The following is a 56,557-nucleotide window of genomic DNA, read 5'->3' as shown; positions in this document are numbered from 1 at the left end:
TGTTCCTTGATCGCCGTGTCGAGGATCTTCGCGGCCGGCACCATCACGCCGAGGTCGATCACCTCGTAGTTGTTGCAGCCCAGCACGACGCCGACGATGTTCTTGCCGATGTCGTGGACGTCGCCCTTGACCGTGGCCAGCACGACCTTGCCGTTGCCACCCGCCGTGGCCTTCGGCTCGGCGTCCATGAACGGCTCCAGGTACGCGACGGCGCGCTTCATCACGCGGGCGCTCTTCACGACCTGGGGCAGGAACATCTTGCCCGCGCCGAACAGGTCGCCGACGATCTTCATGCCGTCCATCAGCGGGCCCTCGATGACGTCGAGCGGACGCGGCAGGGCCTGGCGGGCCTCCTCGGTGTCCTCCTCGATGAAGTCGACGACACCGTGCAGGATGGCGTGCTCCAGGCGCTTGCCGACCGGGGCCTCGCGCCACGACAGGTCCACGACGCGCTTCTGGCCGGGGCCCTTGACGGTCTCGGCGTGCGAGACGAGACGGTCCGTCGCGTCCTCACGGCGGTTGAAGATGACGTCCTCGACCAGTTCCAGCAGGTCGGGCTTGATGTCCTGGTAGACGACGAGCTGGCCCGCGTTGACGATGCCCATGTCCAGCCCGGCCTTGACGGCGTGGAACAGGAACGCCGAGTGCATGGCCTCGCGGACCACGTCGTTGCCGCGGAAGGAGAACGACAGGTTCGAGATGCCGCCGCTGATGCGGACGCCGGGACAGCGCTCCTTGATCCGCGGCAGGGCGTCGATGAACGCCCTGGCGTAGCCGTTGTGCTCCTCGATGCCGGTCGCGACCGCGAGCACGTTCGGGTCGAAGATGATGTCCTCGGCCGGGAACCCGGCCTTCTTCGTCAGCAGGTCGTAGGCGCGGCCGCAGATCTCGACCTTGCGGTCGGTCGTGTCGGCCTGGCCCTGCTCGTCGAACGCCATGACGACGACACCGGCGCCGTAGTCGCGGATCGTGCGGGCCTGCCGCAGGAACGGCTCCTCGCCCTCCTTGAGGCTGATCGAGTTGACCACGCCCTTGCCCTGCACGCACCGCAGCCCGGCCTCCAGCACGGTCCAGCGGGAGCTGTCGATCATCACCGGGATGCGGGCGATCTCCGGCTCGGTCGCGATGAGGTTCAGGAACGTCGTCATCGCCTGCTCGCCGTCGAGCAGGTCGGCGTCCATGTTGACGTCCAGCAGGTTCGCGCCGCCGCGCACCTGGTCCAGCGCCACGGTGAGCGCGGCCTGGTGGTCGTCGGCCTCGATCAGCCTGCGGAACTTGGCCGAGCCGGTGACGTTGGTGCGCTCGCCGATCATCACGAACCCGGTGTCGGGGCCGATCTCGAACGTCTCCAGGCCGCTGTAGCGGGTGGTGTGCCGGGGCTGGACCACCTCGCGGGGCTCGGTGCCGCGCACGGCGTCGGCGATGGCCTTGATGTGCGCGGGGGAGGTGCCGCAGCAGCCGCCGACGACATTGACGATGCCGTTGCCCGCGAAGTCCTTCAGCAGGGCCGCGGTCTCGTCCGGGGTCTCGTCGTAGCCGCCGAACGCGTTGGGCAGGCCCGCGTTCGGGTGGCAGGCGACGTAGGTGTTCGCGAGCCGCGCCAGGTCGGCGACGTGCGGCCGCATCTCCTCGGCGCCCAGCGAGCAGTTCACGCCGACGACCAGCGGCTCGGCGTGCGTGATCGAGTCCCAGAACGCCTCGACGGTCTGGCCCGACAGCGTGCGGCCGGACAGGTCGACGATCGTCACCGAGATCCACAGCGGCAGGTCGGGCGCCACCTCGCGGGCCGCGGCGATGGCGGCCTTGCAGTTCAGCGTGTCGAAGATCGTCTCGATCAGCAGCAGGTCGACGCCACCCTCGTGCAATGCCGAGATCTGCTCCGCGTAGGAGGCCTTGACCTGCTCGAACGTGACGGCGCGGTACGCGGGGTCCTCGACCTTGGGCGACAGGGACAGGGTGACGTTGAGCGGGCCGACCGACCCGGCGACGAACCGGCCGCCGAACTCGTCCGCGGCCTGCCGGGCGAGCCGCGCGCCGGCGAGGTTCATCTCGCGGACGCGGTCCTCCAGCCCGTAGTCGGCCTGGCCGATCGAGGTGGCGGTGAACGTGTTGGTGGTCGTGATGTCCGCGCCCGCCGCGAGGTACTGCCGGTGCACGTCGAGCACCAGGTCCGGGCGGGTGAGGTTGAGCAGGTCCGGGTCGCCCGCGACGTCGAGGCGGTGGTCGCTGAACTCCGTGCCGTAGTAGTCGGCGGGGGAGAGCTTGGCCTGCTGGAACATCGTGCCCCACGCGCCGTCGAGCACGGCGATGCGCGAGTCCAACAGAGACCTGAGACCAGCCACGCGCGCTCCCGAATAGTCGGAAGCGCCCTTGTTACGTGGTGGTGCGAGGCCGAGCGTGGCAGGCACGAGGCCCGTTGCAGCGCTTCTCGGCTTCGCCGTCAAGTTTACCAACCACGACCATGGACCAGGAACCCGTCCCACTCCATAGGATGGTCGCCGTGACAGGAGAACGCGCGTTGGTGCTGGGCGGCGGTGGAGTCACCGGAATCGCCTGGGAGACAGGGGTTCTGCACGGACTGGCAGAGCAGGGAGTCGACCTGACGGGTGCCGACCTGTTCGTCGGGACGTCCGCCGGGTCCGTGGTGGCGGCGGAGCTGGCGGGAGGTGCCCCGCTCGCCCGGCTCTACGCGGGCCAGCTGGCGCCGCCCGACGGGGAGATCCCGGCCCGTCTCACTTCGTGGATGGTCGTCAGGTACGCGCTTTCCTACGTGATGCCGGGGACGCCGGCGCGGAAGCGGGCGCGCCTCGGCCGTGCCGCGCTGAAGGCCCGCACGCCGTCCGAGGAGTCCCGGCTGGCGGTGTTCGACTCCCGGCTGTCCACGAAGGACTGGCCGGAGCGTCCGCTCAAGGTCACCGCCGTGGACGCCGTGAGCGGAAAGTTCGTGGCGTTCGACCGGGACAGCGGGGTGCCGCTGGTGCACGCGGTGGCGTCGAGCTGCGCGGTCCCGCTGGTGTGGCCGCCGGTCAGCATCAACGGCAGCCGGTACATGGACGGCGGCATGCGGTCCGTGGCGAACGCCGACCTCGCCGCCGGGTACTCGCGGGTGGTGGTCATCGCGCCGTTGACGCGGTCGGCCAGTCCGGCGGCGACCCCCGGTGCGCAGGCCGCGAAGCTCGGGGTGCCGTCGATCGTGATCAGCCCGGACCGTGCCGCGCTGGCCGCCATCGGCACGAACCTGCTGGACCCGGCCCGGCGCAAGCCTGCCGCGGAGGCGGGGTACGCGCAGGCCGTCTCGATCGCGGAAGCCGTGCGGAAGGTCTGGGCGTAGTTTCCGCAACCGGTTCCGGCCCAGATGACTGGTCCACACCTCTTGTCCAAGTCGACAGACCCGCCTATCGTCGCCGCGATCGCCCTTTTAGGCAGGTTTGTTAACTATTGGGTGGAGGTGGTTGTGGACAGACGATCGGCAGTGGCGGCGGTGAGCGCGGCCGGGCTCGTGATCGGTCTCCTGGTGGCGGGGACGACCAGTGCGACGGCCGCGGATCCGCTGGTGTCGCAGGGCAAGGCGGTCGTGGCGTCCTCTGTCGAGGGTGCCGGGCTGGAGGCGGCGAAAGCCGTGGACGGCAGCACAACGACCCGGTGGGCCTCGGTGGAGGGCAGTGACTCCGAGTGGATCCGGGTCGACCTCGGCTCGGCGCACGCGGTCAGCCGGGTGCGGCTGAACTGGGAGGCCGCGTACGCCAGGTCCTATCGCGTGCAGACCTCTCCCGACGACTCGGTCTGGACGGACGTGTTCTCGACCGGCGCCGGTGACGGAGGCGTCGACGACTTGACGGTGTCCGGTTCCGGGCGGTATGTGCGGGTGCTCGGCACGGCCCGTGGCACGCAGTGGGGCTACTCGCTGTGGGAGCTCGAGGTCTACGGCGTGGCCGGCGGCAATCCGCCGACGACCACTACCACTCCGCCCTCGAACGGCCTCGGTTACGCGTTCGGCAGCAGGAAGGTCCCCTACGCGGCGGGCATCCTGCGGCCCTCCGGCGCGACGTCCACTCTGGACGCCGCGGTGGTGGACTACTACCAGCGCTGGAAGTCCGCGTTCGTGCGGCAGAACTGCGGCAACGGCTGGTACCAGGTGATCTCGCCGGACGCCGACCACCCGTACGTCGCCGAGGCGCAGGGCTACGGCATGGTGATCACCGCGCAGATGGCCGGGGTCGACCCGGACGCGCGGAAGATCTTCGACGGCCTGGTGAAGTGGAAGATCGACCACCCATCCTCCATCAACCGCGATCTCCTCGCGGCCGAGCAGGACGTGAACTGCCGCAGCGTCAACGGCGGTGACGGCGCCACGGACGGCGACATGGACGTGGCCTACGGGCTGCTGCTCGCCGACCGGCAGTGGGGCAGCACCGGCACCTACAACTACAGGCAGTTGGCGATCCGGCACATCAACGCGATCAAGGCCAGCGAGGTCAACCCGTCGACGAACCTGCTCAAGCTGGGCGACTGGTCCAGCGCGGGCGACCAGTACTACTACCTCTCGCGGTCGTCGGACTGGATGGCCGACCACTTCCGGGCGTTCCGGAAGGCGACGGGTGACTCGGCGTGGGACACGATCCGCGCCGCGCACCAGAACCTGATCGGGCAGCTGCAGCAGAACTACGCGCCGAACACCGGTCTGCTGCCGGACTTCGTGGAGAACACGAACTCCTCCCCGCGCCCGCCGGCCGGGCAGGTGCTGGAGAGCGTGAACGACGGCAGGTACTACTGGAACGCCTGCCGCGTGCCGTGGCGGATCGGCGCGGACGCGGTCACCAGCGGTGACTCCCAGTCGCTCGCGGCGTCCCGCAAGCTCAACACGTGGGTGAAGGCCAAGGCGGGCAACAACCCCGGCAACATCGCGATCGGCTACCAGCTCAACGGCACGCAGCTCTCCGGTGGCAGCGCCGCCGCGTTCTTCGCGCCGTTCGCGGTGGCGGCGGCGACCGATCCGGGCAGCCAGGCGTGGCTGGACGCGTTGTGGAACAGGATGCTGCAGACGCCGATCGACGGCGGCAGCTACTTCTCGGCGAGCATCCAGCTCCAGGTGATGATCACGGTCACGGGCAACCACTGGGTGCCCTGACCAGTACTGTTCGATCGCGCAACAAAGGTCTGCACCTCTTGTTGACGAGGTCTGACCTGCATACCGTCGCCAACCACGCGCATTGACAGCTTTGTTAACCAATTGCTGGAGGCGGCCGTGGGCGGCAGAATGACGGCGATCGGGGCGGCCGGGCTCGTGCTCGGCCTCCTCGTCGCGGGAACGACCATCGCATCGGCGGCGGACCCACTGGTCTCCCGCGGCAAGGCGGTGACGGCCTCTTCCCTCGAGGGGCCGGGATTCGAGGCAGCCAAAGCGGTCGACGGAAACACGTCGACCCGTTGGGCGTCGCTGGAAGGGCACGATCCGGAGTGGCTGCGGGTCGACCTCGGCTCGGCGCACACGATCAGCCGGGTGAAGCTGAACTGGGAGGCCGCGTACGCCAGGTCGTACCGCGTGCAGACCTCTCCTGACGGCTCGGCCTGGTCCGACGTGTACTCGACCAGTGCCGGCGATGGTGGCATCGACGACTTGACGGTGTCCGGTTCCGGGCGATATGTCCGTGTTTACGGCACGGCCCGCGGCACGACGTACGGCTACTCGCTGTGGGAGTTCGAGGTCTACGGCGTCGGTGACGGCACCCCGCCGACGACGACCACTCCACCGACGACCACGACTCCGCCCCCGAGCGGTCTCGGCTATCCCTTCGGCAGCAGGCAGACCCCGTACGCGGCCGGCATCCTGCGGCCGTCCGGGAGTACGTCCACGATGGACGCCAAGATCGTCGAGTACTACCAGAGATGGAAGGCCGCGTTCGTCAAGCAGAACTGCGGCAACGGCTGGTACCAGATCATCTCGCCGGACGCCGACCACCCGTACGTCGCCGAGGCGCAGGGCTACGGCATGGTGATCACCGCGCAGATGGCGGGCGCGGACCCGGACGCGAAGAAGATCTTCGACGGCCTGCTGAAGTACAAGCTCGCGCACCCGTCGGTCAACAACCCCGACCTGCTGGCCGCCGAGCAGGACCCCTCCTGCCGGAGCGTCAACGGCAGCGACAGCGCGACCGACGGCGACATGGACACCGCCTACGGCCTGCTGCTGGCCGACCGGCAGTGGGGCAGCACCGGCACGTACAACTACAAGCAGCTCGCGATCAGGAACGTCAACGCGATCAAGAAGAGCCTGGTCAACCCGAACACGAACCTGCTGCTGATGGGTGACTGGTCCACTTCGAGCAACAGCAGGCACTACTACGGCTCCCGCTCCTCCGACTGGATGTCCGACCACTTCCGGGCATTCCGCAAGGCCACCGGCGACTCGGCGTGGGACACGATCCGAGCCAAGCACCAGGACCTGATCGCCACGCTGCAGTCGAAGTACGCGTCGAGCACCGGCCTGTTGCCGGACTTCGTGCAGGACACCAACTCCACGGTGAAGCCCGCGGTCGGCAAGATGCTCGAACGGGCCGACACCGACGGCAAGTACTGGTACAACGCGTGCCGCGACCCGTGGCGCATCGGTGCGGACGCCGCGCTGACCGGCGACGGCAAGTCGCTGACGGCGGCCCGCAAGATGAACTCGTGGATCAAGAGCAAGACCGGCGGTGACCCGAACAGGATCGCGGTCGGCTACTCGCTGGGCGGCACCCAGATCGCGAGCGGCAGCGACGCGGCGTTCTTCGCGCCGTTCGCGGTCGCGGCCACGACGGACGCGGGCAGCCAGGCGTGGCTGGACGCGTTGTGGAACAAGATGCTGAACACGCCGATCGACACGAACACGTACTTCGGTGCGAGCATCCAGCTCCAGGTGATGATCACGGTGTCCGGCAACCACTGGATCCCGTAGCCGGCAGAGGTTTTCGTCCCGGGGCAGACTCGTGTCCCGGGACGGACACCGTTGTTGCAGTGGACATGCCTAGGGCAGGGTGCGCAGGAAGGCCGGCCCGCCCTCCTCGGCGTTCAGTCCTTTCTCGACGAACGCGATGTTGTGGTGGAACGAGATCCCGCTGATGTTGCGCTCCAGGTAGGAGCCCTCGCCGCGTGGATCCCGCACCTCGGCCTGGTTCAAGCCGTCCACAAAGGACTTGAGCATGCCCATCGACGTGCCGGCGGCCGCCTCGGGGTGGCCGCCCCAGCTCGGCCAGTACGCGGTCTGCAGGTCCTCCACGACGTAGAGACCGCCCGCGCGGACGTGCGGGAACAGCGCGTGGAACGAGGTCCGCACGTGCTCGTTGAGGTGGCTGCCGTCGTCGACGACCACGTCGAACGGTCCGAGCTCGCGGCCCAGCCGGTCGAGGAACCCGGCGTCGGACTGGTCGCCCAGCACGGTCATGATTCGCGGGCCGGTGACGTTCTTGCGCGCGATGTCGAGGCCGTGCACGAGGCCGCGCCGGAAGTACCGCTGCCACATCCGCAGCGAGCCACCGCCGCGGTCCGGGTCGTCGTAGCCGCCGATGCCGATCTCCAGTACCCGCACGGGTTCGTCGCGCAGGCGGGCGAAGTGGCGTTCGTAGTGCTGCGTGTACCAGTGCAGGTCGCCCCACTTGTCCGAGCCGTGCTCCACGGCCAGTTCGCCCAGGTCCCGCTCGCCCGGCTTGAGCGCGGACAGGAGTCCCTGGACGGACTGCGCGACGCCCTTGCGGTCCTGGAACCACCCGGCGATCCCGCGTTCGTCGAGATCGGGGTCCGGGGTGGTGACGGCGAGGCTCGGCCAGGGCCGGGTGCCGGTGCCGTAGAGACCGCGGACGGCGTCGGCCAGGTCGAGCGTGATCACCACTTCGGCGTCGGTGCACAGGTGGGTGGTGGTCTGGCCGTCGAAGCTCAGGTCCAGGCGCACGTCGTGCTCGCCGATCTCGCGCAGGACCTCCGCGGCGACGGCGTCCGGGGTGAGCCTGCGGATCGTGTCGTCCAGCAGGTCGCGGCCGGCGGTGGCGGCCTGCAGCAGCGGGGCTAGAACCGTCCACCGGGCGGTGTCGAGCACGGGGTTCCCCTCGTCTGGCTTGAGTCTGGCTTGAGCGTGTCCGTTTTATGATCGAATGTATGGGTGTTCGACGGGTGTCTTGCATGATCTTGGCCGTGGTTCTGGTCGTGTCGGGTGCGGGACCGGCATTGGCGGGAGTGCGGCAGTTGTTGTACTACAACCACGCATGGGGAACGCTCGATCGAGCCACCGCGGACGCGGTCGAGCACTCGCGCTACCTCAGGGACTTCACGGACTTCGAGGTGCGCACGACGACCGGCGCGGACGGCAGGGTCTGGACGGGGCGCTACCTGCGCGGCCGCGAGACCTACCTGGAGGTGTTCGGGCCGGGTGACGTGCCGGGTCAGGACGGCGAACCGGGCTCCGCCGGTCTGGGGCTCTCGACCGAGCGCGACGGTGACATCAACAAGCTCGCTGCCCGGCTGCGCGCCGCAGGGCAGCAGCCGATCGACTTCCTGCAGACCCGCGACTTCGGCGACGGCAAGCCCGTGCCGTGGTTCGACTCGCTGTTCCTGATCGAGAAGTACGAGAAGTTCGGCGCCTGGGCCATGGAGTACCGCGACGAGTACCTGAACGATCCGCGCAGCAAGGTGGGGCCCGCCCGGTTCCCCGGCGACGTCACGCGCGAGCGGTATCTGCCGGACGCGTACAAGAGCAAGGTGATGCGCGACATCACGCTCGTCCGCCTCGCCGTCACCGCCTCGGACCTGGCCGACACCGTGCCGTTGCTGCGCGCCGGCGGCTTCTCGCTGCGGACCGAGCCCGGCACGGTCGTGGCCACGCGTGGCGGCACCACGATGCGGTTCGACGAGGTGCCGCTGGGACAGACCGGGCTCAAGCGCGTCGAGTTCGAGCTCAACCGCCCGGTCGCGAGGCACGTCGAGAAGCTGGGTTCGTCCACGCTGGTGGTGGGTCCTGGCAAGCGGGCGGTCTGGACGTTCTGACACCCCAGTCCGAACGAACTGGGGTGTCGCTGATCGGGGCGCACCACCTACTTCTGGGCGGCGAGCCGGTACGCCGCCGCCCCGATCAGCTCCAGCGACACCTGCAGCCGTTCCGGGCTGATGTTGTCGCGGATCGTGTCCTCCGGGGTGTGGTAGATCGGCTCCAGCTGTGCCGGCCCGCCCTCACCGCGCCAGCTGAAGTTCGCCGACGCCATGCCCTTCTCGTGGAACGGCACGTGGTCGCTCGACCCGCGCGCCACCGGTCCGTGCACCCTCGGGTCGTAGCCGAGCCGCTGTGCCGCGGCGCGGACTCCGGCGGTCGTGGCGTTGTCGGCGCCGTCCACGGACAGCAGCCAGTACGCCGTGGCCGGGTCGTGGCTGGTGGCGACCATGTCGTTCTGGAACACGCCCTTGATCCGCGCGATCTCCGCCGGCCGGAGCTGCGAGACGTAGTGCCGTGAGCCGAGCAGGCCCTGCTCCTCCGAACCCCACAACGCGAACCGCAGCGCCTTGTGCGTGGGCAGGTACCGCAGTACGCGAGCCAGTTCCAGGCAGAGGACCGTGCCGCTGCCGTCGTCGTTGGCGCCCGGTGAGCCCGGCACGCTGTCGTAGTGCGCGGTGACCATCACGACCCCGTTGTCACGCCACGGGAACGTCGCCGGCCGGTCCGCGATCACGTTGTAGGACGTGAGGTTCGGGTGGTGGATCGTGCTGATCGTCAGCTCGCCGGAGTCCTGCGCGCGCAGCTTCTCCGTGTGCACCTGGGCGAGGCCGATGACCGGCACGGTGACGTTGCGGTCGAGCGCGGGGGAGAAGGCGCTGGACCTGTTCGCCGTCGCGGAGATCCGGCCGAGGACCACCGCCACCGCACCGCGTTCGATCGCCGCGTGTGTCGGCGCGGAGCCGGCGGGAGCGTTGACGTAGAACGCGATCTTGCCGGTGAGATCGGGCAACGCGCCGGCGGCGACCTCGACGAACGGGGCCTTGACGGTGACGCCGAGGGAGCCGAAGCGCGAGGCACCGGCCTGCCATCTGCCGTTGACGTCGGCGAGGTACTTGTCCGGCACGGTGAACGGCTGCGTCGTCACCTGGTACCGCAGCGCCTTGAGTTCGCGGACGAGGTAGTCACGCGCCCGGTGTTCCGACGCGGTGCCGCCGATGCGCGGCCCGATCCCGTCACTCAGGACCTTGAGGTGCTCCAGCGCCCTGCGGGCACGGACCCTCGCCACGACCGGGAAATCGCCGAGGTCGAGGTCCGGCAGGTGCGAGGCGCCCGGCCGCTGCTCGTTGGCCGCGAGCGCGCTCGCGGGGTTGGCCACGACGGCGGCCACTCCGGCCGCCGCCGCGAAGAAGTCACGTCTGCGCAAGTCGTCCCCCATCTCCGGAAGTTCTCCGGGCGAACGTAGGCAGGACGACGGGCGCGGGACAAGCGACTAGTGGCTGGCTTTCACCATCTGGTCGCCGGCGTGGTCGAGCACCAGATCCTGAACCTGCCTGCGCGCGTCCGCCCGCGCCTTCTGCACGCACGCCATCAGCTGCGCCGCGAGCAGTTCCGGTTCGAGCTCGCGCACCTCGGGGCTCAGTGCGATGCCCGTCGTGAGGCCGTTCGAGTCGACCGTCACGCTGATGCCGCCGCGGGTGGCCTCACCGCTCACGGCCGCAAGCAGATTGACCAGGTCGAGGTAACGGCGCTGCTCGCGTTCGGCGGCCGCGTCACGGCGCTCCTCCCACCACGTGATCCGGCGGCGCAGCAACGCCTGCGCGGTCGCCGGATCCGCCACGGGAACCGTCCACGAGCCGGACGTGGTGTGCAGCGTGATCGCGTGCGAATGCGCTGTCACGCTGAGGATGCGGGCGAACGAGACCCCGGCGTCGACCCGCGCGCCCGTGCGCGTGGTCCAGTCGACGCGATCCGTGCCGATCACCACGCGCGCGCCGTTGCTGTCCAGCACGAGCGGGAACGCGGTCGACCCGAGTTCGAGGACGGGAGCCGAGAGCAGCGACCGGTGGGCCAGCCGGGCGAGTGCGCTGGCGGATCCGGCACCGAGCACGCCGGCCGCGCACAACGCCTTCACCGCGATCGCCGCACCGGGACTGAGCCGCAACGCGATGCCCGAGCCCGGCAGCACACCGAGCACGAGCTGCGCGCCCGTCATCAGGGTGGTGGCGGGCAGCCACGAGTGCGGATCGCTCAACCCGTTGCGCCGCAACCAGGACAGCAACGCCCACGCGCACGCCGCGGCGGCGACCGCCGGAATGGCCGACCACCACGGCATGATGCGCTGCCCGGCCGATGTCATCCCGGCGAGCACGACGCACACGATCCCGATGGCGACGGGCAGGACACCTGCGGAGAGCAGCAGCAACGTCCTGGTACGACGCCATCGGGCGGCGAGCGCGTGGACGACCTGGGGATCGTTGATCAGAGGGATCGCATGGGGAATGAGCGTCATGTGGGCGCTCCTCGTCAGCTCTCCGCCGCCACGGTGGTGTGGCGTGCGAGCCGACCAGGCTTCCCGGCGCACCTGACCATTAATATGCCGTAAATGTCCAGATCAGGCAAGCCTTGTCCACTGTGGACGATCAGGAGGCCGCCGTTTTCGCCCGCCTTCCGAGCAGCACGTCGACGGCCAGGAAGATCACCAGGCTGACCCCGAGCAGCGGCATGAAGCACCCCACCAGCAGCGTGCCGAGGCCGAGTGCGATCAACGCTCCGCGCGGGGCCCTGCGCCACTGGCCGCGTGGGGCCGGGCGGCCGAAGCCGTTCGTGGGCCTGCGCTTCCACCACATGCGGTAACCGAGTACGACCGAAGCGACCAGTCCGCCGCCGATGAGCAACAGCAGCAACTGGTTGGGCCAGCCGAACAGCACGCCCATGTGCGCGTCGATGCCCCACCTCGTCAGCTTCGCACCCAGCGGGAAGTCGGCGAACTTCAGTGAATCGACCACCTCGCCGCCGTGGACCGCGACGGAGTCGTTCCGGGTGGGCAGGCCCTTCTCGATCTCAGCCACCTTCCAGGCACCGCCGGGGGTGGCGGGCAGACTGATCTCGACCGCCTTCGCGTTGATGCCGGACAGCTTCGCGACCCCGGACACGGTGTCGATCTCGCCGTGCCCACCGGAGGACGAGGTACTCGAACCGTGGTCGCCGTGGCTCTCCCCGGCGCCGGGCATCTTCAGGGTCGGCGTGGACCAGCCGACCGCGGTGCGCAGCATGGCGACGTTCTCGCCCGCGTAGGCCGACCACGTGAGACCGGTGGCGGACAGGAACAACGCGCCGGCCAGCACCCACACGCCGATCAGCCCGTGCGTCCGGATGCGCTTGCTGTTGCGTGCCCGGGAGATCCACAGGACCAGGCCGCCCAGTGCGACCACCCACAGCCAGGAGGCGGCGAGTTCGCTGTAGAGGCGGCCGGGTTCACCGAGCATCAGGTTGCGGTGCAACTGATCGAGTGTCGTGCGCAGCGGCAGCACACCGCTCGACCCGTAGACCACGAGATCACCGGTGACGCGTCCGGTGCCGGGGTCGACGAAGACCGCCCGCCGTTCGGACTCGCCCAGTCCCTTCTCGGAGAACAGGACGCGGGTCGTGGCACCGGGTTCGGGGGCGGGCCGGACCGCGACGAGCTCGCCTCTGGGTGAGGTCGCGAGCGCGGCGTCGACCTGCTTGGACAGCGGAAGTTGTTGCGCGGTCGCGGGAACGCGGAGCTGATCGGAGTAGACCCAGGACTCCAGTTGCGGTGTCAGGGCGTAGAGCACTCCGGTCAGCGCGGCGATCAGGACGAACGGGCCGACGAGCACGCCGGCGTAGAAGTGCAGGCGCAGGAAGAGTCCCCGCCACGCGAACGACGCGCGTGCCGGAGCGGCTGTGGTGGTCATGGTGCTCCCAATGGGCGTGAACAGGGGCAGGACCGCTCGGTGAGCGGCCCTGTGAAGGGGATTCAGGCCTGTTCAGCCGGAGGACCGCGCCATGACAGCACGTTCAGGAAGACGATCGAGGTCGGCGCGAGCGAAGGCGTGGCGACGACCAGGGGTGCGGTGGCGGGCAGGACGGTGAGCCTGCGGGGGAGTGCGGACGTGACCGCGCGGGCCAGCGCGAGGACGGTCCGTTCCGCGACGGCGAGTACGACGACCGTCAGTGCCGTGGCCACGACATGCGAGGCGAGCATGCGCGCCGGTTCGGCTTCGTGCGTGTGCCGGAACGCCGCGAGTGACACCAGGACGTGCATCGCGAGCTGCCCGCCGCCGATCAGCAGGAGCAGCTTGCGCCAGGTCAGCTCCTGCCGGGCGAACCCGGCGGTCGCCCACGTGAGCAGCGCGACCAGCGAGAGGACCAGCCCGGCGTCGGGTAACCGGCCGTCCGCGCTGGAGTGCGCGAGAACCGCGAGCGTCCCGTTGACGATGCCGACGGCAGCACAGCGCGCACGGCGCAGCGGAGCGGTCGGCAGGGTCACGACCAGCAGCTTAGCGTCCGAATTGGTAGAAACCACCCTACGGATGTCCGGCAGGAACGGTTCAATGCAGCGGTGATCTCGTACCGCACCGATCTCGACGGACTGACCGAGGCCGATCTCGCCGGGTTCTTCGTGGGCTGGCCCACCCCGCCGTCGCCGGCCCGGCACCTCGCCGTGCTGCGCGGAAGCTATCGCGTGGTGATCGCGCGTTCACCGGACGACGTCGTCGGCTTCGTGAACATGATCAGCGACGGCGTGCTGACCGCGTTCGTCCCATGGCTGGAGGTGCGGCTGGAGTTCCAGGGCCAGGGCATCGGCACGGAGCTGATGCGGCGCATCGTGGCCGAGGCCGCGCACCTGTACTCGGTGGACCTCACGTGCGACGACGCGTTGCGGCCGTACTACGAGCGCCTGGGCATGACCGCGCTGACCGGGATGGGGCTGCGCAACCGCGCCGCGCTCTAGATGCCTTCGAGGTCCAGTGTCTGCTGGTGCGGGCCTCCGGTGAACGAGCTGGTGAGCAGCCCGGCGGAACGGCAGCGCCCGCACGTCACCGGTGACGTGGTCGCCTTGAAGCGGGTGAAGTCCCAGCTGCCGGTGCCGACGTGACAGCCGGGGCCCGGCACCTCCAGCCCGAGCCAGCCCTGCAACCGCACGGCGTGCACGACGCCGGACCCGTCGAGGTAGCCGTTGAGCCGCCCCGCGAACCGGTTGCGCGCCTCTGCCGCGGGCGCGCTGAGTGCCTCCTGCAAGAGCGAAATGCCGTTCATGGACCCGATTCAACCTCACCCCGGCGCGTCGAGCCGAACACCACGCCGCTCCAGCACGGTGAGGCTCCTGGCACACCACCGCACGTTGTCCCGCTCGAACGACAAGCCGCGCAACAAGGTCAGGTACGGCCCGACCCGTTCGGCGGTGGCCAGGAAGTCCTCCTCCGAACGGCCGTCGAGCAACTTGGCCCTGAGTCGTTCGTAGCGCGCGACCTTCGCCTCGGCCCACTGCTTGCGTTCGCGGATCGAGGCCAGCACCCCCTCGACGTCACCGGAGTCCGCTGCCAGCACCGCCACCAGCAGTTCGTCGCGGATCGCGGTGGGTTTGTGCGGCCCGGCCGTGAACCCCGTCAGCTCCTCGCGGCCCTGCTCGGTGAGCGAGAACAGGCGCTTGTTCGGCCGGCGTTCCTGCTCGACCGTCCTGGCGACGATCAGCCCGTCCGCCTCCATGCGGTCCAGCTCCCGGTAGAGCTGCTGTGGCGTGCAGATCCAGAAGTTCGCCACCGACGCGTCGAACGCCTTGGCCAGGTCGTAGCCGGACGACTCCCCGTCGAGCAGGGCCGCCATCACGGCATTGCGCAGCGACATAGCAGCAGGTTACGGTGCATCGACCTAGTCAACAAGTTGAGTATGTGAGGGCGTCGCTGTGAACGCATTCCGCAAGGCGGTCGAAGCACGGGACACCGAGGCGATGGCGGCGTGCCTGGCCGACAACGTCGTGTTCACCAGCCCTGTCGCGTTCGCGCCGTACCCCGGCAAGCCGATCACCGCGGCGATCCTGCGCGGCGTCATGCGGGTGTTCGAGAACTTCCGCTACGAACGTGAGATCATCGACGGCCCCAACCACGCGCTGGTGTTCCGGACCGAGGTGGGCGGCAAGGAGATCCAGGGCTGCGACTTCCTGCACCTCGACGAGGATGGGTTGATCGACGAGTTCACCGTCATGGTGCGTCCGCTGTCCGGCGCCCAGGCCCTGTCCGAGGCGATGGCCGCACAGTTCGACCAGATCAAGGCCGAGGCGCTGGAAGCGTTCAACTCCTGACGCGGCCGACGTCAGGTTCGTACACGCTCACGTGCCGCCTGCTGTCCGCGACGAACGGCTCGCCGTTCCAGCCGCCGTGCCGTTCGCGCAGCCGCAGCCCCGCGATCCGAGCCATGAGGTCGAACTCCGACGGGTAGGACAGCCGCTGCCGGATCGCGCCGAACCGGATGCCGTCCGCGCCGATGTGCACGTGGTTCTCGTCGAGCAGCTGGGTGACCGGGTCGTAGCGGTTGACGTCCAGCTCGACGTGGTCGACCTCGACGGCCTCCACGTCGATGAACTGGTGGCGTTGCCGCGCCGCCCAGCTCGGCACGCCGCACTCGATCACGAACACGCCGTCCGCGGTGAGGTGACGTGCGGCGTTCTCGAAGCACCGCACCTGGTCGTCCTGGGTGAGCAGGTTCGTGATCGTGTTGTAGACCAGGTACACCAACGGATACGTGCGGCCGGTGCCGACGCTGGACATGTCGCCCATCACCACGTCGATGTCGTCGCCGCCGGGTTTTTCCCGCATGCGCGCGACCATGTCGGGGGAGAGCTCGACGCCGTCCACCTCGACACCGGACTCCTTGAGGGGCAACGCGATGCGGCCGGTGCCGATCGCGAACTCCAAGGCGCTCCGGCCGAACGCCGCGAGGAAGCGGACCGTCTCGGCCTCGTCGCCGCGAGGTGAGTTGTCGTAGTTCTTGGCCGTTTCGGGACTGAAACTCGGATTGAATCCCTTCACCTGCCCCACGCTAGCCCGCACCGCTACCGAGTTTTTCGCCGTGCAACTGAGCCGAAAATGCCGCCACCGCGCTCGGTGCTGCTAGCTTGGAGATCGTGCCGGACTTCAAGCTGCCGCTCTACGGCGCTGACACCGAACGCGGCGACCTCGCTCCCTGAGTCGTCCGTTCCTCCGCCACCTCTCACCTTCGCCTCGCACGGGGAGCTTTGCCATGCGTTCGTTCATCCACGCACTGCCCAAGGTCGAACTGCACGTCCACCTCGTCGGCTCGGCCGGCCTCGACACCGTCCTGGAACTCGCCCGGCGCCACCCCGAGGCCGGCGTGCCCGTCGAGCGCGCCGAACTGGAGCGCTTCTACACGTTCCGCGACTTCGACCACTTCCTGAAGGTGTTCTGGGCGGTCCAGTCGATGCTGAAGGGCCGCGCCGACATCCACACCCTCGTCGTCGGCCTCGCCCGCGAACTGGCGCGGCAGAACGTCAGGTACGCCGAGGTCACCGTGACGCCGCACAACCACCTGACGGACGGCATGTCCGGCGACGAGCTCCTCGCGGGACTCGAATCCGGTCGCGCGGAAGCCTCGGCGCTGGGCGTCGAACTGGCCTGGTGCTTCGACATCCCTGGCGAGAAGGGCCTGGTCGCCGGCCGTGAGACGCTGGCGTTCGCGCTGTCCGAACGCCCTGACGGCCTGGTCTCCTTCGGCCTCGGCGGGCCGGAGGCGGGCATCGGCCGTGCCCAGTTCGCGCCTTTCTTCGACGCGGCAAGGGATGCGGGCCTGCACAGCGTGCCGCACGCGGGGGAGACCACCGGCCCGGAGACCGTCTGGTCGGCGGTGCGCGACCTCCGGGCCGAGCGCATCGGCCACGGCACGAGCTGCCACCAGGACCCGGCGTTGCTGGAACACCTGGCGCTGAAGGGGATTCCGCTGGAGGTGTGCCCGACATCCAACGTCCGCACCCGGCAGGTGGCGTCGATCGAGGCGCATCCCGTGCGGCAGATGCTCGACGCCGGTGTGGTGGTCACGCTGAACACCGACGACCCGCCGTTCTTCGGCGCGACGCTGGAAGGCGAGTACCTGGCGGTGGCCACCGCGCTCGACCTCGGACGCGCGGAGGTCGCGAAGCTGGCGGAGAACGCGGTGCTGGCGTCGTTCCTGCCGAACGACCGCAAGACGCCGCTGCTGAAGGAGATCGCGGACGTCCTGACGTCGGCCGGCTGAAGATCACGCAGTATCGCGTTCGGCGGCGCGCGAGGTGGTCGGTCGGGCACCATGGGGCGGCAATGACATCAACATCGGGGGTCTGGTGAAAAGAACGATCGTCGTCCTCACAGCGGTTCTGGCTGCTTTGGGGATTGCTCCCACGGCCAACGCGGTCCGCTCCACGTCGCTCGTGGTGCTCGGTGACTCGTACGCCTCCGGCACCGGCGCGGGGTCCTACCAGGACGGAACCGCCGGCAACTGCTGGCGCAGCAACAACTCCTACGGCGAACAGGTGGCCGCCCGCCTGCGCGCGGCGGGCCGGCTCGGCTCGTTCACCAACGTGAGTTGCAGCGGCGCCGCCACCGCGGACTTCTCCCGCCCGTTCAAGGACCGTCCGGCGCAGCTGGACGCCCTGCGGCGCAGCACCGACCTGGTGCTGCTCACCGTCGGTACCAACGACATCGGCTACGCGACGTACGGCGGCATCTGCATCCAGGCGGACTGCACGGGCGCCCCGACCGAGGCGATCCTGGCCAGGCTGCCGCAGATGGGCAGCAACGTCACCGCCCTGCTCACCGAGATCCGCAAGCGCAGCCCGCACGCGCGAGTGGTCGTCGTGGGGTACGGCCGTCAGGTGTCCGCTTCGGGCAACCCGCCCGGCGCCACGCTCGATCCGATCTGCGGCGAGGGCATTCTGACCACCGCGGAACGCAGCCAGGGCAACCAGGTGGCAGACGGCATCGACGCCACCCTTCGCACCGCCGTGGCCAAGGCGACGTACAAGGGCGTCCACGCCACTTACGCCAGCCCGTTCTCCCGTCCCGGCACGTTCGAGGGTCGCGCCCTGTGCGAGTCGGGCACGCCGTTCCTGCGTGGATTCGACGCGCTGGCGCCGGGTCAGGAGGGGCCGGAGGCCGTGTTCCACCCGAACCAGCAGGGACAGACCGCGCTGGCCTCGCTCGTCCGGATCTAGGGAGCCGGCTGCTTCCGCCCGCCCACCGGGTGAGCGGAAGCAGCCGTCCTGGCGATGGACACCGGCTGAACGGACGAGGATCGTGCAGCACGTGGAACGAGTCGTCGAGGTGGCGGACTTGGACGCGGCGCACGAAGTGTTGGACGCGACGTACGGTCACATGCGTCTCAACGCCGGCATCGAGCACCCCCACATGCGGATGTCGTCACGAATACACGGGCATATCCGGTTCGACGAGCTGTACGGGCGCATCGCGCTGGAAGTCAGCGTCGACCCGATGAACAACTTCGTGTTCGGGCACACGGGCGCCGGGATGGTCTACTACCGTTCCGGTGGCGAGGACCGATTCTGGATGCCTGGTGACGTGTTCCTGAGCGCACCACCCGAGAGTTCCTTCATCGGGGCGATCTTCGACCCGCGGCTGTCGACGGTGACGCTGACCCAGTCGGTGATCGACGAGGTGGCCGACGGTGTCCGGTTCTCCGGTTTCCGGCCGGTCTCGCCCCGGGTCGCGGCGGTGTGGTGGTCCACCTGCGTGCATCTGCGTGACGAGGTGCTGCCGCACTTCGGCGACAACCCATTGGTGACGGCGAATGCGACCCGTCTGCTGGTGAGCACCACCCTCGCCGCGTTCCCGAACACCACACACGCCGGGCCGTCGCGTGGTGATCGGCGTGACGCGCACCCGAGAAGCCTGCGCCGCGCGGTCACGTTCATCGAGGACAACGCCGAGACTGACATCTCCGCCGCCGACATAGCGCGCGCGGCTCGCGTGTCCATCCGGGCGTTGCAACTCGCCTTCCGCCGCCACCTCGCCACGACACCGATGGCCTACCTTCGGGGCGTGCGTCTGTCATGCGCCCACGAGGATCTGAGGGCTGGCAACGGTTCTGTCACTGAAATCGCGGCCCGATGGGGTTACGCCCGTCCGAGTGTCTTCGCCGCGCACTACCGCGCCGCGTACGATGTCCTGCCGTCGAAGACCCTGCGGTCAGGCTGAGGCGCTTCGTTTTCCCGGTCGCGGACTTCGTTTCCGCTGCTATCGTCCGGACTCGCAGTGCGGTGAAGTGTTTCATGACCGCCTGCGAGAACAGTCCGTTCACCGTACGGACACAACGCTCCGGCTCCCGTTTCGTGGCCAGCTGCCAGGGCGAGATGGACATGACCACCTGCGGCGTGTTCTTCGCCGCCGTGCTGCCCGGCGTCACCGACACCACCACCGACCGCGTCTCGGTCGACCTGGCCGAGGTGACGTTCCTGTCCGCCGGCGGCCTGCGCACGCTGCTGCTCCTGCTCTGCACGGCCCACCACAACGGCAAGTCGTTCAGCGTGCACGACACCCAGCCCCAGGTCCGCCGGGTGCTCGACCTGTTCGGCTTCACCACCTTCAAAGCGGGCCTTGTGTGGGCGGCAACCATGTTGCCGCCGAGCCCGTACAACTAGCTTGACCAGCTATGTTGCTCCCGCTGGTACTGGTACTCGCGCTGACCCCGCCGACGTCCGCGATGACGGTCCCCGGCGCCGAACACCAGCAACTCGCCCGCCTGACCGACCTCACCACGACCGGCCTCACCGCCACCGGCCACACCGACCCGGCCGACTGGGCGGGCCTCACGAGCACCGCCCTGCCCGTCCCCGCCGCGGTCCCGGGCATCCAGATCGACGGCTACTTCCCGGACACCTCGCGCACCAACACCAACCACGGCTGGCACGACTCCCAGTTCGTGGTCAGACTGCCCGACCGCTGGAACGGCGGCCTGGTCGTCACCGGCGCACCGGGCGTCCGCGAGCAGTACGCCAACGACCGCGCGATCTCCGACTGGGTCCTCTCCCGCGGCTACGCCTTCGCCTCGACGGACAAGGGCAACACCGGAGTCCAGTTCTACCGCGACGGCCGCGCGATGGAGGAGTGGAACCACCGCTTCACCCAGCTCACCATCGCGGCGAAGTCCGTTGTCTCCCAGCGCTACGGCCGAACCCCGCGCCGGACCATCGCCACCGGCATCTCCAACGGCGGCTACCTGGTTCGCTGGCAACTGGAGAACCGCCCACACCTCTACGACGGTGGCGTCGACTGGGAGGGGACACTGTGGACGGTCAAGGGCCCGAACCCCCTGACGTTCCTGCCACCCGTCCTGCGCGCCTACCCGGCCTACCTGGCAGGCGAACCGGGCGCGCACGACGCGATGGTCGCGGCAGGCTTTCCGGCCGGCACGGAATTCCTGTGGGACTACCACTACCGCTATTACTGGGACCTCACCCAACGCATCTACCGCGAGGAGTTCGATCCCGGGTTCGACGGGGACCTGGAGGCCGGGGTGCCTTTCTGTGCTCCTGGTACCCCTTCCTGCGACGCGGACTACTCGTATGCGGCGCGGCGTCGCGTTGCCGGGCCTGCGGTGTCTCGCGTCGCGTTGACCGGGAAGGTGAAGCGGCCCTTGCTGACCGTGCATGGGACTTACGACGTGCTGCTGCCTATCAGCCAGGATTCGGACGTGTACGCGGGTATGACGCCTGATCGGTTGCACCGGTACTACCGGGTGGAGCAGGGGACGCACGTGGATGGGCTGGTGGATGCCTATCCGGATCGGTTGCGGCCGCTTGCGCCTTGTCATCGGGCGGCGTTCGTGGCTTTGGAGGGGTGGCTGGACGGGGTGCAGCCGCCTCGGTCCGCGACTTTGCCCCGGCCGGCCGATGTGGCGACCTGCCCGCTGTCGTGATGGTCATGCGGGTGCACGCCGGCCGGTCACCGGGCCACGGTACTTTCCCTCACCTGCAAGGAGAACGGCGTCTCGACGTTCTCGAGGACGTCCCCGGCCTCGACGCGCCGATGCAGCAGATCGACGGCCGCTTGGGCGATCGCGGCCTTGTCGGGGGCGACGGACGTGAGTGACGGCGAGCTGTAGGCGCTTTCCTCGTTGTTGTCGAAGCCGACCACGGCGAGGTCCTGGGGCACGCGCACCAAACGTTCGCCGGCCGCCCGCATGGCGCCGATGGCCAGGAGGTCGTTGAAGCAGAACACGGCGTCCGGCGGGGTGCGCAGGTCCAGCAACGACCTCATCGCGGCGGCGCCGTCCGCCCGGTGGTAGTTCAGGGCGGGCACGACGAGTTCGTCGACGAACGGCAGCGAGGCTTCGGCCAGTGCGCGGCGGTAGCCCTCCAGGCGCAGCGCGGCGGTGCCTCGGTGGGGGTGGGCGCCGATCGCGGCGATGCGCTGGTGGCCCAGCGAGATCAGGTGGCGGACGGCGGCCTGGGCGGCGGCCACGTTGTCGATGCCCACGCGGGAGATCGGGACGTCGACGGCGTGCTCGCCCAGCAGGACGGCGGGCACTGGCAGCTGGAAGTCGTCCACCTGCAGGGCCTCCGGGCTGAGGATCGCGGCGTCGACCAGGTGCGGGCCCAGGGAGGCCAGCGCGGAGCGTTCGCCGGCCAGGGTGCCGAACGTCTGCTCGATGAGCACGTTCCACTCGTGGTCCTGGGCGGCGGCGATGACGAGGCCGGCGAGCTCGGCGAAGTAGGGGATCGAGAGCTCGGGCAGGACCAGGGCGATGAAACCGGTGCGGCCGCGGCGCAGGTTGCGGGCGCCGAGGTTCGGCCGGTAACCGGTCGCCTCCAGCGCCTCCTCGACGCGGCGGCGGTTGTCCGGTTTCACGAACGAGTAGCCGTTGACCACGTTCGACACGGTCTTCACCGAGACGCCCGCCAGCCGGGCGACGTCCTTGAGCGTGGCCAACACAGCCTCCAGAAAAAGTACCGGGAAAAAGACCGGGACGAACCCGGGTCTTTACATCGTTGGAACAACGATGCAAATCTAGCGCCTGAGAGCGCGTCCACGCATAGCCCGCCGTGTAGGAGCCAACGATGTCTCGCATGTTGCTCATCGCCGTCGCAGCCTTGCTCGTGACGGGGTGCACCAGCAGAGAAACCCCGACGACCGCGACCAGTGGAGGGCCCGCCGCGTCTGCCGCGCAGAACCAAAGCGCTGGTCCCGGCTGTGCGCGCAGCACGACCGGATACCCGCAGGTCGACGTCAAGGGCGCGCTGGTCGGCTTCTCCCAGTCGGAGAAGGAAGCCAACCCGTTCCGCACCGCCGAGACGCAGTCGATCAGGGACGAGGCCGCGAAGCGGGGAGCCGAGCTGCTGTACACGAACGCGCAGAGCGACCTGAACAAGCAGATCAGCGACATCAAGTCGCTGATCGACCGCGGGGCGAAGCTGCTGATCGTGGCGCCGCTCAACTCCGACGGCCTGCAGCCCGCGTTCGACGCGGCCAGGGCCAAGCAGGTGCCGGTGATCACGATCGACCGCAAGGTGACGTCGAAGCCCTGCACCGACTACCTCACGTTCATCGGCTCCGACTTCGTCGAACAGGGCAACCGCGCCGCCCAGCAGATGATCAAGGCGACCGGCGGCACCGGCAAGGTCGCGATCCTGCTCGGTGCCTCGGGCAACAACGTCACGGTCGACCGGACCAAGGGCTTCAAGGACGGCATCGCCGGCACGCCCGGCCTCACCGTCGTCGCCGAGCAGACCGGCGAGTTCGACCGGTCCAAGGGCCAGGCCGTGATGGAGCAGCTGATCCAGAGCAACCCGGACATCACCGCCGTGTACGCCGAGAACGACGAGATGGGCATCGGCGCCGTCACCGCCCTCAAGGCCGCCGGCAAGCAGCCGGGCAAGGACGTCAAGATCGTGTCCGTCGACGGCACGCGCAACGCCGTGCAGCTCATCGCGGACGGCAGCTACACCGCCGTCGTCGAGTCCAACCCGCGCTTCGGCCCGCTCGCGTTCGACACGCTGGAGAAGTTCGGCAAGGGCGACGAGATCCCGCAGACCATCGTGATCTCCGACGACGAGTACGACTCCACGAACGCGGCGCAGAAGCTCGGCAATGCCTACTGATCCGGTGATCGAGGTCGCCGGCGTGACGAAGACGTTCGCCGGCGTCCGGGCCCTCGGCGACGTGGACTTCGCGCTCCAGCGCGGCGAGATCCACGCGCTGGTCGGGGAGAACGGCGCCGGCAAGTCGACGCTGATCAAGGTGCTGACCGGCATCCACACCCCGGATGCCGGTGCCATCACCCGCAACGGGCACATCTCCACGATCTACCAGGAGGTGAACCTCGTTCCGTTGATGAGCGTGTCCGCCAACCTGTTCCTCGGCCGCGAGCCGCGCAACCGGTTCGGCCTGATCGACCGTGCCCGCCGCGACGCCGACGCGGCGGAACTGTTGCGGGGCTACGGCATCACGGCGGACGTGAGCAGTCCACTCGGGACGCTCGCGGTCGGCGAGCAGCAGATGGTCGCGCTCGCCAGGGCGGTCGCGGCGGACGCGGACGTCGTGATCATGGACGAGCCCACGTCGTCGCTGGAACCACGCGAGGTCGAGACGCTGCTCGGCGTCGTGCGGAAGCTCCACGAGGCGGGTATCGCGATCATCTACGTCAGCCACCGCATGGACGAGCTGTACCGGATCTGCGACACCGTCACGGTCCTGCGGGACGGTGTGAACGTGCACAGTGGGCCCCTCAAAGAACTTCCGCGCATCGAACTGGTCTCGCTGATGCTCGGCAGATCGGTCAAGGAGATCGAGAAACACGGCACCACGGCGTTCGGCGAGGGTCATCACGCCGACACGCAGCCGGTACTGGAGGCTCGCGACCTCACGAGCAAGCCGCGCATCGGCGGCGTCAGCGCGTCGATCCGGCCCGGTGAGGTCGTCGGCCTCGCCGGCCTGCTCGGATCGGGCCGCACCGAGACCGCGAAGGCGATCATCGGTGCGCTCCCGCTCGACGGCGGCACGGTGCTCGTCGCCGGCAAACCGGTGGCGCACAACGTCAAGGCGTCGATGAAGGCGGGCATCAGCATGCTCGCCGAGGACCGCAAGACCGAGGGGATCATCCCGAACCTGTCCGTGCGCGAGAACATCGTGCTGGCCGCACTGCCGAGGCTCAGCAAGTTCGGCGTGACGAGCCGGTCCAGACAGGACCGGATCGTGGACACGTTCATCGAACGCCTGCGCATCAAGGTGTCCAGCCCGGAGCAGAAGGTCGCGGAACTGTCCGGCGGCAACCAGCAGAAGGTGTTGCTGGCCAGATGGTTGTGCACGGAACCGAAGATCCTGCTCCTCGACGAACCGACGCGCGGCATCGACGTCGGCGCCAAGGCCGAGGTGCAGGCGCTGATCGACGAACTCGCGCGGGAGGGCCTGGCGGTGCTGCTGATCAGCTCCGAACTGGACGAACTGCTCGACGGCGCCGACCGGCTCGTCGTGCTGCGCGACGGCTCGGTCGCAGGTGAACTCGAAGGAGACCAGCTCACCCGTGAACACGTGCTCGCGGCCATCGCGGCGGAGGTGATGGATGACTCGGACGACCACGCAGGCAGCCACCAGGACAGTCATTAGCACCGCAGCCGCGCGGACGCGCTGGTTGCAGGACAACGGTGTCTACGTCGCCGTTGCCGTCCTGCTGCTGTTCAACGCCCTGTTCACGGCCAACTTCCTGACGCTGGGCAACTTCACGACCCAGCTCGTGCAGGCCGCGCCCGTCCTGATCGTCGCGCTCGGCATGGCGCTGGTGATCGGCACCGAGGGCGTCGACCTGAGCGTCGGCGCGGTGATGGCGCTGGCCGCCGCGATCATCCCGCTCTACCTCGGCGCCGGTCCGCTCATGGCCATCACGATGGCGCTCGTCATCGGCGTGCTGGCGGGGGCGTTCAACGGTTTCCTCGTCGCCAAGGTCGGCATCCAGCCGATCGTCGCCACCCTCGCGTTGCTGGTGGGCGGACGCGGCCTCGCGCTGGTCATCGCGGACGGTCAGCTCGTCCAGTTGCACGACGAGACGTTCCTGGAGCTCGGCACCGGTGACGTGCTCGGCATCCCCATCAGCGTGCTGATCGCGGGTCTGCTGGCGCTCGTCGTCGCGGGCCTCACGAACCGCACCACGTTCGGGCGTCAGCTCGTCGCGATCGGCGGCAACCGCAAGGCGGCCACGCTCGCGGGACTTCCGGTCAACCGGGTGCTGATCGGTGTCTACGCGATCACCGGCGTGCTCGCGGCCATCGCCGGTGTGCTGGCCACCTCCCGGCTCGCCGCCAGCGACCCGGCGGACATGGGCCTGCTCATGGAACTGTCCGCGATCACCGCGGTGGTCGTCGGCGGCACCCCGCTCACCGGGGGCAAGGTCCGCGTGCTCGGCACGGTGTTCGGCGTGATCCTCATGCAGCTCGTCCGGGCCACCCTGATCAAGCACAACCTGCCGGACTCGATCGCGCAGATGATCCAGGCCGCGATCATCATCGCAGCCGTGTACGTGGCACGGGAGCGCCGATGATCACGACTCCTACCGTTACCAACGCGAGGACGAAAGTCCTGCAACGCCAGGGCGCCGCCGTGGCCCTCGTGCTGATGGTCGTGGTGTCCTGGCTGACCTTCCCGCGCTTCGGCAGTCTCGACAACCTGCGTGACCTCGCCCTGCAGGGCTCGTTCCTCGTCGTGATCGCGATCGGCATGACGTTCGTGATCATCACCGGCGGCATCGACCTGTCCGTCGGCTCGCTCTACGCCCTCGGCGGCGTGCTCGCGGCCTGGGGCTCGCAGTACGGGTTCCTGGCAGCGCTCACCCTGCCGCTGGTGGTGTGCGGGGTGATCGGCCTGGTCAACGGCCTGCTGATCGCCCGCACGAACATGGCGCCGTTCATCGTCACGCTGGCGTCGTTGCTGTTCGCCCGCGGGCTGCTGCTGGCGATCACCGACGAGGGCGCCAACACCTACCAGATCCCGGGGGACAGCGCGTTCGTCGAACTGGGCCGCGGCACGGTCTTCGGCTTCGGCTACCCGATCTTCGTCGCGGCCGTGCTCGCCGTCCTGGGCGGCATGATCCTCAACCGCACCAGCTTCGGCCAGAACGTGTTCGCGACAGGCGGTGCCGAACAGTCGGCGGTCCTGCTGGGCGTGCCCGTCGCGAAGACCAAGGTCCTCGTCTACACGATGAGCGGCACGCTGGCGGGTCTCGCCGGCGCCCTGACCGCCGCCTATCTGCAGTCGGGCGTCACGGTCATCGGCGTGGGCCTCGAACTGGACGCCATCGCGGTCGTCGTCATCGGCGGAACCCTGCTGACCGGTGGCATGGGCACGATCCTCGGCACCGTGATCGGCGTGGGCCTGATCAAGGTCATCCAGAACGTCATCAACCAGATCGGCACGCTCGACAGCAACTACCAGTCGGTGGTCAGCGGCGTGTTCTTGCTCATCGTCGTTGTCCTGCAGCGAATATTGCGAAGATAGGAGAGCCATGACCAGACGCGTCCTGGGCGTGTTGGTCTCGATCCTGATCACAGCAACCTTCCTGACCCCAACAGCGCACGCCGCGGAGTGGGTACCGAAAGTCCCTCCGCTCTCGACACCCTGGACCTCCCAGGTGTCGCCGACGAACGCACTGCCCGAGTACCCGCGACCGCAACTCCAGCGCCCGGAATGGCAGAACCTCAACGGTGTCTGGGAGTTCGCCGGGGCACCGAACCTGAACAACCCGCCCATCGGCCGGCCACTGGCCGAAGGCGTCCTCGTGCCGTTCCCGATCGAGTCCGCTCTGTCGGGGATCAAACGGCACGAGGACAACATGTTCTACCGCCGCACCTTCACCGTTCCGTCCTCTTGGAACGGTCGTCAGGTCAAGCTCAACTTCGGCGCGGTGACCTGGGAGACGCGGGTCTGGGTCAACGGCAGGCAGGTCGGCACGCACACCGGCGGCTTCGACGCGTTCTCGTTCGACATCACCTCGGCGCTGACGGCCGGCGCGAACGAGATCATCGTCGGCGTCACCTCGACGGTCGACGGCAGCCGCTATCCGATCGGCAAGCAACGCCGTAATCCGAGCGGGATCTTCTACACCGCGGCGTCCGGAATCTGGCAGACGGTCTGGCTGGAACCGGTGCGGGCGGCGCACATCACGCGTCTCGACACCACCCCGAACGTCGGTGCGGGCGCGCTCGACCTGGTCGTGCAGGGCACCGCGGGCCAGCCGGTCACCGCCGAGGTGCTCAGCGGCGGGCAGGTGGTCGGCAGGCAGACCGGCACGACCGGTAGTGCGCTGCGGGTGCCGGTGCCGAACGCCCGGCTGTGGTCGCCCGACGACCCGTTCCTCTACGACCTGCGCGTGACGCTGGCCGGCGGGGACGCCGTGACGGGCTACTTCGGCATGCGCTCGCTCGGCAAGGCGATGGTCGGCGGCGTCATGCGGCCGTTGCTGAACGGGAAGTTCGTCTTCCAGAGCGGCACGCTCGACCAGGGCTACTGGCCGGACGGCATCTACACCGCGCCGACCGACGAGGCGCTGCGCTTCGACCTCGAACGCCAGAAGGCGCTGGGGTTCAACATGGTCCGCAAGCACATCAAGGTCGAACCCGCGCGCTGGTTCTACCACGCCGACCGGCTCGGCCTGATGGTCTGGCAGGACATGCCGTCCGTCGACTCGATCGACGAGGCGCCGAACTCGCACGCGAACTTCGAGTCCGAGCTGCGCCGGATGATCGACCAGCTCAAGGGCATCACGTCGATCGTGCAGTGGGTGCCGTTCAACGAGGGCTGGGGCGAGTACGACGCCGGCCGGATCGTGAACCTGATCCGCTCGATCGACGACACCCGGCTGATCAACCACAACTCGGGGTCCAACTGCTGCGTCTCGGATCCCGACCCCGGCAACGGTGACGTGATCGACGACCACCACTACCAGATCTCTGCCAACACGCGTCCGCCGGACAACAGCCGGGTCGCGATGCTCGGCGAGTTCGGTGGCCTCGGCCGCAGGGTCGTCGGCCACGAGTACCAGCCCGGCGCCGGATTCGCCTACGGCGCCCTGTATCCGGACGAGCAGTCGCTGACCAAGCGCTACGAGGAGGTGATCAAGCAGGTCCAGCGGCTGATCCACACCCGTGGGCTCTCCGCGATGGTCTACACCGAGCCGTACGACGTGGAGAACGAGGTCAACGGCTTCTACACCTACGACCGGCGCGTGCTGAAGATGACCGAGTCGCGGGTGCGGGACGTCAACCAGAGGGTGCTCGCGGTCGCCCGTGGCACGGCGGTCAGCCCGGACGACGTGGTGTCGTTGCGCGTCACCACGACCGGCTACACCAACCGCTACCTGCGCCACCAGGACGCGCTGGCCCGCACCGACGTGATCGGCACGGACCTGGGCAGGCTGGACGCCACGTTCCACCCGCGCCCCGGACTTGCCGACGCGGCCTGCCTTTCGTTCGAATCAAGGAACTTCCCTGGCCAGTTCCTCAGGCACAGCAACGGACGCATCCGTGTGGACGTGAACAACGGCACGATCGCGGCGGACGCGACGTTCTGCGCTCGTGAAGGTTCGGGTGGCACCGCGCTGGAGTCGTTCAATGTGCGCGGTTCCTTCGTGCGGCACTACAACGAGGGCGTCTACCTGGCGCGTTCCGGTGGCCCGAACCCCTGGGACACCGCGAACTCCTTCGCCGCGGACTCCACGTGGGCGGTCGGGACCGGGTTGTGGCGCAGCGGTGCGGACCTGCCGCTGGACCAGGCCCGCTCGTTCCGCGTGACCACCCCCGGCTTCACGGACCGCTACCTGCGGCACCGGGACTCGTTGGCACGCACGGACGTCGTGACCGGCACGAGCGACGGCCTGACCAAGGCGGACGCGACGTTCGTCGTCCGGCGCGGGCTCGCCGACCCGACCTGCTACTCGCTCGAGTCCCGCAATATCCCGGGGCAGTTCCTGCGGCACGCGGACTTCCGCGTCCGGCTCGGCACCAACGACAACACCGACCTGTTCCGCCGCGACGCGACTTTCTGCGCGCAGCAGGGGAGTGGCGGCGTGCGGCTGGAGTCGGTCAACGAGCTCGGCACCAACATCCGGCACTACCAGGAGGAGGTCTGGGTCGCCTCGAACGGCGGCGCGCACACGTATGACAACCCTGCCTCGTACAACCAGGACGTGAGCTGGGCCGTCAGCTCACCTTGGGCACCGTAGGGGAGAACATGCTGTGTCCACCGGGACGCGTGCTCGACGCGCGTCCCGGTGGATCTCCTAGTTGAACAGGATCCTCTTGGCCACGGCCTTTCCTGGCGGCGTGCGCAGCAATGTGAACGCGAACTCGGCGAGGCCGGGCCCCCGGACGAGCGACAGCCCGCGCCGCAGCTGTGACCGCAGCAGGTAGCGGCGGCGCATCGCAGCGGCGTCGTAGTGCTCCAGCACGTATCTGTTGCCGCTGCGCAGGTAGTCGAACGTGACCGAGGCCGCGAGCTCGGACATCCGCATGCACGGGTCGAGCCCGCCCGCCGTGAGCGGTGAGACCGCGCCTGCCGCGTCGCCGACCAGCAACCCCTGTGGCGACACGATCCGGCGCAGCAGCCCGCCGACCGGGATCGGCCCGCCCCGGCGCTTCACCGGGCCGGTGGGTTCCGGCGTCGGGAAGCTGTCGCGGAACCGTTGCAACAGCTGGGGGAGCGGCGCGGTGAACCGGTCGGCGCGGCCCGCCAGCCCGACGTGCGCGTGCTCGCCGTCGTCGATGACCCAGGCGAGGTAACCGGGTGCGAGCCGCGGGTCGACCACGCAGTGGAACGTCGGCGTCGAACCGGTGCGGACCGGGTAGACCTCCTCGATACCGGTGATCAGCTGCCGGTTGACGTCGAGGCCGAGGTTCTTCGCGACGGTGGACCGGGCGCCGTCCACGCCGATCGTGAAGCGGGCCTTCGTGGACGTCGCCGGATAGCTGGAGTTCAGGCTGACCCGCGCACCCGCCCGTTCGGCGTCCTTGACCGCGGCGGCGTAGATGCCTTCCATGTCGCCCACGCGGAACTCGTCGCGCGCGCTCAGGAGTTCCACCGGATTTTCGCCCGACGGCGGGTAGAGCAGCACGCGCCGGACCGCCGGGCCCAGGTGCGGGAGCTCGAAGTCGTCGAGGGTGCGCCGGACGAAGATCCCGGTCGTCCGGATGCCGGTCTCCAGGCTTGTCCTGCGTTCACAAACGGCCACGTCGAGGCCTGCTTCGGCGAGCAGGCGTGCGGTGTTGAGGCCGGCCAGCCCGGCGCCGACGACGAGCACGTCCACGGTGTCCATGCCGCCGACGCTAGATCCGATCACGGGCCCGCCTCCCGTTTCCCGGCAACACCTTCACCGGATCTGCACGGTTTCTCCACAGACGTGAGCCCTTGACACGCCGGAGGCCTGTCGCAGATCGTGTGCCTACCGCTGCCTCGAATCGCCGCCCTGGTTCGAGGAGGAAGACCGATGGAGTTGTTCAACCGCCGCACCGCGATGCGAGGTGCGCTCGCCGTCGCGGCCACGCCACTGGCCGCGGGGGTGGCATCAGCCGATGTGGGTGCGATGGCGTTCGTGCAGAAGTGGGCCCCGAACCCCGGTTCGGCAGGCCTCGGCGCGTTCGCCGGCATCGAGGACGACCGCTCGAACTCGCACCCGTCGGCCACGCACATCTTCGCCGAGAGCAACCAGTACCGGTTCGTGATGCACAAGTCCGATCGGGACGGTTCCGACCGGCAGCGCAACGAGGTGCGCGCGATCCGGACCGGCAGCACCCGGCACGACATGAAGAAGGGCGAGACCTGGCGGTATCGCTACCAGATGTACATCCCCACTTCCTTGAAGGGCACCACCAGCTTCTCGCACATCTTCCAGGTCAAGCACACCGGCGTGGCCTCGCCCGTGGTCACGATGTCGTTGTTCCGCTCGGGGTCGCTGGAGACCGTCGAGATGAGACTGTTCGGCGCGGGCCAGGCGAAACTCGGCAGCACGCCGCTGGCGCCGTTGCGCAACAGGTGGATCGACGTCGAGATCGAGATCAAGGTCGCCGACTCCGGCAGCCTGCGCTACTCCCTGAAGGACGGCGGCACGACCGTGGTCACCGCGTCGCGCTCCGGTTTCGACACGTGGCTGGGCGGTGACCAGGCGCATCCGAAGTGGGGCATCTACCGGAGCATCAACGACTCCGCGCAACTGCAGGACACCTATCTGTTGCTGCGCAACATGAAGGCATACCGAAACGAATAGTGGTGTTCCCAGAAGGGCGTCCAGAGGTGAGAATCACTCGCGTGGGGGACCTTCACGGACGAACCGTCGAGAGCAGGGCCGGTGTCACCGCCTTCCTGGCGGGCGTGTGGCTGATCGCCGCACCACCGGTCCTGCACTTCGACGCGTCGCTGCACGCCTTTCGCCCGTACTGGGTGTCCATGGGCCTGGCCGTCGTGATCATGCTGCTCGGCATGGTGCGGGCGATGGCGCCGCTGGACGTGCCGTTCATCCGGCACCTGACGATCGCGCTGGCGGGGTGCCTCATCGTCGTCGCGTTGATGCCGGCGGACGGTGGCAGTGCGGCCGTCTGGCTCAACCAACTGGTTGTCAGCGCTCTCATCGCGCTGACGGCCGTGCTGGCGTTGTTGATCAGCTTGCGCAGATGACGCGGCTGTGCCGCTGACTCAGCAGCGCTCGCTGGTCTTCGCGAACAGGAAGTAGCTGCTCCCGTCGACCTCACCGTGGGCGCGCGTGCACTTGTCGAGCGTGTCCGCTCCGCCGGACCACAACTCCTGCTGCCCGCGAGCACCGGTCCGGTAGCCGTTCGAGTTGTTCGGCCGTGTCTGCACGTACGTGCGGAGGGTGAAGTCCCTGCCGTGGCTGGAGATCCACGAGTCCCACACGTAGACGTAGGAGTAGTTCCTGCCGCAGCCCGCGTACTGCTTGACCGAAGCGACGGTCGTGCTGCCGTTCTTCACGTAGGCGGTCGACCCGATCTGGGTGGCGCCGGGGCAGGCGGGGTTCGTCTCGGCCTGGGCGATGCCGGCCGTCATGCTCAGGGCGGCCGCCGTTGTGGCGACCGCCGCCAGGATCTTGCGCATCCGGTGCTCCTCCTCGTTTGGTCAGGAGCCTGCGCCGCACCGGTTATCCGGTGGTAAATCAGTCGATCGCGGCCGTGGCCTCGATCTCGACCAGGTGCTCCGGCACGTCCAGCGCGGCCACGCCGATCAACGTGGCGGGCGGCCTCGCGGACTCGCCGACCTTCTTCATGGCGTTCTCGATGCCCTCGAGGAGCGCCGGCATCTTGTCCGGCGTCCAGTCCACGACGTACACCCGCACCCTGGCCAGGTCCTTGAACGACGCACCGGCGGCCTTCAACGCGGTGTGCACGTTCACATAGGCCTGCTCGGTCTGGATGGCGAGGTCCGGCGTGGCGTCCCAGGCGACCTGCCCGGCCAGGTAGATCGTCTTCGCGCCGCTCGCGACGGCCACGTGGTGGTAGACGTCGATCTGCGGCAGCGCGTCGGGGTTGATGAGCGTGACGGCCATCTTCGGTTCTCCTGTTGGCTCTCTTGCAGTTACTCACTCACCGTAGGAGAGTGAAAGCCGACCTGGAAGAACGCACTTTTTCGAGAGTGGGGCACCACAAGGTGAGCAAGCAGCTCAGCGGCGATCTGGCCCGCGCGGATTCGCTGGCACGCGAGATCTTCTCCGACATCGCCAACAAGTGGGCGCTGCTGATCGTCGAGACCATCGGCGACACCACGAAGCGCTTCACCGAACTGAAGACCGAGGTCGACGGCATCAGCCACAAGATGCTGACCCAGAACCTGCGGCTGCTCGAACGCAACGGCCTCGTCTCGCGCGTCGTGCACCCGACCGTGCCGCCGCGTGTCGACTACACGCTCACCGAGCCGGGACAGGCGCTGCGGGCGACCGTGGACGCGATGTGCGCCTGGACGACGCGGTATCTGGGTGAGATCGAGGAGGCCCGCAGTCGCTTTGGTCGCTCCATCGATAGGTGACTGATGGTGAGGCGTCACCGAGGAGAACGAGTCCGCGCAGCGTCGGACCACGTGGTGCACGGGGCGGTTGACATAGTTTGGATTACCAACCATTATGAAGTCGTTGGGATTACAAACTAACTGTCCGGCTCAGGCCGACCCCCGACGCCTCGTCCATCCTCATGCAAGGAGACTTGTCATGCCCTCAATCCTGGCCAGGCGCCGAGCGGCAGCCCTGGTCGCCGCAACGGCGACGTTAGCGTTCAGTGCGGTCGTCAGCTCTTCTGTCCAGGCCGTCTCCGCCGCGGCACCGACCGCCACGTCGGGGATCCCGGCGCTTGTCGACCCCGCGGCCGACCTCGGCCGGCACGCGCCGGGGCCCCAGCAGACCTGGTTCGACTCGATCTACTTCACCAGTTCGGTGCGGGCCAACGGTCAGGAGTTCGGCCTTCAGGTCCACACGCGCATCCTCCCGAACCGGGACGAGGCCGCGTATCGCTGGACGTTCTCGGTGATCAACAAGACGACCGGGTGGTACAAGGACTACGACGCGATGGTCGAGCAGAAGGACTATCGGTGGAGCGAGGGCAAGCTCGACATCAAGGCGCCAGGGCTGAGCTGGACGGGTGACGCAGTCCGCCAGTCGGTGCAGGTCGAGACGCCCTGGGGATCCCTCGACGTCCAGCTGACGCCCACCGGTCCCGCCATGAACTACGCGTCGACCGGCGTTTTCAACCTGGCCGACGGCGTGCCGAACTACGAGTTCGCACTCCCGGAGATGCAGACGTCCGGAACGCTCGTCGTCGACGGCAGGAAGCACCAGATCAGGGGCTCCTCCTGGCTGGACAGGCAATGGGGCGAGATGCCGACGTCGCTGCTGCGGTGGACGTGGATGAACCTCAGCATGCCCAACGGCGACAAGGTCGCCATCTGGGACACGATCGGCGCCGAGTCCAAGGACAGCTGGGCGACGGTTCTCCATCCGGACGGCTCCTACGACGTGGTCGACGTCGAGCCGCTCGCGCAGAGCGCCTCCCGGCAGTGGACCAGTCCGGCCACCGGCCAGACGTACCCCACTCGTTGGCGCATCAGGATTCCCGCCCTCCAGACCGAACTCGACGTGCAGGTCACCGGAAATCCGGACCAGGAGATCCAGACTCCCGACGGGGGCGGCTACCTGGAGGCCACGGCGGCCTACGCCGGCAAGTACAACGGCAAGAACGTCCGTGGCGAGAACTACGTCGAGATGACCGGCGAGTGGAAATCCTGATCACCGGCGAGATCATCCTCACCTGAGACCATCCCAATCGGCTGTAGGCCCCGCAATCCCTGCCCCCTCGCCGGCGAGGGGGCAGGGATGCCGTGCTGACCTGTCAGCCAGGCGCCACGGCTACCCGCCGTCGGCCCGGAACTCGACCTGCGTCGTCAGCTCGTCCTCAGAACATGCCGTTGGGGTTGGCGGCCTTCACCGGCACGGGCTGGATGACGTCCCAGTGCTCGACGACCTTGCCGTTCTCCAGGCGGAAGTAGTCGGCGAGTGCCTGCCCGGGGTTGTCCGGGTTGCCCGGCTCCAGGTCGAGGTGGGAGTGGGTGACGACCAGGTCGCCCTCGGCGATGATGCGCTTGATGTCCAGCCGCAGGTTGGGGAACTCGCCACGCAGGTAGTGCACGAAGCCGATGAACGCCTCCGGCCCGTCCTCGGCCTCGGGGTTGTGCTGGACGTACGTCGGTCCGAAGTGGTCGGCGACCGCCTTCTCGGGGTTGCCGTTGAACGCCGTCTGGTAGTAGTCGACGACGACCTGCTTGTTGTGTTCGAGATCGGACATCGTTGGCTCTCTCTCCAAAGGGTTCCCGAGAGCGCTTCGATGACGGAAAAGCAGTCGGGAACCCGTGATGTGCGGGTATGCCCACGCGCCGAAGACAACTGCCTGGGCGGGCAGTCGGCGCTAGTACTACTTTCCGTTGCGATCGAACGGCAGAATCTTGCGCACGAACTATTTCAGTCGGCACGCACCGTCCAATTGCGACACAACGTTACCGAGACGATGCCGGTTCGGCAAGCGGCCGGCCTCGGTTGCGAGATGAACCACAGCGGCGCGGCACGGAACCCGTGGGAGCGCTCTACCGCCTCTGCCGCTCGAGCCACGTTCGCCGTTCGTCAGCCTCGCGGGGCGAGGCCGGTCACGGCCAGCTGGAACAGTCGGTTGGCCTGGGCCGCGGGGGCGGGGTGGTGCTCGGTGGCCAGGACGATGCCGACGATCAGTGTGATCAGGTCGGTGACAGTGGCGTCCGCGGCCACGGCGCCCTGCTGCGCGGCTCGGCGCAGCAGCGGTTCTGCCGCGTCCTGCAGTGCCGCTGTGCAGGAGTTCTCCTGCACCGGCTCGGCCTGCGTGCCGTCGTAGGCCAACGCTGCCGCCAGCCCGCGAACGGTGACGGCGTAAGTCAGGACCTCGGTCAGCCATTCCAGCAGCGCGTCCCGGCTGTCCCCGGTGCCGGTCAGCTCGCGAGCACGGGTGGCCAGCGCTTCGATCCGTTGCCGTGACACAGCTTCCAGCAGTGCGCGGCGGGTGGGGAAGTGGCGGCGCACCGTTGCCGAGCCGACTCCGGCGACGCGGGCGATCTGTTCCAGTGACGCGCCGCCGCCGCGCTCGGCCACTTCCGCCTCGGCCACGGCGAGGATGTGCGCGTAGTTGCGCCGGGCGTCGGCGCGTTGACGGTCGGCCATGATCGATCTCCTGCTTGCTAAATGGCGGGGCCCGCCATATCGTAGCGTCAGCTAAACGGCGGGGTCCGCCGTTTAGGGTTCGAGTCGATGAGGAGCATCATGTCCGCAACGTCAGCGCCCGTTCTCGTCACCGGTGCCACGGGTAAACAGGGCGGAGCCGTGGTGCGCGCTCTGCGCGCCGCCGATGTGCCAGTCCGCGCACTCGTGCGTGATCCGGCCACCGATCGGGCCAAGGCCGTCGCGGCGCTCGGCGCCGAACTGGTCACCGGCGACCTGCACGACCGCGACTCGGTGGTCCGTGCCGCAGACGGCGCTCGCGCTGTCTTCTCCGTGCAGATGCCCGCCATGAGCGCCGACGGCGTCGATTTCGCCGGGGAGGTGACGCAGGGCGTCAACCTCATCGAGGGCGCCAGGACCGCGGGTGTGCGGCAGTTCGTGCACACCTCCGTCGACGGCGCGGGGCAGCACACTCGGGTTCCCGGCTGGGCGGAAGGTCGGTGGGACTTCATGAAGCCCACGCTGAATGCCAAGGCCGAGATCCAGGACCGGCTGCGCGAGGCGGGTTTCGAGCGCTGGACGCTGCTCAAGCCCGGATTCTTCATGGAGAACTTCCTGCCTTCTGCGGCGTTCCTGTTCCCGCGCGGGGTCGAGGGCGGCCTGGTGACCCTGCTGAAACCGGACACGCGGTTGTCCCTCGTCGCGGTGGAGGACATCGGCGCGGCCGCGGCTGCCGCCGTCGCCGAACCGGAGCGTTTCCACAAGATCGAGTTGGAGCTGGCGAGCGACTACCTGTCGATGACGGAGATCGCCGAGGTGCTGTCCCGCGGGCTCGGTGCACCGCTGTCCGCGCCGAACATGACCGAGGAGCAGGCCGTCGCCGCCGGTATGCCGGCGATGGGCGTTGTGCACGAATGGATGAACGCCAACGGCATGGCAGGCCGCCCGCAGTACGCGCGTGATCTCGGCATTCCTCTCACCGGCTTCGCGGAATGGGCACGGGATCGTTTGCGGGCTGAAGCCTGATTCCGGTTCAGGCGGCCATTGTCAGGGTGATTGGTAATACAAACCATGCCAAGTAGGATCGCGGCATGAAATCTGACGACGCGCTCGAGGACGCTCTCGTCCGGACGTCCTTCCGGGTGATGGCGGTGCTCACTCGCATCGGTTCGGAGAACGACCTGTCCCTGACACAGTTGCGGCTGCTGGGCCTCCTGCGAGACCGCCGGCCACGTATGACCGAACTGGCGGCGTTCCTGGGGCTGGACAAGTCCACGATGTCCGGCCTCGTCGAACGAGCCGAGCGCCGAGGTCTCGTGGCACGAGGCAAGTCGCCGGATGATCGCCGCGTCGTCGACGTGTTCATCACCCCGATGGGCAGCGAACTCGCGGAACGACTGCAAGAGGAGGTTCGCGCGGCTCTTGCGCCCTTCACGGACCGTCTGCGTGCGGATGACCGTCACACGCTCACGGAATTGCTCAGCGCCGTTTCCGGTACGGCAGGGGCGACGAACGCGCTGTGAGTCCGGCGATCGCCGAGCGGGTGGACACAAGGAATCGCCAAGGTTCGCGCACGGTCGCCCTGAGAACTTGCCTGTGTTCGATTCGAAACCCGAACACAGGGGGACACCTTGTTCAACACCAGCAAGGTCAAGCGGGCCGGTCTCGCGCTGGCCGGCACCGTGCTCGCGCTTGCGGCCACCGCGGGAACGGCCGCCGCCGCGGCGCCGGCCGGGGAGGTCGGCGCCGCCGCGGCTTGCGGCCGTGGCCACTTCTGCGCCTACTCCGGCATCAACTTCACCGGACAGGTGATCGACATGTACAAGTGCCGCGACCAGCGCATCTACTGGGGTAGCCGCGGTTCATGGATCAACAACCAGACGGGCGGGGCGCGGGCCCAGTTCAAGGACAACGCCGGCATCGTCCGCTGGACCTCGGACGCGCCTTACGCCGACGACCGCGATGCCGACTGGAGCTGGGTGCACTGGGTGCGCCCCTGCTGATCCAGGGCCTCAGGTCGCCTTGATCTCTCCCCCGACGTCCCGCTATACAGGACGTCGGGGGAGGGGTTGTGACTGTCGAATTCGCGGTGCTCGGGGATCTCGTCGTGCGTGTCGACGGCCGGGCGGTCGATCTTGGGCCTGCGCGGCGGCAGTGCGTGCTGGCGGCGTTGCTCGTGGACGCGAACCGGACGGTTTCGCTTGACCAGCTGGCGGACCGGGTGTGGGGTGAGTCGCTGCCTGAACGCGCCAGCACCGCGTTGTGGAGCTATCTGTCGAGACTGCGGCGGCTTGTCGGTCCGGTCATCGAACGACGCCCGCTCGGCTACCGGATCGTCGTCGAACCGGGATGCCTCGACCTGCACCGCTATCGGGACGCCGTCGCTGCGGGCGATCACGAGAAGGCGCTCGCGCTCTGGCGCGGTGAGCCGTTCGCAGGCCTGCACACCGAGTGGCTCGACCGGACCAGGGAGTCGTTGCTGGCCGAGCACTTCGCTGCTCGGCTCGACCATTGCGACGTTCAGCTCGCACGCGGGGAGCACGGGAGCGTGCTCGCCGAGTTGCTCGGGCTGAGCGAGGAACACCCGCTGGACGAACGTCTGCACGGGCAGTTGATCCTGGCGCTGTACCGCAGCGGCAGGCAGGCCGAGGCGCTGGAGAGGTACGAGGCCGTCCGCAGACAGCTCGCCGAGGCCCTCGGTGCCGATCCGAGCCCGGCCTTGCGTGCCGTGCACCAGGACATCCTGACCGGTGCCGTCGCGGCGCCGTCCGGATCAGCGCGGCCGAGGCAGCTGCCGCCGGGGATCCGCGGTTTCGTCGGTCGTGAGTCCACTCTGGACGCTTTGGGGACCGCCCTCGGCAGCGGCGGTCCACTCGTGATCTCCGCCATCGACGGCCAGGGTGGAATCGGCAAGACGACACTCGCCGTCCACTGGGCACACAGCGTCAAGCACCTGTTCCCGGACGGCCAGCTCTACCTCAATCTGCACGGCCACGGTCCGAGTGCGCCGGTCAACGCCGGAGACGCGCTCGAGTCGTTGCTGTGCGGGCTCGGTGCGGCCGTCGACCGCATCCCGCACGGCGTTGACGAGCGGACCGCGTTGTTCCGCAGTCTGCTGGACGGGCGACGGGTGCTGCTCCTGCTGGACAACGCGAAGGACAGCGAGCAGGTCCGGCCGTTGCTGCCGGGTGACGACTCCTTCGTGCTGATCACCAGCCGGTCCCGGCTGCGTGGCCTCGCCGTCCGCGAGGGCGCCCACCTGCTGACGCTGGACCTGCTGTCGCCGGCCGAAGCGCTCGACCTGCTCGGCAACGTGATCGGCACAGCCCGCGTCGAGAACGAGCGGCAGGCCGCGACCGAGCTGGTCGAGTTCTGTGCCGGACTACCGCTGGCCGTCCGGCTCGCCGCCGAACAGGCGGCGCAGCACCCGGCGTGGACGCTGCGCAAGGTGGTGGACTCGGTGCGCCGCCAGCCCAGCCGGCTGGCGGCTCTGTCGCTTCCTGACGACGCCGGCACCGATCTCCGCACGCTCTTCACGTGGTCGTACGAGACGCTGAAACCGGACGCCGCCCGGATGTTCGCGTTGCTGGGACTGTTCCCCGGCAACGACATCAGCGTTCCGGTCGCGGCCGCGCTCGCCGGGGTGGACGAGACCGGCGCCACGACCGCCCTGAACCAGCTGGTCACCGCCAGCATGCTGGGCAGACGCGACGACGACCGCTACGAGCCACACGATCTGCTCCGCGAGTTCGCGCAGGAGATCGTGCGCGACCCCGAGCAGGAACAGGCCGCACGCGACCGGCTGATCAGCTGGTACATCCACACTGCGGTCAACTGCCACCGCGCCCTGACCGGCTCGCCGCACCAACTGCCCGTCGACCCTCCGCCGGAGGGCGTGACCGCACTGGAGCTCGCCGACCGCCGGGCGGTGATGGCGTGGTTCGACCGCGAGCGGGACACACTGCTCGAGCTGATCCTGCGAGCCGACCGGCACGGCGGGAAGATCAGTGGCATCGTGATCGCTCAGTTGTGCTGGCAGTACTTCCACCTGCGCGGCGACTACGCGCACCTGATGGAGGCGTACGAGGCGGCCCTCGGTTACGCCGTCGAGCTGGGCGACGAGTACCTGGAAGCCAAGTGCTGCAACGGGTTGTCCCTGCCGTACGGCAAGCTCAACCGGCCGGAGGACGACCTCGCCGTCAGCCTGAGGGCGATGCGGATCTTCGAGAGGCTGGGAGACGACTACCAGCGGGCGACCTCGCTGCTCAACATCAGCTCGACCTACAACACCGCCGGGCGTCATCGCGAGGCCTTCGACGCGACAGTGCACGCCCGATCGATCGCTCTCGCCGAGGGCGCTGCGGTGCTGGCGGCGATGGCGCTGAACAACCAGGCCAACTCGCTCATCGGACTGAGCCGGTTCGCCGACGCGCTGACGGCCGCACATACGGCACTGGACGAGTTCGAGGCCATCGGCGAGGTGACCCGCATGATCGCCGGTCTGGACACGATCGCGAAGGCGCACGCGGCGAGCGGTGACAACTCGGCGGCGGTCGAGGCCTACCGCGCCGCACTGCGGGTTGCCGAGGACGTCGAAGCGACCGCGCGCCAGGTGACCGTGGGGATCCATCTCGGCCACCAGCTCGTCGCCGCCGGCGAGTCCGACGAAGCCACCGAGGTCTGGCGGCGTGCTCACCTGCTCGCCATCCGGATTCAGGATCCGGCGGCCCATGAGATCGAAGCACTGCTCGCGGTCTGACCGCGCGGCACGGGGTGAACCTGTGCCTGACCGAACGTGGTGACCGGCTAACAGCCGCGCGTGATCTCGGTGAAGACCGCTTTGAACTCGCCGAACCGATCGCGGCCGACGAGTTCGGCGAGCCGTGCCTCGATCTCGGAGACGATTCTCCTGGCCTGAGCCATCTGGTCGAGGCCGAGTTGGGTGGGCACGACCAGCTTCGCCCTGCGGTCCGCGGGATCGGGCCGACGGGCGACGTAGCCGAGGCGTTCGAGCTCGTCGATCAGCGTGCCGACGACCTGCTTGTGCTGGCCCGAGCGCTCGGACAGCTCGCTCGCGCGCGTGCCGTCCTTGTCGACGTAGGCCATGACGGCGCCGTGGCGCGGGCGCAGGTGCTCGTGGCCAGCCTCGGCGAGGCGGGTGAAGAGCTCTTTCTGGAACCCGGAAGCAGGTGCGCGGAAAGGACGCCGACATCGGGCATGGGGGCGATGCTAACCCGGCGGCGGCCGAGTCCGAAGAGGACGAACTCGGCACGCCTGCCTCTCGGGTCAGACCTTGGGCTCGTACAGGCTGAACAGCGTGCCCTGGTCGTCCGCGCAGTGGGCGATGCGGCCGACATCCGGCACGGTCTGCACGTCGTCGCTCTTGCCGCCGAGTTCGGCGACCTTGCGCACGGACGCGTCGATGTCCGTGGTGTGGAAGTAGATCCGCGGCTGGGTGAGCTGGGCGTCGCGGACCGCGATCGCGCCGGCCGCGCCGTTCGTGACCACGTGGTAGTCCTCGCCCATGGGGCTGGTTTCCCAGCCGAACACGCCCGCGTAGAACGCCCGTGCCCGCGCGGTGTCCTCGGCGGGCAGCTCGAACCAGTTGACCTGTCCGGACATCTCGATCGCTCCTTCGGTTGCCGTGACTGACGAGCGAAGGACGATCGAATGCGCCGGAACTCGACATGAGCCGCCGAGATTTTTCCGGCCCTGGTCGTAGTGGCCGAGAGCGGCGCCGACGGCGGCTGGCCGCGTCAGGAGACCTCCAGGGAACGCAGGCGTCCGGCGAGGAACCGGCGATCGGCCGGGTTCGCCGCCAGTTCGCAGGCCAGCCGGTACGCCACAACGGCTTCGGACCGCCGGCCCAGGCGCCGCAGCAGGTCGGCGCGGGCGGAGTGCAGCAGGTGGTAGTTGTCGAGCCCGGTGATCCCGTCGATCAACTCCAGTCCCGCCAGCGGTCCGTCGGTCATCGCGACGGCGACCGCGTGGTTGAGCTCGATCACCGGAGTCGGTGCCACCGCGAGGAGTTCGGCGTAGAGGGCCGCCACGCGTGCCCAGTCCACCGGGTCCTGCACGTGCAGGGCGGCGATCACGGCGTGCAGCACGTACGGGCCGGGCGAGCCGAAGCGCAGCGCCCGGTCGAGCAGCGCCATGCCCTCCGAGATCTCGCCGGCGTTCCAGAGCGTCCGGTCCTGGTCCTCGAACAGCACGAGATCACCGTCGGCGTTGAGCCGTGCGGCGCTGCGCGAGTTGTGCAGCAGCATCAACGCCACCAGTCCGTGCGCCTCCGGTTCGTCGGGCATCAGCGTGGCGACGAGCTTGCCCAGCCGCAACGCTTCCAGCCGCAGCGAGGTGTCCGCCGTCGTGTAGCCGCGCGTGAAGATCAGGTAGAGGACGCCGAGCACGCCCTGCAGCCGTTCGGGCAGCAGGTGGTCGGCGGGCACCTCGAAGGTGATCCCGGCGTCGCGGATCTTACGCTTGGCCCTGACCAGTCGCTGGGCCAGCGCGGGTTCGGCGACGAGGAACGTCCTGGCGATCTGCGCGGCGGTGAATCCTGCGACCGCCTGGAGTGTGAGCGCTAACCGCGCGTCCTCGGCGAGCGCCGGGTGGCAGCAGGTGAAGATCAGACTCAGGCGTTCGTCGCCGAGGTCGACGAGCTGCTTCTCCGTCATCGTGATCGGCGCGGGCGGTGTGGGCAGCTTCGTGCGGGCCATCTGGGCGTGCCGCAGCCGGTCCAGCGCGTGGTTGCGGGCGACGGTGAGCAGCCAGGCGAACGGGTCGTCCGGCACTTGTGAACGTGGCCATTTCCGCAACGCCTGCGAACACGCCTCCTGCAGCGCGTCCTCGGCCAGCTCGAAGTCGCCCAGGGCCCGCACCAACGCCGCGAGCATCCGGCTCCGGTGCTCGCGGTAGACCCGTTCGACCGCCGCCGACGCGAGGTCGCTCACGTCACCCCGTGGTTCAGGCCGGGGATGTGGTCGACGGGGCGCACCTCGATCGTCGAGCCGAAGTGCGCCTGCGGGACCATCTCGGCCAGTTCCAGCGCCTCGTCGAGGTCGCGGCAGTCGAGCAGGTAGTAGCCGCCGAGGTGCTCGTGGGTCTCGGCGAACGGCCCGTCGGTGAGCAGCGCCTTGCCGTCCCGCACCCGCACCGTGGTCGCGGTGGTGACGGGTTTCAGCGGGTCACCGGCCACGAACGCGCCCCGGCGGCGGCACTCGTCGGCGAACGCGTTGACCCGCGTGAGGATCTCCTCGAACCGCGGGTCACCGGGTTGCGGCCGGTCTACGCAGTTGTAGATCAGGAACATGTAGTGCATGCGTGCCCTCCAGTCGTCGGTCCAAGGACGAACGAGACCTCTGGAAGTCGACATTCGAGCACACGGTGTTTCTCACGGCGCGGCGAGCGCCCCCGTTCGGGGTGAGCCGCGACGCGGACACCTGGCACGTCGCGCGCAGCCCTCACGCCCCGGTGACGCCGTCGATCCCCTCGCGCAGGAAGTCCGCGTGGCCGTTGTGCCGCGCACTCGTGGCACAGGTGGTTCATCACCAGCCGCAGCGACACCTGCTCGCCCCAGCGCGCATCGGAGGGCTGGGGCGTTCGGTGGTCGCGGGATCAGTTTGCCCTGGTCCGTTCGAGTGAGGCGGGCGGCGCTAACGTTGCCGTGAGGAGAGGGGTGGCTGATGACGCAGCAGCTCGACGAGGCCGAGTCGGTGTTCGCGGCGGCCCGGCCGAGGCTGTTCGGCATCGCGTACCGCATGACCGGCAGCGTGGCCGACGCCGAGGACCTGGTGCAGGAGGTGTGGTTGCGCTGGCAGCTCGCGGATCGCGCCGCCGTGCTCAACCCCGAGGCGTACCTGGCCACCGCGATCACCCGGCTCGCGATCAACGAGTCGCAGACCGCGCGGGCCCGCCGCGAGACCTACGTCGGGCCGTGGCTGCCCGAACCCGTCGACACCTCCGCGGACCCGCAGGTCGGGGCGGAGCGGGGCGCGGTGCTCGAACTCGCGGTGCTGATGCTGCTGGAGAAGCTGACCCCGACCGAACGCGCCGCGTACGTGCTGCGCGAGGCGTTCGACTACCCGTACCGGGAGATCGCCGAGATCGTGCAGACCAGCGAGGTCGCGACGCGCCAGCTGGTCAGCCGGGCGCGCAAGCACCTCGCGGACGAACGCCGGGTGCCCGTCGAGCGCGCGGACCAGCGCAGGCTGCTGGAGGCGTTCGTGGCGGCGGCGCAGGCCGGTGACCTGGCGGCGCTCGAGCAGCTGTTCGCGCAGGACGTCGTGAGCTACTCGGACAGCAACGGCGGGATCCGGGCGGCCGGTCGCCCGCTGTTCGGCGCGGCCTCGCTGGCGAAGATCATCTCGGGCTGGGCGCCGTCGTTCTGGGCCGGCGCGGAAGCGTCGTTCGTCGAGGCGAACGGGCTCACCGCCGTGCGGCTGCGCAAGGCCGACGGCACCTACGCGGTGATCACCGTGACGGCGTCCGCGGAAGGCATCGACCAGGTGTTGTGGCTGGTCAACCCGGAGAAGCTGGCCGCGTTCCAGTAGGCCTGTCACAACTTCGGGCCCTGTCCTGTCTTAGCTCGTGAACACCCGCACGGGGCGGGGATCACGAGAGGGACGGGCCCATGAGGATCGTTGTCATCGGCGGCACCGGGTTGATCGGCAGCCAGGTCGTGAAGCGGCTCGGCGAGCACGGCCACGACGCCGTGCCGGCGTCCCCGAACAGCGGCGTCGACACGCTGACCGGAGAGGGCGTCGAGGAGGTGCTGAAGGGCGCCGACGTGCTGGTCGACGTGTCGAACTCGCCGTCGTTCGCCGACGACGACGTGATGAACTTCTTCACCACGGCCACGACGAACCTGGCCAAGGCCGCCGCCGAGGCGGGCGTCGGCCACTACGTCGCGCTGTCGATCGTCGGCACGGACGAGCTGCCCGAGTCCGGCTACCTGCGCGCGAAGGTGGCGCAGGAGAAGCTCATCAGGGAGTCTGGCCTCACGTACTCGATCATCCGCGCCACCCAGTTCTTCGAGTTCGCGGGTGCCATCGCGAACTCCGCCGAGCTGGACGGCGCCGTGCACCTCCCGCACGGTGGCGTCCAGCCGATCGCCGCGTCCGACGTCGCCGCGGTGGTCGCGCGGACCGCCGCGACCGAGCCGGTCAACGGCGTGCTGGAGATCGGCGGGCCGGAAGAGTTCACAATGGACGGTTGGATCCGCACGGTGCTGACGCAGCGCGAGGACCCGCGCGAGGTCGTCGGTGACCCGCGGGCCAAGTACTTCGGCACGTTGCTGACCGGCAAGCAGCTCGTGCCGAACGACGGCGCGCAGCTGCAGCCGACCAGCCTGCGGGAGTGGCTGGCAGCCGGGAACTGAACCTCTGGGCCGGTACGCCGAGCACATGGTCGAAGACCAGACGGGCGAGTAGCTCCCGCAGTAGGTTCGGGCGGGTGAACGAAGAGATCGCAAGAACGCTGCGCGGAACGCCGAGTCTCTTGGCGTTCCGCGCGCTTTGTGCCGCCGTGACGAGGTCCGGCGAGGATCTCCTTGCGTGGTGCGAGGAACAGCTGGCCTCCTGGCCGGACGACACCCGGCAGGCGCCGTACTCCTGGATCGCAGCGCTGCAGTCCGGTTTCACCAAACCGGTGTGGCCGCTCGTCCGCTCGCTCGACCTCGGCAGCGGTGTCCGCCAGGGGATGCGCGAACTGGAGTTGCCCGACCCGCGGACATGTGCGGAGGTGCGTGCCGTCACCGGCCTGAAGTTCGCCCGGTACGGCCAGCACCAGGTGGCGGCGTTCGCCGAGACCGCGGACCACTGGCAGAACCTGCGTTCGGTGGAGTTCGCCGGTCTGTGGGAGGTCGACGAGGCACCGATGGCGCGGTTCGCGGCGAGCGAGGCGGTCTCCCGGCTGGAGTCGTTGACGGTCGTGCGGGTGTGGGAAAGCCTCTGGGGACTCGACCACCCGCCGCTGCGCATCGAGCGGCCGACCAGGCTCAAGCACGCCGGCCTGCTCGCGGCCGACCTGATTCACCTGCTGCGCAACGGTTTCGCGCCGGACCTGACCTCGGTCACCGTGCTCGTGCGGAGCGTTGACGAGGCACGTGAGCTGGCCGGATTCGACGGACTCGCCGCACTGGACCGGCTCGAGATCGGGTTCCGCTGCGGCAAGAAGGCGAACGAGCAGGACGAGATCGCGTCCGAGGAGTTCTTCTCCCACGCGCAACTGACGAACCTTCGCAGCCTCACCGTGCACGGATCGCACATGAACAGGGGCGGTGCGCGCGGACTGACCGCGGCCGGCGGCGTGCTCGGGCAGCTCACCGAACTGTCCCTCGCGGAACTGCCGGGCGGCGACGACGTGATCGCCCGCGTCCTGGGCGCCACCGAGGCCGCGATCATCGAGAAGCTCACGCTGACCGGGCTCGTCGCCACCGACCGCATCGCGGACGCGTTCGCCGCCGAGTACCCGAGGCTGCGTCACCTGGGCCTGCGCGGGAACTACCTCGGCCCGGACGGCGCGCGAAGGCTGCTCGCCGCACGCATGCCCGCACTCGAACACCTCGACTTCGGTTGTGCGATCGGGTCGCCGCACTACAGCCGCGTGCGGCCACAGCCGCTCGGCGATGCGGGTGCTCAGGCCGCGGCGCGGCACAAGGGCCTGAAGCGAGTGAACCTCTCGGCCACGGGTCTCACACCGGCCGGTCTTCGTCCGGTGCTGGAGCTGCCGCTCGAGTTCCTGGACGTGTCGGGCAACCCGCTGGGCGACCTGCCGCAGCTCCCGGACGCACCCGCCTGGCGCACCCTCCGGACGCTGGTACTGGACGACTGCGCGTTCGGTGACCCGGCGTTGTTACCGCCGAACGTCCCTCATCTGGAGAGCGTTTCCCTGGCGCACAACAACATCGGCTCCGACGGCGCGCGTGCGCTCGCTGGTTGGGCGGTGCTGCCGCAGTTGTGGGAACTGAACCTGCACGAGAACGTCATCGGTGACGACGGCCTGGTCGATCTGGCCAGATCCCGCGCGGCACAACGACTTCTCGAACTGGACCTGGAACAGGACGTCTGGACCGCGCACCACCGCCGCGACAGCGTGCCGCTGCCGGCCGAGGTCGTGGCGCCGGAGTCGTTCCCGAACCTGGACGCGCTGTACCTGGGCGTGGTCGACGACTACCACGGTCATCGCAGCTCGTGCGGGTTTCCCCGTGACCAGCTCGAAGAACTGATCAGGACCGGACGTCCCGAGCTGGCCGCGTTCCTCTCACACGTCGACCTCATCAGGTACCTCTCCGGCGAGAACGAGGACTGGGACCCGCCGACGAAGGACTACCGCTCCGAGCGCCTGACCCGGTACGCCGAGGCGTTCGCCGCCGCCGAGGAGTTCGCCCGCAAGGTGGTGTCGGGGGACCCTAGGGGGCGTCCCTGATGTGCCGGGGTGTCGCCGCCGCTTACCTTCCTGCACAAGCGAGGGAGGCCGCGATGAAGGCGATCGTCCAGGACAGATATGGCTCCGCGGACGTGTTGGAACTGCAGGAGGTCGAACGGCCCGTGCCCGCCGCCGGCGAGGTGCTGGTGCGGGTGCGGGCGTCGTCGGTGAACGCCGCCGACTGGCACATCATGCGCGGTGATCCGTACTTCGCGCGGCTGTTCCTGGGGTTGAAGGGGCCGAAGACGCGGATCCGGGGGATGGACTTCGCGGGCGTGGTCGAGGAGACCGGGCCAGGCGCAGGCGGCATGGTGCAGGTCGGGGACGAGGTGTTCGGCGAGGTCGAGGGGTCCTTCGCCGAGTACGTCCGGGTGCCCGCGAACCTGGTGCAGCACAAGCCGCCCAACCTCACGTTCGAACAGGCGGCGACGCTCCCGCTGGCGGGCAACACCGCGTGGATGGGCCTGAAAGAACTGCGGGCCGGGCAGCAGGTGCTGATCAACGGCGCGTCCGGCGGGGTGGGGCTGATGGCGGTGCAGATCGCCAAGGCGCGCAAGGCGATCGTGACCGGTGTGTGCAGCACGCGCAACGTCGAGCAGGTCCGTTCGGTCGGCGCCGACCACGTCGTCGACTACCGGACGACGGACTTCACCCGCTCCGGGCAACGCTACGACCTCGTCTTCGACCTGGTGGGGAACAGGTCGATGGGAGAGTTGCGGGCGTTGCTCACCGACTACGGCACGCTGGTGCTGTCCGGCGGCGGCAGTTTCACCGGCGGCGCGCTGTTCGGACCGTACCGGCTGATCATCCAGGGCAAGCTGCTCGCGTCGTTCTCGCGGCAGCGGCTCGTGGTGCTGGAAGCCAAGCCCAGCAAGGAGAACCTGGCCGCGCTCGGGGAACTCGCGGAGTCGGGACAGTTGGTGCCGATCATCGAGCGGACCTACCCGCTGACCGACGTGGCCGACGCCATCCGGCACGTCGAGTCGGAACACGCGCGAGCGAAGGTCGTCGTCACGGCCTGAGTGCCTCGGACCGTTCAGCGGTAATTCCCTGGCTTTGTCGCGGGGCGTGCGCCGACCATTCGGCCATGGTCGAGGTTCGAGTCACCGGCGGCACGGTTCGCGGCACCGCCGAGCGGGGGATGGCGGTGTTCCGCGGCATCCCGTTCGCGGCGCCGCCGGTCGGGGAGTTCCGCTTCGCCGCGCCGCAGCCGGTCGAGGCGTGGGGCGGCGTGCGGGAGGCGTCGGCGTTCGGGCCACCGCCACCGCAGGCCGCGGTGTTCGGCATGGACGGCATGGGCGCGGCCGGTGACGAGTGGCTGACGGTGAACGTCTGGTCGCCCGGCATCGCGGGCGACCTGCCGGTGATGGTGTGGATCCAGGGCGGCGCCTACACGGTCGGCATGTCCGGCCTGCCCGAGTACGACGGCGCGCGGCTCGCGTCCGGCGGTGTCGTCGTGGTGACGTTCAACTACCGGGTCGGCATCGAGGGGTTCGCGCTGATCGCGGGCGCCCCCGCGAACCGCGGCCTGCTGGACCAGGTCGCGGCGCTGGAGTGGGTGCGCGACAACATCCGCGCGTTCGGTGGTGATCCGGCGCGCGTGACGGTCTTCGGCCAGTCCGCGGGTGGTGGTTCGGTGGCGGCGTTGTTAGCGATGCCACGGGCTGCGGGGCTGTTCCATCGGGCGATCGCGAGCAGCGTGCCGGGCACGTTCTTCGGGCCGGAACTGGCCGCGGACATCGCTGCCGCGTGCGCCGCCGAGCTCGGGTTGCGTCCCACCGTCGCCGATTTGTCCCCTGTGGAGCCGGAACTGCTGCCGGTCGCGGGTGACGAGGTCATGGCCAGGATGCGGCAGTTCACCCGGTGGGGGCAGGCCGCGCACAAGATGATCCCGTTCGCGCCCGTGGTCGACGGTGACGTCCTGCCGAGGACGCCGTGGGAGGCGCTGAAGTCGGGTACCGGCCGTGATGTCGAGCTGGTCGCTGGGCACACGCGTCACGAGCAACGGCTGCTGTCCGTGCTGGAGGGCCTGGTCGGCAGCGTGACGCCGGAGCAGGCGTCGGAGGCGCTGGAGGTGTTCGCGCCCGGCCTCGCGTATCCGGACCTGGAACCGGAGGAGTTGTTCGAGGTGGTCTGCTCGGACTGGCTGTTCCGGATGCCGTCGCTGCACCTCGCCGAAGCACAGGTGGCGGCGGGCGGCCGGGCGCACGTGTACGTGGTGGCCTTCGAGCCGACCGAGGTGTTCCGCGCGTGCCATGGGGTCGACGTGCCGCTGGTGTTCGGCAACCTCGACCGGGGTCAGGCGGCCGCGGTGCTCGGCGAGATCACCGCCGAGGTGCGGGAGGTGTCCGCCCGGATGCGGGCGGCGTGGACGGGGTTCGCCGTGGACGGAGATCCGGGCTGGCCCGCCTACGACCTCGCCGGCCGCGCGACGCGGGTGTTCGACCTCCAGGACGAGGTCACCGCGTACCCGGAGGAGCGGTCGCGGCTGATCTGGCAGGACCACACGTGGGAATACCTGCCCCTGGAAGGCGTTGTACGCGCCGGAAGGGAGGTTCGATGAACAACGAACTCTCGGTGCACGACAGCACGATGTTCAACGCCTACCAGCCGAACGGTGAGGTGGCGGCAGATCGCTGGGTGACGGCGAAGCGCCTGTTCGACGCCGAACACGTCGAGACTCCCGCCGAGAAGTGGGAGCGCGCACAGCTGCTGTTCGAGTCCCGTGACTACGTCAGGGCCGCGGAACTGCTGGCCGCTGTCGCCGGCGAGGTGCCGTTCCAGACGGACCTCCACCTGCTGCTCGCCCGCGCCTACTACCACTCGGCGCAGCTGGGCAACGCCGAGGCGCGGCTCCGCGTGATCGTGGACCGCGACCCGGTCGAGCACTACGCCCATCTGCTGCTCGGCCGCACGCTGGAGCGGCAGGGCCGGCCCGAGGAGGCCGCGCCCTGGCTCCGTCTCGCCGCCGCGTTCGGTGGCGACCTGGCCGAGGTGTAGCTACCCGAGGTCCAGCTTGGCGAACGTGCGCAGGAGGCCCGGCGCGACCCGGCCGGCGAGCCGGGCCGCCTTGGCCTCCACCGTCACCGGCACGACAGGCTTGTTGCGGCGCACCGCGCGCACGATCTCACTCGCCACGCCCTCCGGGCCGAAGCCGCGCCGGGCGTAGATCCGGGACGCGCGGTCCTGCTTGCGGCGTTCCTCCTCGGAGCTGACGCCGGAGAACGTCGTGGTCGCGGTGATGTTCGTGTTCACCAGCCCCGGGCAGATGGCGCTGACGCCGATGGCGTGCGGCGCGAGCTCGGCCCGCAGGCAGTCCGACAGCATGAACACCGCCGCCTTGCTGGTGGCGTACGCGGAGAGGATCTTCGACGGCAGGTAGGCCGCCGCCGAGGACAGGTTCACGATGTGGCCGCCCTCTCCGCGTTCGACCATCAGCTCGCCGAACGCCCGGCAGCCGTGCACGACACCCCACAGGTTGACGTCCAGCACCCGTTGCCACTGCTCGGTCGAGGTCGACAGGAACGACCCGGAGTGGCCGATACCGGCGTTGTTCACGATCACATCGGGCACGCCGTGCTCGTCCGCGACCTGCCGAGCCCAGGCCCGTACCGCCTCTTCGGAGCGCACGTCGACCTCGTAGGCGTGGCCGTCGACCATGCCTGCCGTCTCCTTGGCCGCGGCGAGGTCCACATCGGACACCACTACGCGGGCACCGGTCCTGGCGAACGCCACCGCGGTCGCGCGCCCGATACCGCTGCCGCCACCTGTGATCACGACGAGCTCGCGCTTCGGCGCGGAGTCCTCGACGAACTCGCTGATCATCCGGGCGAGCGGCTCCGGGTGGCTCAGCGGCGCCCAGTGCCCGGCCGCGATCTTCCTGCGGGTGAGCGACGGCACCCAGCGTTCGAGGTCCAGGGGTTCGGTGCGGATGTAGCGGTCGTGGACCGGCTGGACGACCTGCACCGGCATGGGTGCGAAACGCTGCCGCGGCGAGCGCATGACCTGCCGGATGTTGGCCCGGTACAACGAGATCCCACGCACCGCGTCCGATGTGATCGTGCGCGCGGGCTTGACCTGCACGCCCTCCAGCCGCCGCAGCACGCCTCCCCAGCGTGGGCCGAGATAGAGCCGCCAGAACAGGGGCGCGAGCACCGGCAGGTGGAACGCGCCGATGTACCAGGACCGGAGGAACTGCCGGAGATGGGCGATCGACAACCCCTTCCGCGACCAGTGCCCCATGTGGTCGAGGCACGGCCCGGAGATGGAGGTGAACGTGGCGATCCGCGCGCCGGGGGTGGTCACCGCCTCCCACGACTGGATCGAGCCCCAGTCGTGGCCGACGAGGTGCACCGGCTCGTCCGGGCTGACCGCGTCGATCACCGCGAACAGGTCCGCCGCCAGCCGTTCTAGCCGGTAACCGTCCTCAGTGGACGGCGGCGTCGAGTCGCCGGCGCCCCGCACGTCGTATGTGACGACGCGGAAGTCCTTCTCCAGCAGGGCGGCCACGCGGTCCCAGACCTCGTGCGTGTCCGGATACCCGTGCACCAGGACCACCGTCGGCCCGGAAGTGCCGCGCACCTGCACGGCGAGTTCGACTTCCCCGGAACGCACCTTCACAGTTCCTCCAAGACGAGTCGATCACCGGTGGGCCGGTCTACACAGATCCGCACGCCGCCGACGTCGCACGTGCCGCAGAACCCCTGCCGGCAGGAGTAGGCGACCGACGGCCGGAAGTCCCTGATCACGTCGAGCGCCGACCGGTCGGCCGGCACGTCGAGGGATACCCCGCTGCGCCGCAGTTCGACCGTGAACGGCCTCCCGTCGACGACCGGGGGCGGGCTGAAACGTTCGAAGTGCAGCCAGCGCGAGGAGAATTCCGCCCGCACCTGGTCGAGCATCGACGCCGGTCCGCAGCAGTACACCGCGCTGCGCGGCGTTGCGTCCCCGAGCAGTGCCGGACCGCGTCCGATCCGCACGTCGACGTGGCCGACCGGCAGCTCGTCCAGGAACGGCATCGCCGCCATCGACCGCCCGCAGTACACGAGCCGCCAGTCGAGGCCCGCCCGCGCGGCCGCGTGCACCATCGGCAGGATCGCGGTGATCCCGATGCCGCCCGCCACGAACACGACCGGCCCGATCCCGGCGAACGGGAAGGCGTTGCGCGGCCCCCGCACCTGGATCCGGTCGCCGACCCGCAACGCCTGCACCTCGCGCGAACCGGCGCCGATCTCGCGGACCGCGATCCGGTAGGTGCTCTCACCCGGATCACCGCACAGCGAGTACTGGCGGCGCAGCCCGGACGGCAGGTGCAGGTCGAGGTGGCAACCGGGTTGCCAGGCGGGCAGTGCCGGCCCGCCGAAACGCAGGGAGACCACGCCGTCCGCGACTTGTGAGCGTTCGACAACGTTGAGCCACAAGGCATCCCGTGCGGTGCCGGGTCGCGCCTGACCGCCGAACCGGGTGATCGCGGCGTCGTAGAGGTTCCCGAACCGAGTCAGGCCCCGCAGCATCGGACCGCCTCTCCGTGCGGCGCGGAGTCGCGGCGCATCAGTGCGCCTCGCGGGCGGCGGGGGAGGAGGCGAGGTACGCGATCGCCTGCGACGTCGACCCCTCCTGCTTCGGGTGGTAGGCGGGGTGGAAGTACCGCAGGAACGCGCGGAAGATGTCCGGCAGCTTCGGCAGCAGCCCGCGCCGCCCGGCCCGCATCGTCTCTCGCCAGGTGAGCCGCACCCGCGTGGTCCTGTCCGCGCGCACCATGAACCGTGCGCCGCGCACCCACAGCCAGAACAGCACCGGCGCGACCAGCAGCATCGCCCGCGCCCGCCGCACGTACCGGCGGTCGAGGTGGCACATCAGGTCGTACGCGACGCTGCGGTGCTCGACCTCCTCGGCGGCGTGCCAGCGCAGCAGGTCCAGCATCACCGGGTGGATGCCCGCCCGGTCCAGCGCGTCGGCGTTCAGCATCCAGTCGCCCAGGTACGCCGTGAAGTGCTCGACGGCGGCGACGATCGCGACCCGTTCGATCAGCTGCTCGCGTGCCTGCGCCTCGGTGAGGCCCGGCTTGGGTCCGAGGATCCGCTGGAACACGTGCTCCATCTGCCGCGTGAACGGCCGCGGGTCCAGCCCGTTGGCGAGCAGGTGGTCGAGGACCTCGCTGTGCGCCTCGGCGTGCATCGCCTCCTGCCCGATGAACGCGAGCACGTCCTCGCGCAACGTGTCGTCGGTGATCAGCGGCACGGCCTGCTGGAACGTCCGCACGAACCACCGCTCGCCCTCGGGCAGCAGCAGGTGCAGGACGTTCATGACGTGCGTGGTCACCGGTTCGTCCGGAACCCAGTGCATCGGCAGGGTCGACCAGTCGAACTGCACGTCACGCGGCTGCAGAACGAGGTTGTCCGGCTCCATCGCAGTACCTCCGCCAATTACTACGCCTGCGTAGCTTTGTGAAAGCTACGCCACCGTAGCAATATGGTTGCGTGAACACAACGCGTCGCAAGTACGCCCGCCGCCTGCCGCCGGAGCAGCGCCGCGAGCAACTGCTGGACGCCGCCCTGAGCCTCATCCCCGCCGGCTTCGACACCGTCACGATGGAGTCGGTCGCGAAGCACGCCGAAGTCACCAAGCCCGTGCTCTACGACCTGTTCGCCAACCGGGGCGAGCTCATCAGCGCCCTGCTCGAACGCGAGGCGGGCCGTGCCACCGAACAGGTCCTGGCCGCCCTGCCCACGGACTTCGCCACCCGTACTCCGGACGACGCCTTCGCCTACGCCGTCCGGGTCTTCGTGAACGCCGTGGTCGAAGCGCCCGACCGCTGGCGCCTCGTGCTGCTCCCGCCGGAGGGCACCCCGCACGAGTTCCGCGACCAGGTGGAACTGGTCCGCGCCGGCGTCCTGGCCCAGATCGAGGACCTCGCCGCGCTGGGCCTGAAGGAGCTCGGCCGCCTCGACGACCTCGACTCGGCCCTGCTGGGCCACGCGATGCTCGCACTGGCGGAGATGTCCGGACGGCTGGTCCTCACCGACCCGGAGAAGTTCACGCCGGACCGGCTGGCGGCGTTCGTGACCCGGATCGCGCACGGCCTGCGCTGAGCGCCGCCTGCGTCCGGGACGTCGTCACCGCCTGGTACGGACGTGCGTGAGCAGCGCCAGCCCGGTCGGGTCGAGGCCGGCGGACACGTCGCAGCCCGGCAGCAACGCGCGGACGGCGCGCTCGTCGCGTTCGACCACCGACCAGTCCATCAGGTACTCGAGCGACCACCGGAACGGGTTACCGGTCGTGCTGCTGGAGAAGTAGAACGTGCCGCCAGGACGGCAGAGCCTGGTCAGCACGGCCTCGGTCAGCCGCACGGCCGCGCGGTCGTTGAGGTAGTCGTACAGGCCGTTGACCAGCACCAGGTCGAACGGCCCCAGTTCGGCGAGCTTCGGCAGCGCGCGGAACACGTTGCCGGGGACCGCGGTCGTGACCTCGTTGAGCAGTCCGAGCCGCTTCTGGGCCAGTTCCAGCGCGTCCGGATCGACGTCGGTGAGCACGAACCGGTCACCGGGCCGCAGGATGCCGGGCGGGATGAGCCGCAGGTCGGGGGCGGCGCCGGACGCGATCAGCAACACCGAACGCGGGCCGTTGCGCGGCGCGGTCAGGGCGTCGCTGATCAGGCGGGCCTGGTGCATCACCCGGTTGCGCTGCTGCTGGGTGATCGCGGAGCCCTGCAGGTGCGCCTCGACGTGCCAGCCGAGCGTGCCCGCCTGGGAGTTGTTGGCCTGCGCCATCACGTGCTCGACCAGCTGGAAGTCGCTCGGGTAGCCGCGCGCCCACTCGTTCTCGTCGCGCGTGAAGGGTGAGCGTGAACACTTCGAGCGCGCGGGCTGGACGATCGCGGCGATGTCCTCGTCCGGCACGCCCGCGAGCACGCCGGCGCCGATCTGCGTGCTGAGCGTACGGAATCGGCCACCGACCAGCATGTGCGCCGACGGATCGGCGAGGTCGAACTCCCGCTCGCTGCGCAGGAATCCGTCGACGGCGTCGTTGAGCCGGTGCAGGACGTCGGTGCTGTGCGGGAGCACGGTCATCAACCACTTCCTCGGTGCGGCAACGGTTCCAGAGCCTGTCAGGCCGAGCGGCTGATCAACAGAGTCTTTCGGGTAATACGGGGAAAACCCCGCCCCGGTTCGCGGGAGAACACCCGAGCTCAGCGGCTCGCCGCGGTGACGGCCTCCGCGATCGCCTGATGCCCGGCGGGCGTCGGGTGCACGTCGGTGCGGTCGCAGAAGTAGGTGAGCGTGCACACCTTGGCGACCGAGGCCGGGATCTGGCCGTACCTGGGGTCCTGGGTCAGCTCGGTCAGCCCGCCGTAACCGCCGGTCGAGCTCGTGACGTCGGCGAACTTCGCGCCGAACCGGCCGTACTGGGCCGCGATCCTGGTGTTGAAGTCCTGGAACATCGTGACCGACAGCCTGGCCAGGTTCTTGCCGTTCGGGAACGACGGGTTCACCCACGCGCCTAGGAACACGTCCGGGTAGGTCAGGCCGACGATCTTGACGTCCGGCGCGGCCTCCCGTAGTTCGGTCAGCGTGCCGGCGACGTTGGTCTGGATGTCGGCGACGGTCCTGGTCGCGCACTCCAGCGGTTCCTGCGACAGCGCGCACGGGGCTAGGTCGTTGCCGCCGATCACTACCGTGACCAGGCCGGTCTTTCTGTTGCGCAATGCGTCCACTGCGGCATCTAGCTGGGTCTTGCCGTTGGCGTCGGGGCCGCAGGCCGGCTTGGAGGCTAGGTCGGCTGATGTGGCGCCGTTGCAGGCCAGGTTGATCAGTTTTAGGCCCGATTGCTTGGCTACGATCTGCGCGAAGCTCTCGGCGGGGCCGTTTGGGCCGAAGCCTGTTGCGTAGGAGTCGCCGATTGACACGTGGAGCTGTTGGTCGTCTGGTGGCTGGGGGCTTGATGTGGGGGCTGGGACTGGGGTGGGTGGTGTTGAGGAGCATGCGGCCAGCGCCAGCAGTAGCGTCAGGATCAGTGCTGACCTCGGCACGACCGCTCCTTTTGTTTGGGAATGATGTGCTGAGGCTACGAAACTGTGCGTGAGGGGCCTGTCAGCGGGTTGCGATCCGCGACCGGGCGGGTGGTCACCTTGCGGGCGGCCTGGTCGCCTTGCGTGCTTTCCCTGGGGCTCTGCCCCAGACCCCGGCAATCTGATCAGGGGGTCCACGCCGTGCGTAGATAGATGGCACGCCTGTTGCTTTGGGCGGCTGCCTGACGCTCCTATAGATGTCAAGCAGTGAGTGCGAGGTCTTTCATGATCGCTGTGTGGGCTTCGCGGAGGATATAGCGCTTGAGGCAGCGGATGATGTCGCGTTTGGTGAGGCCTTGTTCGGTGCGTCGTTGCAGGTAGGCCTGGGTGCGTGGGCAGTAGCGCAGGCGGACGACGGCGACGATGTGCAGGAC

General features: G+C 69.1%; 55 protein-coding genes and 1 pseudogene (1 of these 56 cut by a window edge). 31 read left to right on the top strand and 25 right to left on the bottom strand.

Annotation, left to right across the window (positions count from 1 at the left end; all coding sequences use genetic code 11):
• Positions 1-2,342, bottom strand: the 5' portion of a protein-coding gene (gene metH, locus BLR21_RS38125; protein WP_090014547.1) for a methionine synthase. The gene continues 1,234 nt to the left of window position 1, outside the view; only the first 2,342 of its 3,576 coding nucleotides appear in the window; the start codon lies at positions 2,340-2,342; its stop codon lies off the left edge, out of view.
• 158 nt (positions 2,343-2,500) lie between these two features.
• Here metH and BLR21_RS38120 point away from each other — a divergent pair, with 158 nt between their 5' ends.
• The 3 genes from BLR21_RS38120 (at position 2,501) to BLR21_RS38110 (ending at position 6,934) form a co-directional block, all read left to right on the top strand.
• On the top strand, positions 2,501-3,331 hold the full coding sequence (locus tag BLR21_RS38120; RefSeq protein WP_256335201.1) for a patatin-like phospholipase family protein: 831 nt from the start codon (positions 2,501-2,503) through the stop codon (positions 3,329-3,331).
• A gap of 123 nt (positions 3,332-3,454) precedes the next feature.
• Positions 3,455-5,128: a glycosyl hydrolase family 8 gene (locus BLR21_RS38115; RefSeq protein WP_218131088.1), complete on the top strand. Its 1,674-nt coding sequence runs from the start codon at positions 3,455-3,457 to the stop codon at positions 5,126-5,128.
• A gap of 117 nt (positions 5,129-5,245) precedes the next feature.
• Entirely contained in the window at positions 5,246-6,934 is a 1,689-nt protein-coding gene (locus BLR21_RS38110; RefSeq protein ID WP_256335200.1) for a glycosyl hydrolase family 8, read from the top strand.
• Positions 6,935-7,003: 69 nt separating this feature from the next.
• Here BLR21_RS38110 and BLR21_RS38105 read toward each other — a convergent pair whose 3' ends face one another.
• On the bottom strand, positions 7,004-8,068 hold the full coding sequence (locus BLR21_RS38105; RefSeq protein WP_090014532.1) for a class I SAM-dependent methyltransferase: 1,065 nt from the start codon (positions 8,066-8,068) through the stop codon (positions 7,004-7,006).
• Positions 8,069-8,151: 83 nt separating this feature from the next.
• Between BLR21_RS38105 and BLR21_RS38100 the strand changes: the two genes are divergently transcribed.
• Positions 8,152-9,012, top strand: coding sequence for a DUF5829 family protein (locus tag BLR21_RS38100; protein WP_090014529.1), 861 nt, complete (start codon positions 8,152-8,154; stop codon positions 9,010-9,012).
• 47 nt (positions 9,013-9,059) lie between these two features.
• On the opposite strand, the gene BLR21_RS38095 is transcribed toward BLR21_RS38100, so the two are convergent.
• The 4 genes from BLR21_RS38095 to BLR21_RS38080 form a co-directional block, all read right to left on the bottom strand.
• Complete coding sequence (locus BLR21_RS38095; protein ID WP_090014524.1) at positions 9,060-10,391, bottom strand: M28 family peptidase; 1,332 nt, start codon at positions 10,389-10,391, stop codon at positions 9,060-9,062.
• A 54-nt stretch (positions 10,392-10,445) separates the two neighbouring features.
• Complete coding sequence (locus tag BLR21_RS38090; RefSeq protein WP_090014518.1) at positions 10,446-11,465, bottom strand: YbaB/EbfC family nucleoid-associated protein; 1,020 nt, start codon at positions 11,463-11,465, stop codon at positions 10,446-10,448.
• 130 nt (positions 11,466-11,595) lie between these two features.
• On the bottom strand, positions 11,596-12,891 hold the full coding sequence (locus BLR21_RS38085) for a PepSY-associated TM helix domain-containing protein (RefSeq protein WP_256335199.1): 1,296 nt from the start codon (positions 12,889-12,891) through the stop codon (positions 11,596-11,598).
• Positions 12,892-12,953: 62 nt separating this feature from the next.
• On the bottom strand, positions 12,954-13,466 hold the full coding sequence (locus tag BLR21_RS38080; protein WP_090014514.1) for a hypothetical protein: 513 nt from the start codon (positions 13,464-13,466) through the stop codon (positions 12,954-12,956).
• A gap of 72 nt (positions 13,467-13,538) precedes the next feature.
• On the opposite strand from BLR21_RS38080, the gene BLR21_RS38075 reads away from it, so the two are divergent.
• Positions 13,539-13,931, top strand: a complete 393-nt coding sequence (locus BLR21_RS38075) for a GNAT family N-acetyltransferase (protein ID WP_218131087.1) — start codon at positions 13,539-13,541, stop codon at positions 13,929-13,931.
• Here the strand turns inward: BLR21_RS38075 and BLR21_RS38070 are convergent.
• Both BLR21_RS38070 and BLR21_RS38065 read right to left on the bottom strand, forming a co-directional pair.
• Positions 13,928-14,236: a hypothetical protein gene (locus tag BLR21_RS38070; protein ID WP_090014511.1), complete on the bottom strand. Its 309-nt coding sequence runs from the start codon at positions 14,234-14,236 to the stop codon at positions 13,928-13,930. The two genes, BLR21_RS38075 and BLR21_RS38070, sit on opposite strands and share 4 nt — an antisense overlap.
• A gap of 15 nt (positions 14,237-14,251) precedes the next feature.
• Positions 14,252-14,824: a PadR family transcriptional regulator gene (locus tag BLR21_RS38065; RefSeq protein ID WP_090014507.1), complete on the bottom strand. Its 573-nt coding sequence runs from the start codon at positions 14,822-14,824 to the stop codon at positions 14,252-14,254.
• 58 nt (positions 14,825-14,882) lie between these two features.
• On the opposite strand from BLR21_RS38065, the gene BLR21_RS38060 reads away from it, so the two are divergent.
• Positions 14,883-15,278 carry a nuclear transport factor 2 family protein gene (locus tag BLR21_RS38060; RefSeq protein WP_090014504.1) on the top strand — a complete coding sequence of 132 codons (396 nt, stop codon included), beginning with the start codon at positions 14,883-14,885 and terminating at the stop codon, positions 15,276-15,278.
• On the opposite strand, the gene BLR21_RS38055 is transcribed toward BLR21_RS38060, so the two are convergent.
• Complete coding sequence (locus BLR21_RS38055; protein ID WP_090014502.1) at positions 15,268-16,005, bottom strand: class I SAM-dependent DNA methyltransferase; 738 nt, start codon at positions 16,003-16,005, stop codon at positions 15,268-15,270. The two genes, BLR21_RS38060 and BLR21_RS38055, sit on opposite strands and share 11 nt — an antisense overlap.
• A 211-nt stretch (positions 16,006-16,216) precedes the next feature.
• On the opposite strand from BLR21_RS38055, the gene add reads away from it, so the two are divergent.
• The 5 genes from add (at position 16,217) to BLR21_RS38030 (ending at position 20,899) form a co-directional block, all read left to right on the top strand.
• Positions 16,217-17,224, top strand: coding sequence for an adenosine deaminase (gene add, locus BLR21_RS38050; RefSeq protein WP_090014499.1), 1,008 nt, complete (start codon positions 16,217-16,219; stop codon positions 17,222-17,224).
• A gap of 85 nt (positions 17,225-17,309) precedes the next feature.
• Positions 17,310-18,179, top strand: coding sequence for an SGNH/GDSL hydrolase family protein (locus BLR21_RS38045; RefSeq protein WP_176929983.1), 870 nt, complete (start codon positions 17,310-17,312; stop codon positions 18,177-18,179).
• Positions 18,180-18,270: 91 nt separating this feature from the next.
• On the top strand, positions 18,271-19,179 hold the full coding sequence (locus BLR21_RS38040; RefSeq protein WP_256335198.1) for a helix-turn-helix transcriptional regulator: 909 nt from the start codon (positions 18,271-18,273) through the stop codon (positions 19,177-19,179).
• 74 nt (positions 19,180-19,253) lie between these two features.
• Positions 19,254-19,622 (top strand): STAS domain-containing protein, encoded by a 369-nt coding sequence (locus BLR21_RS38035; RefSeq protein ID WP_176929982.1) that lies wholly within the window; start codon positions 19,254-19,256, stop codon positions 19,620-19,622.
• Between the two features lie 11 nt (positions 19,623-19,633).
• The gene (locus BLR21_RS38030) at positions 19,634-20,899 is read left to right on the top strand and encodes a tannase/feruloyl esterase family alpha/beta hydrolase (RefSeq protein WP_090014491.1); all 1,266 of its coding nucleotides are present in this window, start codon (positions 19,634-19,636) and stop codon (positions 20,897-20,899) included.
• 26 nt (positions 20,900-20,925) lie between these two features.
• Here BLR21_RS38030 and BLR21_RS38025 read toward each other — a convergent pair whose 3' ends face one another.
• Positions 20,926-21,915 carry a LacI family DNA-binding transcriptional regulator gene (locus BLR21_RS38025; protein ID WP_090014488.1) on the bottom strand — a complete coding sequence of 330 codons (990 nt, stop codon included), beginning with the start codon at positions 21,913-21,915 and terminating at the stop codon, positions 20,926-20,928.
• Between the two features lie 125 nt (positions 21,916-22,040).
• Between BLR21_RS38025 and BLR21_RS38020 the strand changes: the two genes are divergently transcribed.
• Genes BLR21_RS38020 through BLR21_RS38000 form a run of 5 tightly spaced genes read left to right on the top strand, consistent with a single transcriptional unit; the run spans position 22,041 to position 29,188 of the window.
• A complete protein-coding gene (locus BLR21_RS38020; protein ID WP_090014485.1) occupies positions 22,041-23,081 on the top strand; it encodes an ABC transporter substrate-binding protein in 1,041 nt (346 codons plus the stop codon).
• Positions 23,071-24,585, top strand: a complete 1,515-nt coding sequence (locus tag BLR21_RS38015; protein ID WP_090014483.1) for a sugar ABC transporter ATP-binding protein — start codon at positions 23,071-23,073, stop codon at positions 24,583-24,585. Before BLR21_RS38020 ends, BLR21_RS38015 begins: the two co-directional genes overlap by 11 nt.
• A complete protein-coding gene (locus tag BLR21_RS38010) occupies positions 24,542-25,513 on the top strand; it encodes an ABC transporter permease (protein ID WP_090014480.1) in 972 nt (323 codons plus the stop codon). The genes BLR21_RS38015 and BLR21_RS38010 overlap by 44 nt, the downstream gene beginning before the upstream one ends.
• Positions 25,510-26,466, top strand: coding sequence for an ABC transporter permease (locus BLR21_RS38005; protein ID WP_090014478.1), 957 nt, complete (start codon positions 25,510-25,512; stop codon positions 26,464-26,466). Before BLR21_RS38010 ends, BLR21_RS38005 begins: the two co-directional genes overlap by 4 nt.
• A gap of 7 nt (positions 26,467-26,473) precedes the next feature.
• Positions 26,474-29,188, top strand: coding sequence for an AbfB domain-containing protein (locus BLR21_RS38000; RefSeq protein WP_090014476.1), 2,715 nt, complete (start codon positions 26,474-26,476; stop codon positions 29,186-29,188).
• A gap of 57 nt (positions 29,189-29,245) precedes the next feature.
• On the opposite strand, the gene BLR21_RS37995 is transcribed toward BLR21_RS38000, so the two are convergent.
• Complete coding sequence (locus tag BLR21_RS37995; protein WP_090014473.1) at positions 29,246-30,277, bottom strand: FAD-dependent oxidoreductase; 1,032 nt, start codon at positions 30,275-30,277, stop codon at positions 29,246-29,248.
• A 171-nt stretch (positions 30,278-30,448) separates the two neighbouring features.
• On the opposite strand from BLR21_RS37995, the gene BLR21_RS37990 reads away from it, so the two are divergent.
• Positions 30,449-31,225, top strand: coding sequence for a heparin lyase I family protein (locus BLR21_RS37990; RefSeq protein ID WP_218131086.1), 777 nt, complete (start codon positions 30,449-30,451; stop codon positions 31,223-31,225).
• A gap of 41 nt (positions 31,226-31,266) precedes the next feature.
• Complete coding sequence (locus BLR21_RS37985) at positions 31,267-31,632, top strand: hypothetical protein (protein ID WP_090014471.1); 366 nt, start codon at positions 31,267-31,269, stop codon at positions 31,630-31,632.
• An 18-nt stretch (positions 31,633-31,650) separates the two neighbouring features.
• Here BLR21_RS37985 and BLR21_RS37980 read toward each other — a convergent pair whose 3' ends face one another.
• Both BLR21_RS37980 and BLR21_RS37975 read right to left on the bottom strand, forming a co-directional pair.
• On the bottom strand, positions 31,651-32,067 hold the full coding sequence (locus BLR21_RS37980; protein WP_090014468.1) for a hypothetical protein: 417 nt from the start codon (positions 32,065-32,067) through the stop codon (positions 31,651-31,653).
• A gap of 58 nt (positions 32,068-32,125) precedes the next feature.
• Positions 32,126-32,515, bottom strand: a complete 390-nt coding sequence (locus tag BLR21_RS37975; protein WP_090014465.1) for a RidA family protein — start codon at positions 32,513-32,515, stop codon at positions 32,126-32,128.
• 86 nt (positions 32,516-32,601) lie between these two features.
• On the opposite strand from BLR21_RS37975, the gene BLR21_RS37970 reads away from it, so the two are divergent.
• A complete protein-coding gene (locus BLR21_RS37970) occupies positions 32,602-32,991 on the top strand; it encodes a winged helix-turn-helix transcriptional regulator (RefSeq protein WP_176929981.1) in 390 nt (129 codons plus the stop codon).
• Between the two features lie 178 nt (positions 32,992-33,169).
• Positions 33,170-34,240: a lipocalin family protein gene (locus BLR21_RS37965; protein WP_090014462.1), complete on the top strand. Its 1,071-nt coding sequence runs from the start codon at positions 33,170-33,172 to the stop codon at positions 34,238-34,240.
• Positions 34,241-34,406: 166 nt separating this feature from the next.
• Here the strand turns inward: BLR21_RS37965 and BLR21_RS37960 are convergent, their stop codons facing one another.
• Both BLR21_RS37960 and BLR21_RS37955 read right to left on the bottom strand, forming a co-directional pair.
• Positions 34,407-34,796 carry a nuclear transport factor 2 family protein gene (locus BLR21_RS37960; protein ID WP_090014460.1) on the bottom strand — a complete coding sequence of 130 codons (390 nt, stop codon included), beginning with the start codon at positions 34,794-34,796 and terminating at the stop codon, positions 34,407-34,409.
• A gap of 332 nt (positions 34,797-35,128) precedes the next feature.
• Positions 35,129-35,695, bottom strand: coding sequence for a TetR/AcrR family transcriptional regulator (locus BLR21_RS37955; protein ID WP_090014457.1), 567 nt, complete (start codon positions 35,693-35,695; stop codon positions 35,129-35,131).
• Between the two features lie 99 nt (positions 35,696-35,794).
• Here BLR21_RS37955 and BLR21_RS37950 point away from each other — a divergent pair, with 99 nt between their 5' ends.
• From BLR21_RS37950 to BLR21_RS37935, 4 genes are all read left to right on the top strand, one after another.
• Positions 35,795-36,718, top strand: a complete 924-nt coding sequence (locus tag BLR21_RS37950) for an NmrA/HSCARG family protein (protein WP_090014453.1) — start codon at positions 35,795-35,797, stop codon at positions 36,716-36,718.
• A 65-nt stretch (positions 36,719-36,783) separates the two neighbouring features.
• Positions 36,784-37,215, top strand: a complete 432-nt coding sequence (locus tag BLR21_RS37945) for a MarR family winged helix-turn-helix transcriptional regulator (RefSeq protein ID WP_090014450.1) — start codon at positions 36,784-36,786, stop codon at positions 37,213-37,215.
• 108 nt (positions 37,216-37,323) lie between these two features.
• Positions 37,324-37,695 carry a peptidase inhibitor family I36 protein gene (locus BLR21_RS37940; protein ID WP_090014447.1) on the top strand — a complete coding sequence of 124 codons (372 nt, stop codon included), beginning with the start codon at positions 37,324-37,326 and terminating at the stop codon, positions 37,693-37,695.
• A 68-nt stretch (positions 37,696-37,763) separates the two neighbouring features.
• Complete coding sequence (locus BLR21_RS37935; RefSeq protein WP_090014445.1) at positions 37,764-40,451, top strand: AfsR/SARP family transcriptional regulator; 2,688 nt, start codon at positions 37,764-37,766, stop codon at positions 40,449-40,451.
• Between the two features lie 47 nt (positions 40,452-40,498).
• Here the strand turns inward: BLR21_RS37935 and BLR21_RS37930 are convergent, their stop codons facing one another.
• The 5 genes and pseudogenes from BLR21_RS37930 to BLR21_RS37910 all read right to left on the bottom strand — a co-directional run.
• Positions 40,499-40,798: a MarR family winged helix-turn-helix transcriptional regulator gene (locus BLR21_RS37930; RefSeq protein ID WP_256335197.1), complete on the bottom strand. Its 300-nt coding sequence runs from the start codon at positions 40,796-40,798 to the stop codon at positions 40,499-40,501.
• A gap of 180 nt (positions 40,799-40,978) precedes the next feature.
• Entirely contained in the window at positions 40,979-41,314 is a 336-nt protein-coding gene (locus BLR21_RS37925; protein ID WP_090014443.1) for a VOC family protein, read from the bottom strand.
• Between the two features lie 134 nt (positions 41,315-41,448).
• Positions 41,449-42,585, bottom strand: coding sequence for an RNA polymerase sigma factor (locus BLR21_RS37920; RefSeq protein ID WP_420843935.1), 1,137 nt, complete (start codon positions 42,583-42,585; stop codon positions 41,449-41,451).
• A 53-nt stretch (positions 42,586-42,638) separates the two neighbouring features.
• Positions 42,639-43,010 carry a YciI family protein gene (locus BLR21_RS37915; RefSeq protein ID WP_090014439.1) on the bottom strand — a complete coding sequence of 124 codons (372 nt, stop codon included), beginning with the start codon at positions 43,008-43,010 and terminating at the stop codon, positions 42,639-42,641.
• A 142-nt stretch (positions 43,011-43,152) separates the two neighbouring features.
• Positions 43,153-43,273: pseudogene (locus BLR21_RS37910) on the bottom strand (mycothiol transferase); the annotation flags it as partial.
• Positions 43,274-43,374: 101 nt separating this feature from the next.
• Here BLR21_RS37910 and BLR21_RS37905 point away from each other — a divergent pair.
• The 6 genes from BLR21_RS37905 (at position 43,375) to BLR21_RS37880 (ending at position 50,116) form a co-directional block, all read left to right on the top strand.
• On the top strand, positions 43,375-44,241 hold the full coding sequence (locus BLR21_RS37905) for an RNA polymerase sigma-70 factor (RefSeq protein WP_090014437.1): 867 nt from the start codon (positions 43,375-43,377) through the stop codon (positions 44,239-44,241).
• Positions 44,242-44,321: 80 nt separating this feature from the next.
• Positions 44,322-45,068: an SDR family oxidoreductase gene (locus tag BLR21_RS37900; RefSeq protein WP_090014434.1), complete on the top strand. Its 747-nt coding sequence runs from the start codon at positions 44,322-44,324 to the stop codon at positions 45,066-45,068.
• A 74-nt stretch (positions 45,069-45,142) separates the two neighbouring features.
• Positions 45,143-47,116, top strand: coding sequence for a leucine-rich repeat domain-containing protein (locus BLR21_RS37895; protein ID WP_090014432.1), 1,974 nt, complete (start codon positions 45,143-45,145; stop codon positions 47,114-47,116).
• 53 nt (positions 47,117-47,169) lie between these two features.
• Positions 47,170-48,138, top strand: a complete 969-nt coding sequence (locus BLR21_RS37890) for an NAD(P)-dependent alcohol dehydrogenase (protein ID WP_090014430.1) — start codon at positions 47,170-47,172, stop codon at positions 48,136-48,138.
• A gap of 65 nt (positions 48,139-48,203) precedes the next feature.
• The gene (locus BLR21_RS37885) at positions 48,204-49,679 is read left to right on the top strand and encodes a carboxylesterase/lipase family protein (protein WP_090014427.1); all 1,476 of its coding nucleotides are present in this window, start codon (positions 48,204-48,206) and stop codon (positions 49,677-49,679) included.
• Positions 49,676-50,116, top strand: coding sequence for a tetratricopeptide repeat protein (locus tag BLR21_RS37880; protein ID WP_256335196.1), 441 nt, complete (start codon positions 49,676-49,678; stop codon positions 50,114-50,116). Before BLR21_RS37885 ends, BLR21_RS37880 begins: the two co-directional genes overlap by 4 nt.
• Here the strand turns inward: BLR21_RS37880 and BLR21_RS37875 are convergent, their stop codons facing one another.
• Genes BLR21_RS37875 through BLR21_RS37865 form a run of 3 tightly spaced genes read right to left on the bottom strand, consistent with a single transcriptional unit; the run spans position 50,117 to position 53,524 of the window.
• Positions 50,117-51,730 (bottom strand): SDR family oxidoreductase, encoded by a 1,614-nt coding sequence (locus BLR21_RS37875; protein WP_256335195.1) that lies wholly within the window; start codon positions 51,728-51,730, stop codon positions 50,117-50,119.
• Positions 51,731-51,732: 2 nt separating this feature from the next.
• A complete protein-coding gene (locus BLR21_RS37870; protein ID WP_090014413.1) occupies positions 51,733-52,629 on the bottom strand; it encodes a PDR/VanB family oxidoreductase in 897 nt (298 codons plus the stop codon).
• Positions 52,630-52,666: 37 nt separating this feature from the next.
• Positions 52,667-53,524 (bottom strand): metal-dependent hydrolase, encoded by an 858-nt coding sequence (locus BLR21_RS37865; RefSeq protein ID WP_090014407.1) that lies wholly within the window; start codon positions 53,522-53,524, stop codon positions 52,667-52,669.
• A 71-nt stretch (positions 53,525-53,595) separates the two neighbouring features.
• Here BLR21_RS37865 and BLR21_RS37860 point away from each other — a divergent pair, with 71 nt between their 5' ends.
• Complete coding sequence (locus BLR21_RS37860; protein ID WP_090014403.1) at positions 53,596-54,207, top strand: TetR/AcrR family transcriptional regulator; 612 nt, start codon at positions 53,596-53,598, stop codon at positions 54,205-54,207.
• 24 nt (positions 54,208-54,231) lie between these two features.
• Here BLR21_RS37860 and BLR21_RS37855 read toward each other — a convergent pair whose 3' ends face one another.
• Both BLR21_RS37855 and BLR21_RS42930 read right to left on the bottom strand, forming a co-directional pair.
• A complete protein-coding gene (locus BLR21_RS37855) occupies positions 54,232-55,185 on the bottom strand; it encodes a class I SAM-dependent methyltransferase (RefSeq protein WP_090014396.1) in 954 nt (317 codons plus the stop codon).
• Between the two features lie 119 nt (positions 55,186-55,304).
• Positions 55,305-56,021 carry an SGNH/GDSL hydrolase family protein gene (locus tag BLR21_RS42930; protein WP_176929980.1) on the bottom strand — a complete coding sequence of 239 codons (717 nt, stop codon included), beginning with the start codon at positions 56,019-56,021 and terminating at the stop codon, positions 55,305-55,307.
• Positions 56,022-56,557: the final 536 nt, after the last annotated feature.

It is taken from the genome of Lentzea albidocapillata subsp. violacea (assembly GCF_900100275.1).
Lineage (GTDB): Bacteria > Actinomycetota > Actinomycetes > Mycobacteriales > Pseudonocardiaceae > Lentzea > Lentzea violacea.
Note: the sequence above shows the minus strand (reverse complement) of the source record. Positions and strands in the feature narration are given on the sequence as shown.

Bases quoted from the DNA above. Each gene is read 5' to 3' on its own strand.
- BLR21_RS38070 (WP_090014511.1), bottom strand. From the start codon at position 14,236: ATGAACGGCATTTCGCTCTTGCAGGAGGCACTCAGCGCGCCCGCGGCA.
- BLR21_RS37870 (WP_090014413.1), bottom strand. From the start codon at position 52,629: ATGCTGCGGGGCCTGACTCGGTTCGGGAACCTCTACGACGCCGCGATC.
- BLR21_RS37865 (WP_090014407.1), bottom strand. From the start codon at position 53,524: ATGGAGCCGGACAACCTCGTTCTGCAGCCGCGTGACGTGCAGTTCGAC.
- BLR21_RS37890 (WP_090014430.1), top strand. From the start codon at position 47,170: ATGAAGGCGATCGTCCAGGACAGATATGGCTCCGCGGACGTGTTGGAA.
- BLR21_RS37945 (WP_090014450.1), top strand. From the start codon at position 36,784: ATGAAATCTGACGACGCGCTCGAGGACGCTCTCGTCCGGACGTCCTTC.
- BLR21_RS38085 (WP_256335199.1), bottom strand. From the start codon at position 12,891: ATGACCACCACAGCCGCTCCGGCACGCGCGTCGTTCGCGTGGCGGGGA.
- BLR21_RS37930 (WP_256335197.1), bottom strand. From the start codon at position 40,798: ATGGCCTACGTCGACAAGGACGGCACGCGCGCGAGCGAGCTGTCCGAG.
- BLR21_RS37905 (WP_090014437.1), top strand. From the start codon at position 43,375: ATGACGCAGCAGCTCGACGAGGCCGAGTCGGTGTTCGCGGCGGCCCGG.
- BLR21_RS38005 (WP_090014478.1), top strand. From the start codon at position 25,510: ATGATCACGACTCCTACCGTTACCAACGCGAGGACGAAAGTCCTGCAA.
- BLR21_RS37885 (WP_090014427.1), top strand. From the start codon at position 48,204: ATGGTCGAGGTTCGAGTCACCGGCGGCACGGTTCGCGGCACCGCCGAG.
- BLR21_RS38065 (WP_090014507.1), bottom strand. From the start codon at position 14,824: ATGTCGCTGCGCAATGCCGTGATGGCGGCCCTGCTCGACGGGGAGTCG.
- BLR21_RS37900 (WP_090014434.1), top strand. From the start codon at position 44,322: ATGAGGATCGTTGTCATCGGCGGCACCGGGTTGATCGGCAGCCAGGTC.
- BLR21_RS37950 (WP_090014453.1), top strand. From the start codon at position 35,795: ATGTCCGCAACGTCAGCGCCCGTTCTCGTCACCGGTGCCACGGGTAAA.
- BLR21_RS38100 (WP_090014529.1), top strand. From the start codon at position 8,152: ATGATCTTGGCCGTGGTTCTGGTCGTGTCGGGTGCGGGACCGGCATTG.
- BLR21_RS37980 (WP_090014468.1), bottom strand. From the start codon at position 32,067: ATGCGCAAGATCCTGGCGGCGGTCGCCACAACGGCGGCCGCCCTGAGC.
- BLR21_RS37965 (WP_090014462.1), top strand. From the start codon at position 33,170: ATGCCCTCAATCCTGGCCAGGCGCCGAGCGGCAGCCCTGGTCGCCGCA.
- BLR21_RS37955 (WP_090014457.1), bottom strand. From the start codon at position 35,695: ATGGCCGACCGTCAACGCGCCGACGCCCGGCGCAACTACGCGCACATC.
- BLR21_RS38010 (WP_090014480.1), top strand. From the start codon at position 24,542: ATGACTCGGACGACCACGCAGGCAGCCACCAGGACAGTCATTAGCACC.
- add (WP_090014499.1), top strand. From the start codon at position 16,217: ATGCGTTCGTTCATCCACGCACTGCCCAAGGTCGAACTGCACGTCCAC.
- BLR21_RS37960 (WP_090014460.1), bottom strand. From the start codon at position 34,796: ATGTCCGATCTCGAACACAACAAGCAGGTCGTCGTCGACTACTACCAG.
- BLR21_RS38020 (WP_090014485.1), top strand. From the start codon at position 22,041: ATGTCTCGCATGTTGCTCATCGCCGTCGCAGCCTTGCTCGTGACGGGG.
- BLR21_RS37975 (WP_090014465.1), bottom strand. From the start codon at position 32,515: ATGGCCGTCACGCTCATCAACCCCGACGCGCTGCCGCAGATCGACGTC.
- BLR21_RS38095 (WP_090014524.1), bottom strand. From the start codon at position 10,391: ATGGGGGACGACTTGCGCAGACGTGACTTCTTCGCGGCGGCGGCCGGA.
- BLR21_RS37915 (WP_090014439.1), bottom strand. From the start codon at position 43,010: ATGCACTACATGTTCCTGATCTACAACTGCGTAGACCGGCCGCAACCC.
- BLR21_RS37880 (WP_256335196.1), top strand. From the start codon at position 49,676: ATGAACAACGAACTCTCGGTGCACGACAGCACGATGTTCAACGCCTAC.
- BLR21_RS38000 (WP_090014476.1), top strand. From the start codon at position 26,474: ATGACCAGACGCGTCCTGGGCGTGTTGGTCTCGATCCTGATCACAGCA.
- BLR21_RS37855 (WP_090014396.1), bottom strand. From the start codon at position 55,185: ATGACCGTGCTCCCGCACAGCACCGACGTCCTGCACCGGCTCAACGAC.
- BLR21_RS37925 (WP_090014443.1), bottom strand. From the start codon at position 41,314: ATGTCCGGACAGGTCAACTGGTTCGAGCTGCCCGCCGAGGACACCGCG.
- BLR21_RS37990 (WP_218131086.1), top strand. From the start codon at position 30,449: ATGGAGTTGTTCAACCGCCGCACCGCGATGCGAGGTGCGCTCGCCGTC.
- BLR21_RS38015 (WP_090014483.1), top strand. From the start codon at position 23,071: ATGCCTACTGATCCGGTGATCGAGGTCGCCGGCGTGACGAAGACGTTC.
- BLR21_RS37920 (WP_420843935.1), bottom strand. From the start codon at position 42,585: ATGCTCGCGGCGTTGGTGCGGGCCCTGGGCGACTTCGAGCTGGCCGAG.
- BLR21_RS38030 (WP_090014491.1), top strand. From the start codon at position 19,634: ATGTTGCTCCCGCTGGTACTGGTACTCGCGCTGACCCCGCCGACGTCC.
- BLR21_RS37995 (WP_090014473.1), bottom strand. From the start codon at position 30,277: ATGGACACCGTGGACGTGCTCGTCGTCGGCGCCGGGCTGGCCGGCCTC.
- BLR21_RS38090 (WP_090014518.1), bottom strand. From the start codon at position 11,465: ATGACGCTCATTCCCCATGCGATCCCTCTGATCAACGATCCCCAGGTC.
- BLR21_RS38035 (WP_176929982.1), top strand. From the start codon at position 19,254: ATGACCGCCTGCGAGAACAGTCCGTTCACCGTACGGACACAACGCTCC.